Annotated in this window: 44 protein-coding genes, 1 other RNA gene and 2 pseudogenes (1 of these 47 running past the window's edge); 16 read left to right on the top strand and 31 right to left on the bottom strand. The window is 42.8% G+C overall.

The genetic code is table 11. The features are described 5' to 3' along the window. Positions 1-348, top strand: partial view of a histidine phosphatase family protein gene (locus tag AAJP47_RS10290; protein ID WP_346717835.1) — the end only. The gene continues 489 nt to the left of window position 1, outside the view; 348 of the gene's 837 nt are visible here — the last part of the coding sequence; its start codon lies beyond the left edge, outside the window; the stop codon is at positions 346-348. 231 nt (positions 349-579) lie between these two features. Here AAJP47_RS10290 and rpsT read toward each other — a convergent pair whose 3' ends face one another. Beyond that, the gene (gene rpsT / locus AAJP47_RS10285) at positions 580-846 is read right to left on the bottom strand and encodes a 30S ribosomal protein S20 (RefSeq protein WP_010200097.1); all 267 of its coding nucleotides are present in this window, start codon (positions 844-846) and stop codon (positions 580-582) included. A 471-nt stretch (positions 847-1,317) separates the two neighbouring features. Here rpsT and AAJP47_RS10280 point away from each other — a divergent pair, with 471 nt between their 5' ends. From AAJP47_RS10280 to AAJP47_RS10260, 5 genes are all read left to right on the top strand, one after another. Continuing rightward, positions 1,318-2,019, top strand: coding sequence for an NAD-dependent epimerase/dehydratase family protein (locus AAJP47_RS10280; protein ID WP_346717834.1), 702 nt, complete (start codon positions 1,318-1,320; stop codon positions 2,017-2,019). 286 nt (positions 2,020-2,305) lie between these two features. Further along, complete coding sequence (gene rraA / locus AAJP47_RS10275; protein WP_346717833.1) at positions 2,306-2,839, top strand: ribonuclease E activity regulator RraA; 534 nt, start codon at positions 2,306-2,308, stop codon at positions 2,837-2,839. 347 nt (positions 2,840-3,186) lie between these two features. Beyond that, complete coding sequence (gene mfd / locus AAJP47_RS10270; protein WP_346717832.1) at positions 3,187-6,888, top strand: transcription-repair coupling factor; 3,702 nt, start codon at positions 3,187-3,189, stop codon at positions 6,886-6,888. Positions 6,889-7,155: 267 nt separating this feature from the next. Continuing rightward, positions 7,156-7,587: an HIT domain-containing protein gene (locus tag AAJP47_RS10265; protein ID WP_192522485.1), complete on the top strand. Its 432-nt coding sequence runs from the start codon at positions 7,156-7,158 to the stop codon at positions 7,585-7,587. A gap of 353 nt (positions 7,588-7,940) precedes the next feature. Further along, the gene (locus AAJP47_RS10260; protein WP_346717831.1) at positions 7,941-9,359 is read left to right on the top strand and encodes an adenylate/guanylate cyclase domain-containing protein; all 1,419 of its coding nucleotides are present in this window, start codon (positions 7,941-7,943) and stop codon (positions 9,357-9,359) included. 122 nt (positions 9,360-9,481) lie between these two features. On the opposite strand, the gene fdx is transcribed toward AAJP47_RS10260, so the two are convergent. From fdx to AAJP47_RS10220, 8 genes are all read right to left on the bottom strand, one after another. After that, positions 9,482-9,820: an ISC system 2Fe-2S type ferredoxin gene (gene fdx, locus AAJP47_RS10255; RefSeq protein WP_346717830.1), complete on the bottom strand. Its 339-nt coding sequence runs from the start codon at positions 9,818-9,820 to the stop codon at positions 9,482-9,484. A gap of 116 nt (positions 9,821-9,936) precedes the next feature. Further along, positions 9,937-11,817: a Fe-S protein assembly chaperone HscA gene (hscA, locus tag AAJP47_RS10250; protein ID WP_346717829.1), complete on the bottom strand. Its 1,881-nt coding sequence runs from the start codon at positions 11,815-11,817 to the stop codon at positions 9,937-9,939. A gap of 239 nt (positions 11,818-12,056) precedes the next feature. Then, entirely contained in the window at positions 12,057-12,638 is a 582-nt protein-coding gene (gene hscB, locus AAJP47_RS10245) for a Fe-S protein assembly co-chaperone HscB (RefSeq protein WP_346717828.1), read from the bottom strand. Between the two features lie 112 nt (positions 12,639-12,750). Continuing rightward, positions 12,751-13,071 (bottom strand): iron-sulfur cluster assembly protein IscA, encoded by a 321-nt coding sequence (gene iscA / locus AAJP47_RS10240; protein WP_346717827.1) that lies wholly within the window; start codon positions 13,069-13,071, stop codon positions 12,751-12,753. A 227-nt stretch (positions 13,072-13,298) separates the two neighbouring features. Then, positions 13,299-13,715, bottom strand: a complete 417-nt coding sequence (gene iscU, locus AAJP47_RS10235) for a Fe-S cluster assembly scaffold IscU (RefSeq protein WP_346717826.1) — start codon at positions 13,713-13,715, stop codon at positions 13,299-13,301. A 171-nt stretch (positions 13,716-13,886) separates the two neighbouring features. Further along, positions 13,887-15,113, bottom strand: coding sequence for an IscS subfamily cysteine desulfurase (locus tag AAJP47_RS10230; protein ID WP_346717825.1), 1,227 nt, complete (start codon positions 15,111-15,113; stop codon positions 13,887-13,889). After that, positions 15,110-15,619 carry an Rrf2 family transcriptional regulator gene (locus tag AAJP47_RS10225; RefSeq protein ID WP_346717824.1) on the bottom strand — a complete coding sequence of 170 codons (510 nt, stop codon included), beginning with the start codon at positions 15,617-15,619 and terminating at the stop codon, positions 15,110-15,112. Before AAJP47_RS10225 ends, AAJP47_RS10230 begins: the two co-directional genes overlap by 4 nt. A gap of 544 nt (positions 15,620-16,163) precedes the next feature. Next, positions 16,164-16,808 (bottom strand): hypothetical protein, encoded by a 645-nt coding sequence (locus AAJP47_RS10220; RefSeq protein ID WP_346717823.1) that lies wholly within the window; start codon positions 16,806-16,808, stop codon positions 16,164-16,166. Positions 16,809-17,310: 502 nt separating this feature from the next. Here AAJP47_RS10220 and AAJP47_RS10215 point away from each other — a divergent pair. Continuing rightward, on the top strand, positions 17,311-17,583 hold the full coding sequence (locus tag AAJP47_RS10215; protein WP_045445077.1) for an HU family DNA-binding protein: 273 nt from the start codon (positions 17,311-17,313) through the stop codon (positions 17,581-17,583). Between the two features lie 421 nt (positions 17,584-18,004). Continuing rightward, a complete protein-coding gene (locus AAJP47_RS10210) occupies positions 18,005-19,879 on the top strand; it encodes a SurA N-terminal domain-containing protein (RefSeq protein WP_346717822.1) in 1,875 nt (624 codons plus the stop codon). Positions 19,880-20,017: 138 nt separating this feature from the next. Here AAJP47_RS10210 and purH read toward each other — a convergent pair whose 3' ends face one another. The 6 genes from purH to mrcB form a co-directional block, all read right to left on the bottom strand. Further along, a complete protein-coding gene (purH, locus tag AAJP47_RS10205; RefSeq protein ID WP_346717821.1) occupies positions 20,018-21,598 on the bottom strand; it encodes a bifunctional phosphoribosylaminoimidazolecarboxamide formyltransferase/IMP cyclohydrolase in 1,581 nt (526 codons plus the stop codon). Between the two features lie 159 nt (positions 21,599-21,757). Beyond that, on the bottom strand, positions 21,758-22,033 hold the full coding sequence (gene fis, locus AAJP47_RS10200; protein WP_497198721.1) for a DNA-binding transcriptional regulator Fis: 276 nt from the start codon (positions 22,031-22,033) through the stop codon (positions 21,758-21,760). A 321-nt stretch (positions 22,034-22,354) separates the two neighbouring features. Next, positions 22,355-23,533, bottom strand: coding sequence for a DUF3426 domain-containing protein (locus AAJP47_RS10195; protein ID WP_346717819.1), 1,179 nt, complete (start codon positions 23,531-23,533; stop codon positions 22,355-22,357). A gap of 173 nt (positions 23,534-23,706) precedes the next feature. Beyond that, entirely contained in the window at positions 23,707-24,633 is a 927-nt protein-coding gene (prmA, locus tag AAJP47_RS10190) for a 50S ribosomal protein L11 methyltransferase (RefSeq protein ID WP_346717818.1), read from the bottom strand. Between the two features lie 181 nt (positions 24,634-24,814). Next, entirely contained in the window at positions 24,815-25,684 is an 870-nt protein-coding gene (locus AAJP47_RS10185) for a tetratricopeptide repeat protein (protein WP_346717817.1), read from the bottom strand. A 32-nt stretch (positions 25,685-25,716) separates the two neighbouring features. Beyond that, entirely contained in the window at positions 25,717-28,080 is a 2,364-nt protein-coding gene (gene mrcB / locus AAJP47_RS10180) for a penicillin-binding protein 1B (RefSeq protein WP_497198720.1), read from the bottom strand. A gap of 489 nt (positions 28,081-28,569) precedes the next feature. On the opposite strand from mrcB, the gene AAJP47_RS10175 reads away from it, so the two are divergent. Further along, positions 28,570-31,467, top strand: a complete 2,898-nt coding sequence (locus tag AAJP47_RS10175) for a heavy metal translocating P-type ATPase (RefSeq protein ID WP_346717815.1) — start codon at positions 28,570-28,572, stop codon at positions 31,465-31,467. A 90-nt stretch (positions 31,468-31,557) separates the two neighbouring features. Here the strand turns inward: AAJP47_RS10175 and AAJP47_RS10170 are convergent, their stop codons facing one another. Beyond that, a complete protein-coding gene (locus tag AAJP47_RS10170; RefSeq protein WP_346717814.1) occupies positions 31,558-32,280 on the bottom strand; it encodes a Bax inhibitor-1/YccA family protein in 723 nt (240 codons plus the stop codon). A gap of 327 nt (positions 32,281-32,607) precedes the next feature. Between AAJP47_RS10170 and AAJP47_RS10165 the strand changes: the two genes are divergently transcribed. Beyond that, on the top strand, positions 32,608-33,612 hold the full coding sequence (locus tag AAJP47_RS10165) for an NAD(+) kinase (RefSeq protein ID WP_346717813.1): 1,005 nt from the start codon (positions 32,608-32,610) through the stop codon (positions 33,610-33,612). A 41-nt stretch (positions 33,613-33,653) separates the two neighbouring features. Continuing rightward, positions 33,654-33,965 carry a YeaC family protein gene (locus AAJP47_RS10160; RefSeq protein WP_346717812.1) on the top strand — a complete coding sequence of 104 codons (312 nt, stop codon included), beginning with the start codon at positions 33,654-33,656 and terminating at the stop codon, positions 33,963-33,965. Positions 33,966-34,068: 103 nt separating this feature from the next. Here AAJP47_RS10160 and AAJP47_RS10155 read toward each other — a convergent pair whose 3' ends face one another. The 5 genes and pseudogenes from AAJP47_RS10155 to AAJP47_RS10135 all read right to left on the bottom strand — a co-directional run bounded on the left by AAJP47_RS10155 (position 34,069) and on the right by AAJP47_RS10135 (position 41,591). Next, positions 34,069-34,443, bottom strand: coding sequence for a HopJ type III effector protein (locus tag AAJP47_RS10155; protein ID WP_010199421.1), 375 nt, complete (start codon positions 34,441-34,443; stop codon positions 34,069-34,071). A 193-nt stretch (positions 34,444-34,636) separates the two neighbouring features. Beyond that, positions 34,637-34,804 (bottom strand): annotated as a pseudogene (csrA, locus tag AAJP47_RS10150) (carbon storage regulator CsrA); the annotation flags it as partial. Between the two features lie 619 nt (positions 34,805-35,423). Then, on the bottom strand, positions 35,424-36,710 hold the full coding sequence (locus AAJP47_RS10145; protein WP_346717811.1) for an aspartate kinase: 1,287 nt from the start codon (positions 36,708-36,710) through the stop codon (positions 35,424-35,426). Positions 36,711-37,145: 435 nt separating this feature from the next. Further along, on the bottom strand, positions 37,146-39,818 hold the full coding sequence (gene alaS / locus AAJP47_RS10140) for an alanine--tRNA ligase (RefSeq protein WP_346717810.1): 2,673 nt from the start codon (positions 39,816-39,818) through the stop codon (positions 37,146-37,148). 159 nt (positions 39,819-39,977) lie between these two features. Further along, positions 39,978-41,591 carry a TIGR00341 family protein gene (locus AAJP47_RS10135; protein WP_346717809.1) on the bottom strand — a complete coding sequence of 538 codons (1,614 nt, stop codon included), beginning with the start codon at positions 41,589-41,591 and terminating at the stop codon, positions 39,978-39,980. Positions 41,592-41,885: 294 nt separating this feature from the next. Here AAJP47_RS10135 and AAJP47_RS10130 point away from each other — a divergent pair, with 294 nt between their 5' ends. Then, the gene (locus AAJP47_RS10130) at positions 41,886-42,098 is read left to right on the top strand and encodes a hypothetical protein (protein WP_346717808.1); all 213 of its coding nucleotides are present in this window, start codon (positions 41,886-41,888) and stop codon (positions 42,096-42,098) included. 81 nt (positions 42,099-42,179) lie between these two features. Here the strand turns inward: AAJP47_RS10130 and AAJP47_RS10125 are convergent, their stop codons facing one another. Further along, positions 42,180-43,592, bottom strand: coding sequence for a L,D-transpeptidase family protein (locus AAJP47_RS10125; protein WP_497198719.1), 1,413 nt, complete (start codon positions 43,590-43,592; stop codon positions 42,180-42,182). Positions 43,593-43,957: 365 nt separating this feature from the next. On the opposite strand from AAJP47_RS10125, the gene prmB reads away from it, so the two are divergent. After that, a complete protein-coding gene (gene prmB, locus AAJP47_RS10120; RefSeq protein WP_346717806.1) occupies positions 43,958-45,133 on the top strand; it encodes a 50S ribosomal protein L3 N(5)-glutamine methyltransferase in 1,176 nt (391 codons plus the stop codon). A 61-nt stretch (positions 45,134-45,194) separates the two neighbouring features. Further along, positions 45,195-46,298 carry a chorismate synthase gene (aroC, locus tag AAJP47_RS10115; protein ID WP_346717805.1) on the top strand — a complete coding sequence of 368 codons (1,104 nt, stop codon included), beginning with the start codon at positions 45,195-45,197 and terminating at the stop codon, positions 46,296-46,298. A 273-nt stretch (positions 46,299-46,571) separates the two neighbouring features. Here the strand turns inward: aroC and AAJP47_RS10110 are convergent, their stop codons facing one another. The 4 genes from AAJP47_RS10110 to AAJP47_RS10095 form a co-directional block, all read right to left on the bottom strand. Beyond that, positions 46,572-46,772: a hypothetical protein gene (locus AAJP47_RS10110; protein ID WP_346717804.1), complete on the bottom strand. Its 201-nt coding sequence runs from the start codon at positions 46,770-46,772 to the stop codon at positions 46,572-46,574. 115 nt (positions 46,773-46,887) lie between these two features. Further along, positions 46,888-48,630 carry a two-component system sensor histidine kinase CreC gene (gene creC, locus AAJP47_RS10105; RefSeq protein ID WP_346717803.1) on the bottom strand — a complete coding sequence of 581 codons (1,743 nt, stop codon included), beginning with the start codon at positions 48,628-48,630 and terminating at the stop codon, positions 46,888-46,890. A gap of 38 nt (positions 48,631-48,668) precedes the next feature. Further along, positions 48,669-49,451, bottom strand: a complete 783-nt coding sequence (locus tag AAJP47_RS10100; RefSeq protein WP_346717802.1) for a response regulator — start codon at positions 49,449-49,451, stop codon at positions 48,669-48,671. A 265-nt stretch (positions 49,452-49,716) separates the two neighbouring features. Further along, positions 49,717-51,102 (bottom strand): glycerophosphodiester phosphodiesterase family protein, encoded by a 1,386-nt coding sequence (locus AAJP47_RS10095; RefSeq protein WP_346717801.1) that lies wholly within the window; start codon positions 51,100-51,102, stop codon positions 49,717-49,719. A gap of 160 nt (positions 51,103-51,262) precedes the next feature. Here AAJP47_RS10095 and AAJP47_RS10090 point away from each other — a divergent pair, with 160 nt between their 5' ends. Together AAJP47_RS10090 and ssrA are read left to right on the top strand one after the other, a co-directional pair. Further along, the gene (locus tag AAJP47_RS10090) at positions 51,263-51,934 is read left to right on the top strand and encodes an alpha/beta hydrolase (protein ID WP_346717800.1); all 672 of its coding nucleotides are present in this window, start codon (positions 51,263-51,265) and stop codon (positions 51,932-51,934) included. Positions 51,935-52,019: 85 nt separating this feature from the next. Then, positions 52,020-52,378: a transfer-messenger RNA gene (gene ssrA / locus AAJP47_RS10085) on the top strand. 74 nt (positions 52,379-52,452) lie between these two features. On the opposite strand, the gene AAJP47_RS10080 is transcribed toward ssrA, so the two are convergent. From AAJP47_RS10080 to AAJP47_RS10060, 5 genes and pseudogenes are all read right to left on the bottom strand, one after another. Next, the gene (locus tag AAJP47_RS10080; RefSeq protein WP_346717799.1) at positions 52,453-53,442 is read right to left on the bottom strand and encodes a hypothetical protein; all 990 of its coding nucleotides are present in this window, start codon (positions 53,440-53,442) and stop codon (positions 52,453-52,455) included. Between the two features lie 169 nt (positions 53,443-53,611). Next, positions 53,612-54,373 carry a hypothetical protein gene (locus AAJP47_RS10075; RefSeq protein ID WP_346717798.1) on the bottom strand — a complete coding sequence of 254 codons (762 nt, stop codon included), beginning with the start codon at positions 54,371-54,373 and terminating at the stop codon, positions 53,612-53,614. A gap of 17 nt (positions 54,374-54,390) precedes the next feature. After that, complete coding sequence (locus tag AAJP47_RS10070; RefSeq protein ID WP_346717797.1) at positions 54,391-56,727, bottom strand: hypothetical protein; 2,337 nt, start codon at positions 56,725-56,727, stop codon at positions 54,391-54,393. A gap of 11 nt (positions 56,728-56,738) precedes the next feature. Further along, entirely contained in the window at positions 56,739-57,305 is a 567-nt protein-coding gene (locus tag AAJP47_RS10065; RefSeq protein ID WP_346717796.1) for a hypothetical protein, read from the bottom strand. Continuing rightward, a pseudogene (locus tag AAJP47_RS10060) lies at positions 57,283-57,671 on the bottom strand (hypothetical protein); the annotation flags it as partial. The gene AAJP47_RS10065 and the pseudogene AAJP47_RS10060, both read right to left, overlap by 23 nt.

Raw genomic sequence — 57,671 nt, 5'->3', positions numbered from 1 at the left:
GAAGGCACTAAGAACACTTATCAAGGCGGTCTCGATCTTTTATCGCTTTTTTATCAGCATCAGCCGCAGCATGGACATCTAATGCTTGCCGTCAGTCATGATACTTTACTGTCTGCTTTTTTGGCAGTAATGTTTGATCGAGTTGAGATCGATTGGAATGATTGGCCCAAGATGATGGAAGGGGTGTTTTTGTGGTTTGATGATAAGCCTTTTGATCAAGCAAATGCGCATTTCGTTTGGCGCGGCAAGATATATACTCGTCCGATAAGCGCTCTATTAGATGCCCACCGTAAAGCGGGATTGCATCCCAGCACGCTGCTATTACCACCAGAGGTAAGACTCAGGTAGTATAATCTTTAGGATTTAGGATTTATGGCTGATTGATTCATTATGATAGATGCTGTTATTGATGAATCGTTTTACGGTTTTCTGCTTTGAGCCGTAATTGAAACACATGTCTCTATCTTAGCTAAGGCCTTTTGGACACTCATAAAAAAACCCTACCACCGTATTAGAACCAGTAGCAGGGTTTTAGTCATCACACTACAATCGTGTGATGCGGTCTAAACATCAAAAATCTTAAGCTTGTAAGCCTTTGATTGTTTTGTTTAGGCGGCTCTTACGACGAGCAGCTTTATTCTTATGAATAATACCTTTGTCAGCCATACGATCAAGAACTGGTACCGCTTTTTTATAAGCTTCGGTAGCCGCGTCATAATCTTTAGCTGCGATAGCCGCATCAACACGTTTTAAGTAAGTACGAACCATAGAGCGTTGTGACGCAGAGTTCTGACGACGTTTGGTGTTTTGACGGGCGCGTTTACGAGCTTGTGCAGTATTAGCCACGCGTATCTCCTTGATAAAGACAGATAAAATATGAATGTTGATTGCAATAATGGTTTAACAGTCATTGGTGACGAGCAGCCGTCTCGTCAAACATGATGTCGACGTCTAATATTAAAGTATCTAATATTAATAGATCATCGCAAGCGTCAGAACTGTTTGGAATAATTAAACAGCGTTGACGTGTAAAGCCGGATATTTTAGCAAATTATCACGCTTAGAACAATCTATTTGATGATTAATGCGCAAAGAAGTTATGCTATTCCACTAACAGCGGGTGTTTTAGGGTATTTATACGTTTGACTGACAAGATTATTGCTTTAAAAAGTAGGCTAACTGATAAAATCTCTTACAATAAACTCTGTAGAATAACGTCAGTGAGCCATTAATTTAGGTATGATACTAAACAGATGTGATTTTAAAAGGCACATTTGATGATCATAAATCTCCCAATCGTATATAAGTGGATAGGATATGCAGCGAAAAGCAATTGTAATTGGTGCGACAGGACTGGTAGGTCAGCATCTTGTCAAACAACTGAGTGAGCTTTATGACACGCTAATTGTGATTGCACGGCGTCCACCACGCTATATCAATGCCAGCATGCGTTTTTATCAGGTCAACGACTTCGATAATTTGGCTGAGATATTTGCAAGTGTTGGTGTGGATCGCAAAACAGATGCATTTAGCTGTCTTGGTACGACCAAAAAACAGGCGGGGAGTAGTGAGACTTTTCGAAAAATTGACCATGATTATAATGTAAATTTTGCCAAACTTTGTCAAGAAAGAGGGGTCGAGAACTTCTTTTTATTGTCGGCAATGAATGCAGATATTGACAGTCGTTTTTTATACAATCGAGTCAAGGCGGAGACCGAGCAGTCCATTATTGCATTAGATTTTGCACAGCTTATCATCTTTCGTCCTTCGTTATTATTGGGTAAACACCAAGGTCGACCTCTCGAAAGTATTGGTCAAAAAGCATTTAAGCTAATTTCACCGCTGGTCTCTGAATCACTATCACTGCATCCCATTTCTGCCAAACGTGTGGCTAGTGCGATGGCGATGAGTGCGCATGATATCTATGAGCGTAGCAAATATCGCAGTGAGCCCATGGTTAAGAAAACCCGTATCGTCGAGAATAAGCAGATGCTGGCGATGACGAGATTGAAAGGATAAGAGAGGGAACCTTTTAACCTTTAGTCAGTTTTATAAAGCAGGGTTTCTTTTACTAAATAGCCTAAGTAAAGTATAAACAATATACAATAAAAGCAATTGAGTAAGCGGCATTAATCTCGAAAAAAGACTGTTTAAACATAATGACTTTTAACACAGTGACTTTCATCACAATAATTTTCATTTTAGACCAACCGAAACACAATATAGAATCTCATTAATAATAATGACTTGAAAATTAACAGCGAGAAAGTTAAAACCAAGAGAATTAAAAACAAGGAGCCTGACCATGACAGAATCGATGACCATGAATAAAGAAAACTTTGTGACCTGCGACTTATTAGATGCCAATCCGGAAGCGCAGGTATGCTTGCCTAATATTGAAGGAAAATCGTTTCATCGTTTTGGCGGCCAAAACAGGTTTTGCGGGGAGATTGTGACGGTAAAGTGCTTTGAGGACAACAGCCGCGTTAAGTCACTTTTGAACAGTAACGGTAAGGACAAAGACGGTTATGGTAAAGTATTGGTTGTCGACGGTGGGGGTTCTATGCGCTGCGCGCTACTAGGTGACATGATTGCACAGTCAGCGATTGATAATGGGTGGGCTGGCGTAATCGTATATGGCTGTGTTCGTGATGTCGATGACTTAGCAAAAATGGATATAGGCGTGATGGCGCTGGGCTGTATTCCTCGTAAATCAACGCGTCGTGATGAAGGCCAAACGGATATTGAGATCAGCTTTGGTGATTTAAGGTTACGTTCAGGTATGTTTGTCTATGCCGATAACAACGGTATCATTGCTAGTGATAAGGCGTTAATCTAAAGCGTCGTTAGTTGGCAACATTTATTCTGCACTTAGTATTGAATAACTAACAATTAGAACTTAGCAATTAACGATTAGTAGTTTAGTAGTTAGCAATAAAAGAAAACCTCAGTTGATACATGGACTGGGGTTTTTTGGTATTTATACGACTGTTTTTAGGCTGATACATTTTATTTCTTTATGCTTTGGTTTCGTGTAAAAGATGGGATAAGCAACAGCCATAGGCCAGATATCTTGATAATGCTGCGTAAAATGACTAAGTGACAAACCGTTACGGCATAAGTTTTGGTAATTGCTTAAATATTCGTATAATAGCGGTCTGACTTTTAACTTTGATTCTACTTTTTATGCCTATCACAGCTCTGACTGACGCATTTGACCCTATCAACCAGCAGTTATTTCCCATCCAACACGCACAGCGACGCTGGCTTGCGCCTGTACATGGTGCTGTCAGTAGTTTGTGGCTAGCAAGTTTGATGCAGACCCCAATAGAAACCGTTGCTGATCGTCTCAAGGTTGTGGTGACGCGTGATCAAAACCAGTTGAATCAGATAGAGACGGAACTGGCGTTTTGCGGGGTTGATGCCTACGTGTTTCCAGATTGGGAGACGCTTACGTATGATGAGTTGTCCCCACATCAGGACATCGTAAGCGAGCGTATCAATCTGTTGACTGATATGCCAACCACAGGTGTGTTATTGATCTCCGTGCAGGCGCTGATGCACCGTGTGGCACCGCCAAGCTGGCTTATCGGACAACATTTTGATTTGAGTGTTGGCGATCAATTTGATATCAATACCCAGCGTGAGTTACTGGCAAAAGCGGGTTACCGTGCGGTTGAAAATGTCTTTGAGCCGGGTGAGTTTGCTGTCCGTGGTAGTATTATCGATATTTTTGCAATGGGTCAGCCGTTTCCGCTGCGTCTTGATTTATTCGATGATGAAATTGAAACGATTCGCTTTTTTAATCCTCAGACTCAGCGCACATTGACTGTCGATGATTTGAACGCAATGATGACAGGCAACGACAGTAGTCTGGCAAAAGAATCTTTGTCTTTATTGCACAAACTTCCTGATATCTCAAAGCCTATCGAACAGTTTCAAATTCTACCAGCAAAAGAATTCCCCCTTGATGAAGGTCGTGAGACTTTCCGTACCAATTTTGCCGCCATGTTTCCTAATGCCAGCAGCCGTAAGTTTGAGCTGCATAAAGATGTCATGGCAGGTATTGCAAGTAGTGGACTTGAGTATTATCAGCCACTATTTTTCGATGCCGAGGAATGGCATGCAGAGAGTAGTCTATTTGCTTATTTGCCAAGTAACGCGTTATTCATCACCGACGAATTGATTCATGAAAAACAGGCAGATTACTGGTCACAAATCCAGCGCCGCTATGAAGAACGTCGTCACGATATTGATAAGCCTATTGTCGCGCCTGAATTACTCTATCTGTTATCAAATACTTTTAATGAATATCTCAATCATTATCCGAGAGTGATATTAAGTGCGCGTGATGAGCTGAGCACTATGAATGATATCGTGGCCACTGATGAGGAGGCGTCATTAGAGCGTCTAACACCAAATAAAAAACAGGGCCTTGTGACCTTAAGCGCTCAAGAGCCACCGTCTTTAGCCGTGAATCATCAAAAATCTGAACCTTTGGCTGAATTGTTAGACTTTTTAAATATACAGGCACAGACCTCGACACCCGTATTGATCGTCGCGGAAACAGCGGGTCGGCGTGAGATTTTGATTGAGCTATTCAAAGGTAAAATTGATGTTAAAGCGTATGATAGCTTTGAAGCATTTTTAGCAGCAGATAAAAGCCAAAATATAGCAGAGCATAACTTACCACAAGTTGGCTTGACGGTCGCGCCTATTGAGCGCGGTGTGTATGTGCCTGAGCGATTGGTACTGATTAGTGAGACGCAATTATTTGGACGTCAGGTACTGCAAACGCGTCGTCATCGCCAAAGCGGCGTGTCAGAAGAGTTTTTGGTCAAGAGTGTCACCGAGATTACCGAAGGCAGTCCAGTTGTTCATATTGAGCATGGCATTGGTCGCTATAATGGTCTTATCACCTTAGATGTTGGCGACGGCGAGCAAGAGTTTATCCATCTAAAATATGCTGATGACGCCAGTATTTATGTACCAGTTGCCAACTTACAGATGATCAATCGCTACAGTGGTGGCGATCCAGCACTAGCGCCATTGCACAAAATCGGTAGTGGTAAATGGGATAAAGCCAAACAAAAAGCGTTAGAGCAAATTCATGATGTGGCCGCCGAGCTATTAAACATGCAAGCAAGGCGTGAGGCCAAGGTTGGCATTCATTTTAAAATAGACAGCTCGCAATACGAGCTATTTGCGAGCCAATTTGCGTTTGAAGAAACCCCCGACCAAGCAAATGCTATCCATGCTGTGATGGAAGACATGAGACAAAACCAACCGATGGATCGTCTTATTTGCGGAGATGTGGGTTTTGGTAAAACAGAAGTGGCCATGCGTGCCGCCTTTATTGCGGTCAGTGCAGGCTATCAAGTGGCCGTCTTGGTTCCGACCACGCTACTGGCAGGTCAGCACGAAGACAATTTCCGCGACCGTTTTGCGGATTGGCCAGTACGCATCGAGACATTATCGCGTTTTGGCGGTAAAAAGCATCAAGATACGGTATTGGCTGATTTATCAGCGGGTAAAGTTGATATTGTTATCGGTACGCATAAGCTGCTACAACCGGATGTGAAGTTTTCTAATCTAGGCTTGATGATTGTCGATGAAGAACACCGTTTTGGTGTCCGTCATAAAGAGCGTATCAAAGCCATTCAAACCGATGTCGATAGCATGTCGATGACCGCGACCCCAATCCCAAGAACGCTTAATATGGCGTTGTCAGGGATGCGAGATATGTCAATTATTGCAACGCCACCAGCACGTCGTTTGGCAATCAAAACCTTTGTTATGCAAAAGACAGAAGCCTTGCTCAAAGAGGCGATCTTACGTGAGTTATTACGCGGTGGACAGGTCTATTTATTGCATAATGACGTTGCCAGTATTGAGCGCATGGCAGAGACTGTTCGTGAGCTTGTGCCCGAAGCGAGGATAGGCGTTGCTCATGGACAGATGCAGGAGCGTCAGCTTGAACAGGTGATGCAGCAGTTTTATCATAAAAAGTTTAACGTATTGATCTGCTCGACCATTATTGAAACGGGCATTGATGTTCCCAATGCCAATACCATTATTATTGAGCGTGCTGATAAGTTTGGTCTGGCCCAGCTGCATCAGCTGCGTGGTCGTGTGGGCCGCAGTCATCATCAAGCTTACTGCTATCTATTGGTACCTTCTATTAAAGGTCTCAAAGGTGATGCCAAGCGTCGTCTACACGCCATTGAACGCGCCAACACACTGGGCGCAGGCTTTATGCTGGCAAGCGAGGATTTAGAAATTCGCGGCGCTGGTGAAATATTGGGCAAACAGCAAAGCGGTAATATGCAAGCGATTGGATTTAGCTTGTATATGGATATGCTAGAGCGTGCGACTAAGGCGATTAAGGCGGGCAGGGAGCCTGATTTGAGTACGCCATTATCGCTCACCAGCGAGATTAATCTGCATAGTTCTGCACTAATCCCAGAAGAGTACTTGCACGATGTGCATCAGCGTTTGTTGTTTTATAAACGTATTAGTAATGCAGATGACAAAGAAGCGCTGACAGACATTCGTACCGAAATGATTGACCGTTTTGGTACACTACCGGATCAGACCAAGCACCTGTTCGCCATTCATGGATTGCGCTTACAAGCAGAACCGCTTAAGATTAATAAAATCGATGCCAACAGCAGTAGTATGACCCTTGAGTTTGCGCCCGATACTCCAGTCGAAGCATTAGCGATTATTGAGCTGATTCAGACAGACGGTCAGCGCTACCGCATGAATGGTGCCTCCGGTATTCGCTATCAGGACGCCGATAAGCTGGCAACACCGCAACAGCGTGTGACGGTTATCCAAGAGCTACTACGCTATTTTAGCGGCCATATGGTCGAAGAATCGGCATAGTTCAGCACGGCCTAATTTGAGGATAACAAAATACGTGTTAAAGTGGTTTAATGGGTTAAACTGCTGAGCGATCAAACGTTGAGCGGCCAAAAATCTGTTCAGTCAAGAAATGATACCAAGGTAAAATCTTAAGCAATAAGGACTGGCGCTATTTTATCGGATAGATACCTGATAAAATAACGTCACTGTATTTTTAGCCCATGCTATTTTGTTTTTAAACATACTTATTTTCTTTTATCTAAATGCTATAACAAGAGAACCGTCACTATGTTCCAACTTCATCATAAACTTGCTGCCGATAGTTTTTTGGTAGGTGATTTTCCATTATCTACTTGCCGCTTAATCAATGACTGCCAGTTTCCATGGTTGATCTTGGTGCCGCGTGTATCGGGTATCAAAGAGCTATATGAGCTATCTGAAGCCGATCAAGCGCAGTTTTTGCGTGAGTCGAGCTGGTTATCGAGCCAGCTTGCTAAGACTTTTCAAGCCGATAAGATGAATGTTGCAGCACTTGGTAACCAAGTACCTCAGCTACATTTTCACCATATTGTCCGTTATCAGAACGACATGCAATGGCCAAATCCAGTATGGGGCGTGCCAGCGGTTCCTTATACTAAAGAAGTATTGGCACAAATGCAGCAAACCCTAATGATGGCGCTACGTGGTCATCATCAAATGCCATTTGATTGGCAAATGTAATAGAGCGCGAACGTTATTGCATAAAAGAAGCCAGACACTCAACAGTATCTGGCTTCTTTTATGCAGTGAAAAATGGTCTTTATTTTATTTGTGAATGTTCAACACACCCTAAATACTGATCACAACATTCGATTTCATTTCAAATCATCGGTATTAGATCGCCAAATATCCAACAAACGGATGAAGGGGGCTTGTTTGGTGACCAGTGATTTAGGATTTACTTCATTTAGAACGTATAATATATTGTTAGCTCACGTGATAGACAAACTACTGTGGCGCTCAGGGTCATATAGAGGTTGCGACTGTCTTCTTGAGTTTTTGCGATAGCCTGCTAGATTAAGCGATTCCTTCTCATGCCCCTTTCAAACACATCCAAACTAAAGCTTCCCTCAAAAAATAAAGAAGCCTGCCAATTTGACTACCCAGAAGTTTTTGTGTTGCTTCTTACGGTGTTCTTGCTCGCTTTCCATTTTGACTTTCGTCCTACTTCAATGGCGTTACTGGTCACTGTCAGCTTACCTAGTTTGATGATTCTTATTTATAACTATCGACGCCAAAAAAGTTTTTGGACGTCGAATATGGTCATCATTCTATTTGCTATGGTGATCGGCTCTCTACAGCTTTGTATAGTGATCTCACTCAGCCTAGCATCCTTGATCGGCGTACGTATCATCGTTGATCCGAAAAACAATCTAAAATTGGTTGCGGTGGCACTGGTAACGATACTTGTGTTTTACTACGTGAGCACCATTCTAAATGGGCCTGATATGCCCTGTATAGAAGGTTGGTTGCCGCCTGTAATATTGTTGGCCAGTATGGTCGTTATCCTTTATCAGTTTCGTGACACGCATCACGCCTATACCAAGTATAAAGTAAGCTCTCATCAGGCTACCGGACGTCTTAGTACGATGGTGTCGGTCATCAATAAACTAACGCGCTTTGTACCACCGCAAATTTGGGAGCCGATCGTAAGATCAGATAGCCCTGTGAGTGTGTCTAACAGACGGGCAAAGCTGACCATTATGTTCTCAGATATCGTCGGCTTTACCGAGCTGTCTGATAGCTTGAGTGCTGATAATTTGGCCGATATTTTGAATACTTATATGGACTGTATGACCTTGATTGCAAATAAGCATGGCGCCGTCCTTGATAAATTTATCGGCGATGGCATGGTCTGTTTTTTTGGAGAGCCTAATACGCGCGGACCACGCCAAGATGCACTAGATTGCGTTGCGATGGCAATAGATATGCGCCGTGAAATGCGAACGTTGAGACAAAAATGGCGACTGATGGGGTTTGATGGCCTGTACATTCGTATCGGGATTACCACAGGATATTGTCATGTTGGTAATTTTGGCAGTAATAACAGACTCAGCTATACGCTTATCGGCAAAGAAGCCAACCTTGCAGCCAGACTTGAGTCCAGCGCGGAAAGAGGCATGATATTGATTAGCGAGAGCACTTATGACTATGTTTGTCACAACTATGAGTGTCTGCACGCCGGCTCGTTCCAGCTAAAAGGTTTTGATGAAAAGGTAAGTGCATGGCAGGTATTGGATCCAGATACTCGTAACAATCAGCAATCAAAATGGTTGGATCACACCTTACCTGGTTTTAATTTGCATTTAAATTTCAAAGATATGAACGATCATGATTATCAAGATATCATGGCACGCTTGAATTTTGCGCTCGAACGTATTGAGCAGGAGCAACAAAAGGTGGACTCAAATATAGCAGCAGAGAGCAAACGTAATAATATGCATTCAAAGTAATAATATAAATATAAAACTGCTCAACATGCTCTAAGATAAAAAAATAGCCAGCCATGTAAACCATAGCTGGCTATTTTTTATCTTTACAATGCATTTAATTATAAATTGCACGATAAGCGCGTTTAGTGATTCTCTTTTGCATGATTGAGGGTATATTTAGGAATCTCAATGGTCAAATCGGTGTCCTCAAGCATAACTTGACAGGACAGGCGTGAGTCAGGCTCCAATCCCCAAGCGCGATCCAATAAATCCGCTTCGACATCGTCCATCTCATCCAAACTATTAAAACCTTTACGTACTACCACGTGACAAGTGGTACAGGCTTTCGACATCTCACAAGCATGCTCAATCTTAATGCCTTTTTCTAGTAACGCTTTACATAAGTTTTCGCCAGCATCCAGTTCGACTTCAGCGCCTTCAGGGCAAATTTCGTGATGGGGTAGTACGGTAATCTTTGGCATAAAATGTCTTTCCAATGCTAATCAATGTAAAAAATAAAAATAGAAGGTCAGCTCGATATCATTACTTAGCGATATTACTAAGCATCATTACTTAGCGATATCACTAAGAGTAGCTGCTACCAATCTTGGGCGCTGGTGCCTGCCATACTGGCTTTAACGCTTTGATTCATAATGCGAGCAGCAAACGCATCGCTATGCGGTTTGAGCTCGGCTTGCTTCGCTTCGATCAGGGCTAAGTCGCTAGTGGCAAGTGCTGCTTGTAAGCTTTGTATGTGCTCAGCTAAAGAGCGCTGTTCTTCTGTCGTCAATAAGGCTGCGAACTCTTTGAGAGCAGATTGCAGGGCCAATACTTCTCGCTCAGCTTCTACTTTGGTTTCAATCAAAGAGCGCGCGTTTTTGTCTTCTTCTGCATGCTGGAACCCTGACATAAGCAACTGTTCTTTTTGCTCATCTGATAAACCATAAGAAGGCACAATCTCAATTTTACTTTCGGTTTTGGTGGTGGTTTCTTGTGCACTGACCGTCAACTGACCATTGGCATCAATACTAAAAGTCACCTCGATACGGGCAAAACCGGCCTTCATTGGTGGAATGCCATACAACTCAAAACGCCCTAGTGAGCGGCAGTTTTCTACTGTTTCGCGCTCGCCTTGTACCACATGAATAACCATTCCGGTTTGACCGTCTTGATAAGTCGTAAAGACTTGACGCTTTTTGACAGGAATAGGCGTGTTACGTGGAATAAGGACTTCAACCAAGCCGCCCATCGTTTCAAGACCCAGTGATAATGGCGTTACGTCTAATAATAGTAGATTGTTGTCACTGTCGCCATTGACCAATTGATGCGCCGTTTGCGCCGCCCCTAAGGCAACTACTTCATCTGGATTCAGACGACAAAGCGGCTGTTTGTTAAAGAAATCCGTAACGACTTGCTGTATGGCAGGCATACGAGTAGAGCCACCAACCAAAATAACTTCGTCTAAATCCGCGCTCGACAACTTCGCATCACGTAGTACCTGCTCACATACGCTGACTGTACGGCGGCTGACAGGCTCTATGATGGCAATCAACTCTTCACGGCGCAATACACCTTGATAGGACTGCTGATTAATGATGATATCAATCTCGACCTGCTCAGCATCGGTCAATACTTGCTTATAACTTTTGGCTTTTTGTGCCAGTATTGACTTGTCGTGACTACTTACCTCTTTGGGATCAATATTTAACTGTTTGATAAGCCAATTGGTTATTAAGCGATCAATATCATCGCCGCCCAGTGCGCTATTACCGCCCGTTGCCAAGACTTCAAATACCCCATCAGTCAGCTTTAAAATAGAGACATCAAACGTACCGCCGCCAAGATCATAAATCAGATAATAGTTTTCTTGATTCTCTTTATTAGTAGGCTGGTCAAGTCCATACGCGACTGCTGCTGCGGTTGGCTCATTTAAAAGACGCAAAACCGTGATACCAGCCGCTTGCGCTGCATCTTTGGTGGCTTGACGCTGAGCCTCATCAAAGTAAGCGGGAACGGTAATCACGGCGCCCTCAATACTGTCATCAGGTAAGGCGCTTGCTGCCCGCTGTTTGAGCGCGGCTAAGATACGCGCTGACACCTCAACAGGAGAGACATTGCCTTGAGCAGTAACGAACGCTGGCATGTCATCTTTGTGACCACTTAACTCATAAGGATGAGAGAATTTGATGTCTGCTTGGCTACGACCCATAAAACGCTTGGCCGATACAATGGTGTTTTTTGGATCATCTGCTAAATGGGTCAGCGCTTCATCACCGACTAAGGGATTGCCGGTACTTGGATAATAAACAACAGAAGGCAGTAAGGTATCTTTACTTGAGTGAGCTTCTAAAACTTGCGCCTTGCCCGAGCGAACCACAGCAACCAGTGAGCGTGTGGTACCAAGATCAATTCCTAGACCAAAACGGTGCTGATGGGGTTGGGCGCTTTGGTTGGGTTCGGCAATTTGCAATAAAGACATAGGATAACTCAGATATAAAATGAAAGAGATAAAATAAATAAGTGAAATGGAGCAAATATCGTCAAGACACTCCAAAAATTAACAAATGCGCGCCTATTATAAGAATATTAAAGCGTTGCGACTAGGACACGCCCTAATAATTTTTCTATGGTTAAAATAAGAAATTATACGGTATCGTCGTTACTATTTTAACCATCAGTTTGCCGCGCTCATACCATATCTACATGTAAATACAATATCTACATATATAAGTCGTCGTCATCTGACTGGTCAGCCGTTGCGACTTCATCAAGACCTGTCGTGACATCCGCATTTAGCTTAACCAAGAACTTTAGTTTTTGAGTGGCGTCAATGGCGCTTTGCCACTCTTTATTCTGATAAGCGCCATTAAAGCGATCAGACTGTGTGGTTAAGCGCTCTACAATTTGTGGATGTAATTGTTGTAACGTTGGACGGTCTTTTTCTTCAATCGCGTCATCAAGCGTCATACGCATCTCCATCGCATCTTCTAAGAAGTCTAAATCTGCGATTGAATTCTCTAGGTTTTGTGCTTGTCCTGCCATATCTAATAGATAGCTGGCTCGACTGTCAGGGAAGCTTAACGTTTGATATGCTTGATTGATAAGGGCTGAAGCTTGTTCAGAATGCTGATGAGCTTGGGCGGTGTCTGTTAGATTCTTTGCCACGTTATCAGGATGGTATCGCTTTTGCAGCAGACGTAGATGTTGATCGAGACTGTGTTGATTGACTTCAAATTGTACAGGTTGCTCAAATAGGGCAAAAAAGTTATCAAACTGTGCTTCTGGAGTAATATCTGTCATATCGTACGCCTTACTTCTTTATTTATTTTTAACATGCGGGTTTGGCTAGGATTATTCATACTGACGAAACAGATATTAATCAAATACAATCTCAAGACGATTAACCAAAGTCTTAAACTGTAAAGGATTCACCGCAGCCACATTCGCCTTTTTGATTAGGATTGGTGAATTTAAAGCCTTCGTTTAGCCCTTCTTTTTCGTAATCCATCAATAGACCATCTAAATAAACCAAGCTTTTAGGATCGATAAAGATGCTGACGCCACGGCTTTCATACCGAGTGTCATTTTCATCAGGCACATCCACAAATTCTAAAACATAAGCCAAGCCCGAGCAGCCTGCTGTACGTATGCCGACTCGAATGCCTTCACCTTTGCCGCGATTGTCCAAAAAATCTCGAACATGCTGAGCGGCGCGTTCTGTCATTTCAATCATGCCAACTCCCATTGACTATCAATAATAAATATTAATAAAACGTTGTATAAATTGGCAAGCAAAAGACAATTTTGCCAAAACAATACTGACAACGTTTAGAAAACAAAAGGTGACAATGGCATAAGCGTTATTGTCACCTCTTTAGCGTTAGTCATTATTTAATATACTGTCATCAAAGCATTACTAACAAAATAATAGCGACTACTACCACTGACTAGGTCAATAGATTAGCTAGCCGTTTCTGCTGCTGCGTTTTCTACTAATGCGCCATGCTTACCTTTATAGTCATTAATAGCCGCTTTAATAGCATCTTCTGCTAATACAGAGCAATGGACTTTGACAGGTGGTAATGCCAGCTCTTGAGCGATATCATTGTTTTTGATTTCGCCAGCTTGGTCTAGGCTTTTGCCTTTGAGCCACTCAGTCACAAGTGAGCTTGATGCGATAGCAGAGCCGCAGCCATAAGTCTTAAAGCGGGCATCTTCGATGATACCGTTATCATCAACTTGAATTTGCAGACGCATCACATCGCCACAGGCTGGGGCGCCGACCATACCAGTACCAACGTTTTTGGCATTTTTGTCAAGATTGCCAACGTTGCGTGGGTTTTCGTAATGATCAATAACTTGGTCACTATAGGCCATGGGGTTTTCTCCTAGTTAGATGATGAGCAGTCGTTTATTAAGTTTAAAATACCACTAACTCATCGATATTTGGGGTCAAACTTATCGCTTATAAATACTGTATTTATAACTGTCTGATTGATCGTAATATAGCGATATTCGATAGCCATACTACTTTTTAAAGTCTATTTTTTAGTGCTCAGCCCATTCAACTGAATTTAGATCAACACCTTCTTGGTACATATCCCAAAGTGGTGATAGGGCGCGTAGCTTATCAACCGCCTCATGCATTTGCTTAATAATAGTGTCGATATCTTCTTCTGTCGTATAACGACCAAAGCTAAAGCGGATCGAGCTGTGAGCCAATTCGTCTGGACGACCAATAGCACGCAATACATAAGATGGCTCAAGAGTCGCTGATGTACAGGCTGATCCTGATGATACCGCTAAGTCTTTTAGAGACATCATGAGTGATTCACCTTCAACGAAGTTAAAGCTGATATTCACAATATTAGGCACACTATTTTCAAGATCACCGTTTAGATAAATCTCTTCGATGTCTTGCAAACCGTCCCACAATTTTTGACGTAATTTTGCCGCATGAGCATGATCCGCTTCAAAGCTTTCATTGGCTAGGGCAAACGCAGCCCCCAGTCCTACGATCTGATGCGTCGGTAACGTGCCTGAACGCATACCGCGCTCATGACCGCCGCCGTGCTGTTCTGCTTTTAGGCGAATACGAGGTTTACGACGAACGAAAAGCGCGCCAATACCTTTAGGACCATATGCTTTATGACCTGAAAAGCTCATCAAATCAATTTTCATGTTTTCAAGATCAATTCGTACTTTACCAACGGACTGAGCGCCATCAACATGGAACACAACGCCAGCTTCACGAGTGATTTCACCAATGGCAGCAACATCAGTCACTGTACCAAGCTCATTGTTCACCATCATCAGTGACACTAAAATGGTGTCTTCACGCAGTGCGTCTTTAACTTGCTCTGGTAAAATCAGACCAGTGCTAGGCTGCGGCTCAAGATAAGTAATCTCAAAGCCTTCTTGCTCAAGCTCACGGCAGGTATCAAGTACGGCTTTATGTTCAATTTTACTGGTAATGATGTGCTTACCACGAGACTGATAAAAATGAGCCGCGCCTTTAATAGCGAGGTTGTCAGATTCAGTCGCACCAGAGGTAAAAACGATTTCGCGTGGATCCGCATTAATCACTTCAGCCACTTGTTGACGGGCGGTTTCTACGGCTTCTTCCGCTTGCCAGCCATAGCCATGAGAACGCGAAGCTGGGTTACCAAAAATGCCATCTACCGTCAGATACTCGCTCATCTTTGCCGCTACTGATTTAGCAACTGGCGTGGTGGCGGCATAATCTAAGTATATAAGGTTGTTATGTTGGCTCATGCTGGGTTTGCCTCGCTGTTCGATAGAGTAATAGTATTAATATCTTTTATGGAAATATCTTTGTTTGATGTGTGCTGGCGTTCTGAGACCAACTGCACATTTTCCATATCTAATAATTGCGCTAAAGTTATATTTTTCAAGTACTGTTCAATGTGGTTAGACAAAGCACACCATAAATCATGGGTCAGGCACATTGTACCACCTTGACAGTCACCACGTCCTTCACATTGCATGGCATTCACTGATTCGTCCACCGCAGATATGATGCTCATCACATCTATTTCATGCAACGGTTTCGCTAGTAGGTAACCACCAGCTGCACCGCGTATACTGATAACAAGACCACGTTTACGAAGCTTAGAAAACAGCTGTTCGAGATAGGAGATAGAAATAGATTGTCGCTTGGCGATATCAGATAAAGAAACGGCACTGTCTTGTTGGCTAGTCTGTAATGCCAAATCTAATAATGCAGTAACGGCGTATCTGCCTCGAGTAGTCAAACGCATAGGTTATCTCCAAACTTTAATATCAGTTTTAGTTAACAACGGTCTTAGCAAGATGAGATTTATAATTGATAACAATCGCTAATATAATAATCATTAATATTAAGCAGTATTATAAGTAAGACTCATTGACTGGCTAAGAGGTCTTTAATCGTCATTAAACAGCAGATGATTAACCCGATGTGTGCAACGATTAAGGTAATTATACTTAAACCTGAGTAATTTAGTCAAGATTAAAATGTGGTTGAATGGTTAATCTATCTTATTATGACGATTGGTAAAAACAATGATGAAAAGTAAGAGGGGCGTTGCGAGGCAATGAGTAATTCTCAACGTTTTAGACCAAAATGATGAGGGTTGTCTCAGAATTTATAGGAGGAATAAAAAAGAAAAACGCTTAACCTCTTTGCATATAATAGAGGTCAAACGCTTATTTTGCTTACTTGTTTTACTTACTACTAATGGGGCTTATCATGTTTAACGTTTACTGTGTTTAACGGTCGCTGGGCTCAACGTTTACTGTGTTCAACATTTATTGGTCTCAAAATTAATTCATTAACAGTCCTGCAATACAACCGATCATAACGACAATCGCAATCGCTGTAATGATCATAAGTGTCTTTTGTTTGCTTTGTAGTTCTTTTAACGTGGTTTCAAGCTCACGATTTTTGATGGTTAGCGTGTTGATTTGAGTCTGTTGCTCTTTAATACGCAGCTGATAGCTTTCTTTTTTGTCTGCCATCTCAGCGTCAGTCGGACGATTTTTATCTTTGCCGCCTTTAATCTTTTTGATCAGACCGCGAATCAAGCTGCCAACGCCAAGCTGCATAATGAACTGTTTGACCAATTGTACTTGGACGGACTCACCACGCATTTGTAATTTTTCTACGGTTTCGCTGTCATGAGTGCTGATGGCATTGATGATTTGGATACTATAAGCATTGATAATAACATCAGGCTCACTGCGACCCACTGGCAGCTCGGCGTCTAGTAATACCCCTTTGGTACTAAAAGTGGCAAAAACCTCAACATGAGGCAAGTATAACCGTAAAGCCACGACAGTACCTCCCTTAGCAAGCGGATAAGCAGCTTTGCGCAATTCGGGATCAAAACGCAGCAAAAGTGTTAGTGCTGATTCGATGAACACCAAAATGACATTAAGAAGAGAATGGGACAACGTAGAACGCTTCATGTAAATAATCCGTTTTTATGTGACAAATCAGAGGCAGACAATAAACAAGGGTTAAAATCGACCCAATTTGATGCAATGATATTTTATTTTTTGTTCATAGTAACGTCTTTATAATAAAAAGTAACGTTCGTTTCTGTCAGTTGTTAAATTATTAATTGACTACAGAGTAGCTAATAATGGCACCGATATTTATAACGATTAAGACGATATTATCATTTTAACGTCTTTTTTAAGCACAAAATCATGCAAATTTTGGCAAGCATAGTGGCCTAAAAGGACAGTTTCAAAGGCTTTGCGTAACATTGGGTGTCAAATACGTAGTGTAGAGGACAAAAATATGTAAAATCACTTGCGCTCCTTATGCTGCCTTGATATAAAGACGATAACAAAGCGACACCTGTTAATACGCCAGTCAGGTAGTTTTTATTGCTTAAATGCTATGAGAGCGTTACAATGCTTGGCGTGAGCGTTTATTATCTCCCTTAAACTTGAAGGAAATTTTATGAATAAGTCAGAATTAATTGATAGCATCGCAGATAAAAGTGGTCTAAATAAAACTCAAGCTGGTGATGCATTGAATGCGGTTATGGAAAGCGTTGGTGAAGCATTAGAAGCTGGTGACAGCATCTCACTAGTAGGCTTTGGTACTTTCAGCGTAAAAGACCGTAAAGCTCGTACTGGCCGTAACCCTAAGACTGGTGAAGAACTTAGCATCCCAGCAAGCAAAGTACCTAGCTTTAAAGCAGGTAAAAACCTAAAAGAGCGCTTGAACTAAGCCATTCTTTTAAAGCAAACGCTGTAAAGGTTTAATATTTAATTAAAAGCAGTATTTAAATAAAATCAGTATTTCAACAAAAGCAGCGTTTGTTCCTCATAAAAGAGGGTCGTTCATACCTTTGATGACAATCTAAGGGAAAATTTGAACGAAAAAAAGCACCTAGTGATTAGGTGCTTTTTTTATTGCGATAGTTTGTATCAGATAACGTGAATATTTTGAGTCTGTATAAAAAATCACGTATCATAGGGCGCTCGGTAAATGCGTTGCTAAAACAAGGCTGCTTTAAAAAATAGCCTTTTTGTTCTCTATTAAATGCATAGGTTCTAATTCTTACCATTGCCTGCTTAGATAGCATTGATATTAATAGTAATATTACAATGGTTTTTCATCAATATAGGTTAATAAAGCAGAGATAACTATGGATAAATTGCGCGATTTCTTAAAAAGCTGGCCAGGTCGCATTTTATTGATTTTGTGCCTATCGCCGCTCGCTCTATTGGGTGTCGAAAGCTATTTTGGTGGCGGGGTTGATCCCAACCAAGTGGCTCAGGTGGGTGATGCAAGCGTAGGGTTGTCCGAGTATCAGACTGCCGTCAATAACCGTCGTACTGAGATATTAGAACAGGTTGAGGACGCAAGCTTATTAAACGAAGATGTGCTACACGAACAAGTGCTAAAAGGTTTGATTGATCGTACATTACTAGAGCAGCAAGCGGGTAAGCTTGGTATGACAGTCTCTGATGACACTATCAATCGCTTATTACGTCAAGAAGATGCTTTTAAAGATGCTGACGGCAACTTCTCTAACGACCAATTCGCAAACTTCTTGCGTCAGCGCGGTATGACCAAAAACCAGCTGTTTGCTGAGTTTCGCAATCAGCTTAGTCTTGACCAGCTCAATGCTAGTATCGTTGGTACTGCCGTCTATCCGATGAAAGCGGTCAGTCAATTGATTGACTTGCAACTTGAGTCACGCAATATTTGGCTACATCGTTTTGAGTGGCAGGACTATGTTGACCAAGTTAAATTGAGCAAAAGCGACATACAAGCTTACTATGATGCCAATAAAAATGATCTAAAAAGCGCCGCAGTCGTGGATTTGGCTTATTTACAACTCAGTCCTCAGTCGCTTCAAGTGAGCGATGTCACCACAGAGGATTTGCAGCAGCAATACGAAGCGTATAAGCAAAGCCAAGCAATCACTGATGAGCGTAGAATTAGCCAGATTTTGTTAACAGGTGAAAATACTAAGGCGCGTGCAGATAAAGTCAAAGCCCGTTTGGATAAAGGGGAGTCTTTTGCGGCATTGGCTAAAACAGAGTCTGATGATCCCTCTGGAGAGACTGGTGGTGACATTGGCCGATTCAATCCAACCGTGTTTGGTAGTGATGCCGTAGCGGTCGAAAAAGCCTTGGAAGGCTTAAGTGTTGGCGATGTAACCGCGCCTATCAAAACAAGTTTTGGTTATCAAATATTTACGGTCACTGAAGACAATGGCAGCTCACTACCAAGTCTTGAGAGTATGCGCGACGAGTTAATGGTCAAAGCAAAAGAGTATAAGCGTCAGGAGCTTTATGCAGATAAAGTAGCGGCGATTAATGACTTAGCAGCCGATGGCTTTAGTATCGAAGATATTGCTCAGCAGGAAAATGTAGCCCTAAAACGTCTTAAAAATTATCCGAAAGAAAACAATCAAACGCTACTGTCGCAACCTGCTGTCATTAAACAGGCCTTTGATGAGTTTACGATTCAAGATCAAGCAGTGACCGCTGGCATTGAAGTCGGCAATGGTACGGTATGGGTACAGCCAAGTAACTATCGTCCTACTAAGACGCTCACGTTATCAGCAGCGACACCAAGAATCACTCAGATATTACGTCAGCAAAAAGCCACGGCATTGGCGCTAAAAGATGCCAAAGCGCTGGCCGCGAATATCAAGACTCCAGCTGATATTAATAAGCAATCAGTACGCTTGCAGTCATTAGGAGAAGTCAATCGTCAAACAACGCGCTTGACTGAAAAAGAGCGTGGATTGGCCTTTAGTCAACCAGCGGCTGACAATGGTGTGGTCGCAATCGCTAGTGAAACTGAAGTAGGGGCAACTTTACTGGTTGGCGACCCTATCAAAACAGAACAGCAATCGCCATTGTCTGATGTGCAAAGAGCGCAAACGGCAGCAATCGTCCGTGATAATTTAGGACAAGATCAGCTACAAGATTATTTAGATTACCTACGTTTGGTGTATAAAGTTGAAATTAATGAAGCCAATATGAACAACGCTCAAGGGCGTTAAGTATCTGACCAATCATTAATGCTTAGATGTCATCAGAGTAGATAAAAAAAGCCACTGTATTGTACAGTGGCTTTTTTTTGACAGTGCTGACGACTATGTCAATCAGCACTATGCGTTTTTATGGCAATGTATGAGCTATTAATGGCGGAAGTGACGCATGCCCGTAAATACCATGGCGATACCGTGCTCATTGGCAGCGGCAATGGTCTCATCGTCTCGCATAGAGCCACCTGGCTGGATAATCGCAGAAATGCCGACTTGAGCGGCATTGTCAATGCCGTCACGGAATGGGAAGAAAGCGTCTGATGCCATGACAGCCCCTTCAGTGGGCAATCCTGCGTGCTCAGCTTTAATCGCAGCGATACGTGCTGAGTTGACGCGGCTCATTTGACCTGCGCCTACACCAATCGTACGTTGTCCTTTTGCATAGACAATGGCATTAGATTTGACGTATTTTGCCACGTTCCAACTAAATAGTAGGTCCGCAATTTGCGCTTCGGTTGGTTGGACGTCTGTGACGATTTTTAGGTCATTCGCCGTAATCAAACCAAGATCTTGCTCTTGTACTAGCAGACCACCGTTGACGCGCTTATAGTCAAGTTGCGTATGACGCTGATCTGGCGCTGGTAGTTCGCCGCATACCAATACGCGTACGTTTTTCTTGCTAGCCGTCGCCTCAAGTACGCCCTCTTCAACGCTAGGGGCGATGATGACTTCCACGAATTGATTGTCAATGATGGCTTTAGCAGCTGCCAAGGTTAATGGGCGGTTAAACGCGATGATACCACCAAATGAAGACTCAGGATCAGTGCTGAATGCAGTACGATAAGCTGCTACTTGATCGCTATCTACAGCGACGCCGCAAGGGTTAGCATGCTTGACGATAACGCAGGCAGGGGTCGTGAAAGCTTTTACGCATTCAAGGGCGGCATCGGTATCCGCGATATTGTTGTAAGACAGCGCTTTACCTTGCAATTGCTTGGCGGTTGCAATGGAGGCTTGAGGCGTCGTTAATGACTGGCTCTGCGTATAAAAAGCAGCACTTTGATGAGGGTTTTCGCCATAACGTAGGTCTTGTGCTTTTTTAAGCTGCACGTTGAACGTTCGTGAAAACGTTTCAGGTTGCTGGTTTTCATTGACACGGCTGCCTAGGAAATTAGCAATCATTCCGTCGTATTGTGCGGTATGCTCAAAAGCTTTGACTGCCAAGTCGTAACGCAAAGCCATGGTCAATTCAGTACCATTACCCAAAGCGTCCAATATACGATTATAGTCCGCAGGATCGGTAACAATACCTACATGAGCGTGGTTTTTTGCCGCTGAACGCACCATCGTTGGACCACCGATGTCGATGTTTTCAATGGCTTCGTTCATGGTCACGTCTGCACGAGCAATGGTTTCAGCGAAAGGATATAAGTTGACGACAACCAAATCAATGCGTTCAATTGTGTGTTCACTCATCACAGCATCGTCTGTACCACGGCGTCCTAAAATACCACCATGAATTTTAGGATGCAGCGTTTTAACACGGCCATCCATCATTTCAGGAAAACCTGTGTAATCTGATACTTCGGTCACAGCGATGTCATTTTCTGTGAGTAGTCGGTAAGTACCGCCAGTAGACAGTAAGCCAAAACCTGCTTTGATAAGACCTTCGGCAAATTCAACGATGTTAGATTTGTCAGAGACCGATAGTAGGGCAAGTGGGGTTGTACTCATAAAAAAACTTCCATAAAAAAAGCCTGACGTGAACGTCTGGCAAGGTGACAATGACAATGATTGCAGACAAGACTAAGGTTGCTTACGATAGCGTTAAAAAGGTTATCTTGCCATGCGTAATGATTGTCAGTGAGGATGAGTGAACTCATATAGACGATGCTACATTAAATCGTAGGTTTTGAGTTTCTTGCGTAAAGTACCGCGATTAAGTCCAAGGATTTGGGCGCATTTGGTTTGATTGCCCCGAGTTTGTTCAAGAACGACAGACAAGAGCGGCTCTTCTACTTGTTTGAGTACAAGCTCATATAAGTCAGTTGGTACATCATCACCCAGCATCGCAAAATATTGTCTGACCACCCGCTCAACATGGACGCGTAAAGGCTCCTGTGTATAGCTGGTGGGACTGTCTAAAGAAGCGGCGAAACTGGGAGGCAGAGGATAATCTTCTTTATTGTAATCGGCAGGATGATCAGAGCTTTTGGCAAAATGACTGGCATTATGCTGTGCATGAGTTGCCATAAGATAATGTCCTTTAAAATAATCAAACCATGGGGGTAGGGTATTATATCAAATTAACTTTGTCTAGCGCGGACAGATTGGTCGTTATCTCAGCGATCGGCTCATAGGCGGGCTAGAACTTGGAATTGACTTATCAATATAGATCTACTTTGCTAAAATTCGGACTCAATATCTTAACGACGTAATATTTCAATACCTTAATACCTTAATACCTTAATACCTTAATACCTTAATACCCTAATACAGGGGGGTTACGACAACTTCTCGAATTTCCTTGTTAGCAATCGGTATGGTAAATAATAACCGTCGACTACCATTGGCGGTCAATTGGCTTTGTTTGCCCAAAAGATAGTCGGTTGGCTCGGCAATGAACTCTCCAACCAGACCATCAGCGCCATAAACGCTCACTTGAACGTTTGGGTATAGCTGCGCTTTGTCGCTTTGGTTGGTTAGCAAGGCACTTATATCGCTAAAATTGTCAGTCGTATTAACCGCACTAGATTTGTGCTTGGTATTGGCGATTGTAAAGGCATCTATATTGGCACTGGGCAAGCTACAAACAGCGACAGAACATACTGCTTGGAGACGCTCGGCATAAACCGGGTTTTTGACCAAATTTTCTAAATTAAAAATCACGTATTGGGCAAAAAGTAATAAGGCCAATACCAAGCAACCAAGCGCCCACAGTATGGAAGCAATTGATTGACTCTCTGGGCTTACTGAAAATTTTTCTGGTGCTTGAGGTGTTCTAATACGCGCCTTAGAGGCCTTATTTGTGCTTTGATGAGGCACAGCTGTGCTATTTATATTTATGGATGAGCTTGTCTCATCTTCCTGCTCATTTTGCTCTTTAAGCAATTTTTCGAGCCATGAATTATTGGTATGGTTATCAATGCTGGCATGAATGTCATTCGCTGCGACTGAACTCAGTAACGGCGCTGAGGTAGCAATAGTCGCTGATGACTTAATAGAGGAGAGACTGTCTCTATTAGGGGTTTTAGAGCGACCATTTACGGGTGGGCGAGAGGGCTTATGTGCTTGATCCAACCATGCATCCATGCTGTCTAGTGAGTCATACTCTAAAATGCTTTCTGATGGCTCATCAATATCCATATCGTCATAGATTAAGTCATCGTGAATTAACGCATCAGCGGGAAACTCTTTGGTAGATGCTTTATGTTGCGATGCCTTAGTATTACTTAATTTGTTTTTTTCTTTTTTATGAGGACGGCTATCTGTGGTGATATGAGGTTGAGTTGTCGAAGTATCAGGAGTCACGATAAGATGTTGATTGACCAAAAAACGTTGTTGGCAATGATCACAGTTGGCAACGGCACTGACTTTATTGAGCTGGGTTTGTTGTACACTAAAGCAGGCTTTGCAGTGGGGGCATTGGGTTTCTATGGGGGTAGTCATAGGGTCGAATCCAAAAAAGTATGGTTATCAATACCGCTTAGCCACTTATAAAACTGCCTATCATACTTGCCTTTAAACGCACAACGAATTTATGAGTCACAGCTAAAGATAGAGTGGCGTCAAACTCATAAAATTTGACTGCCCTCTATCGTAACAGATGTAATTAAATGTTGCTAGCCTGTAAATGTACCAGACAAACGCTGCCAATGCTGCTCTTCTTGAGCGGTAAAAGCATGTTTTGGATCGAGTGAAAAATAAGGCTGATAAGCCGCCGTCACTTGCTCGGTTTGCGATTCTATTAGACCTGCCAATACGATACGTCCTTTTGATGTCACTAAAGTAGCAAAGTAAGGGGCTAAACCGATAAGGGGTTTGGCTAAAATATTGGCAACAATAACGTCGACAGGTAGAACGTCATGCTCGGCGCAATAATCGTTAAATGCTTCTGGTAAAAATGCTTGTAGACGATCGCCCACCTGATTGCGTTCTGCATTTTGGTTGGTCGCAAGTACTGCTTGAGGGTCGATATCGACCGCATATACTTGACGTGCTCCCAATAATAAAGCGGCAATACCCAAAATGCCGGAGCCACAACCATAATCAATGACCACTTTATCCGTCAAATCTTGCTCTGTTAGCCAGTCAAGACACAAACGGGTGGTGGCGTGATAACCCGTACCGAAGGCTAAACCTGGATCCATAATAATATTGGTGGCATCAGGATTGGGCGGTGTTATCCAATTAGGCACCACCCATAAGTTATTGGCGCATTCGATAGGATGGTAGTTGCTCATCCACTCACGTTCCCAATCCTTGTCATCCACAGCGCTCAGCCAAATACGCGTAGCCTGTACTTGCGCGGCAATCTCATGACTGAGCTGCTCGATCGCTTGACGGTTACCAGTATCGGTCGTGGCATCGAACAAACCTGTCAAGATGACATCATCCCACAAAGGTGATTCGCCAGGTAATGGCTCAAACAAAGGCTGGTCGCCTGCGTCGTCTAGAGCGATCGATAATGCGCCTGCTTCTAATAGTAGTGCTTCTGCCAAATCGACGTTTGTTTTTTCGCATTGTAAATGCAGTTGTTGCCATGCCATAAAGATAACCTTGAGCTTGAATAAAATGGAAATAGAGTACTTCTATAAATATAAAGTACTCAGATAAATATAGAACACTTAAATAAATCAAGTATTGAAATAAATCATGAATATATAGAATCTAATAAATGAACGGTCGCACTTTTACGTTTGAGACTGACGGACTCAAACTTGAGGGTTATTAGCGTAAGGCGCTTTTTGCTTCACTAACCACGCGTGAGTTGCCTTGTGCTTGTCCCGACTGCAAGATGATCTGCCAAAGTGCTCGTCTGCGACTGCTATCTTGAGAAACGCTAAGACCGCGTCTTGCCATCGCTTCTGCTTTACGGGGCTGATTCTTTTTTAACGCCACTTGTGCCAAATAAAAGTACACGGCCGAAGACTTAGGTGCCAAGCGCTGAGCGCGAGTAAAGCTATTCTCAGCACTGGTCAAGTTACCTGCTTTGAGTTGATTGATACCCGCTTGCATCAAGTTACGAAACGCTGGCAAATCGCTATTATTGCTTGACGTTTTCTGAGTTCGTTGCTGTGAGTTTTTTCTTGCCTGTTCTAATAATTCATTACGTGACGGCGCTGACGGCTCAGAGATCATATAGTCATCACGGGAAGGGATTAAAATAACGGTATCAGCTTGAGTGGGTGTTGAGCTTGGCGTGTTAAAAATAGGTGTCTCTTGCGTCAGGGGGTTTGATGGCTCAGAGACATCATCAGACTCAATCGCATAATCAGAATCATTATCGGTTCTAACAATAGGCGCTTGCGTGACGGTCGTTACCGTCGTTGTATCTACCGTCCCTTTGGGCGTTTGTGAAGAGGGAGTGCGTGGGACGGTCGTGCTTTGAACGGTCGTGGTTGGAGCAGTCGTTTGAGCAGGAGCTTGAGTGGTCGTTTGCGCCGCAGTCGACATGCTAGGCGTAGTCTGGCACGCGCTTAAACTTAGCATAGTGACAAGCGCGCTGCCTACCAATAACGTATTGGCAGGCTTATTTTGTCTGATGTGCATAACAATCGCTCGCTTAGATGAAGCCATTTGCTGTAGAGGTGACATCATATTGAAACCCTTTATAAGTTTTAAAAACAAGTTTAGAACCACTCAACGGCACGATCATACCAAGTATCAGCACGACCTTCTGCATCATTATCACTTTGCCCTTCATTGTTTTCTTGGCTATCGGTATCAACGGCTTCGCCATTTGGAATCTCTAAACCTTCACGGCGGCGTTGTTGGTTGATAGCACTTTGCTCATCTTGTTCGTGGTTACGATCTTGTTGATATAAGTCAAGAGCACAACTACTGGCTTCTTCTGGTAAATGGGCAGACATCACAGGTAAGTAACGTGCGTTGGCACAGCGTTCATTGGACAGCTTGCCTGAGTTGTTTTCAAGCCATAGCCATTCGATACCTTCAGGCTCTGGCAGTGCCACTGGTGTAAGTTTTAATCGTTTCATATAGTCAACCCAGACTGGTAGAGCGCCTGTACCGCCACTTAAACCAATGGGCTTATTATCGTCACGTCCAACCCAAACCACACTGACATAGTTACCACTATAGCCTGCAAACCATGCATCGCGGAAATCGTTTGTGGTACCAGTTTTGCCTGCTAGGTTTAAATTGCTGCCAAGCGATTGCGCACGTTTAGCAGAACCCGTCGCAACCACTTGTTGCAGGGCATAGTTGGTCAAAAAGTTGGTCTCAGGCGGAATGCTACGTTGAGTATTTAGCCCTGTGCGTTGCAAAATGCGACCACGATCGTCAATCACAGTACGAATACTATGAATAGGCGTACGAAAGCCACCAGTCGCAAACACTTGGTATACGCCTAGCATATCCATCGGGCTAAGATTGACTGAACCCAATAACGCAGAAGGGTACGGCGGTATTTTTTCTTTGACGCCCATGCGCTTTAATTGCTTGGCAAAGGTATCTACCCCGAATTCCATACCGACGCGTACCGCACTGTGGTTATATGAGTTTGACAAAGCGGTGGTGAGTGGTACAAAACCATGATCGCGATTGTCATAGTTTTTAGGATTCCACTTGGTGCCGTCGTTCAAATTCACCGTAATCGGCGAGTCATCTATTGAGCTGGCTAGATTATAGCGACCGCTTTCAAGTGCAGTCATATAGATAATGGGTTTTAACAACGACCCCACTTGACGTTTGGCATCAATTGCGCGGTTAAAGCCGGTAAATTCACTACCACTCCCGACTACTGACACCAGCTCGCCAGTTTCAGGATTCGCACTGACTAATGCGCCTTGCAAGTTTTTAGTTTTACTATTATTACGACGTAACTCACCAAGTTTTGTATCAACGGCTTTGTCCGCTGCTAATTGCGCAATAGGGTCCAAGGTACTAATAATGATTAAACCTTCGTTTTTGAGGTCATCAGAATAATACACGGTATTGAGTTCACGCTTAACAATATCCAAAAAGTCAGGGAATTGACTCTTGCCTTCGACAGGCTTGTCGACGACGCCAAGGGGTTGCTCGATTGCTCGGTCGTAGTCTTCTTGGTTGATAGAACCGACTGCCAACATATTGCCCAGTACCACATCGCGGCGTGCTTTTGAATCGTTTGGATGGCGACGTGGGTTATAAATACTTGGGCCTTTTGCCATACCCACTAGCATGGCTTGCTGATCTAACCGCAGCTCATTAAGGGGTTTGTCAAAATAAAACTGTGAGGCCAAACCAAAACCGTTGATAGAACGGTTGCCATTTTGACCCAAGTAAATCTCATTCAAATACGTTTGTAAAATCTCATCCTTGCTATAATGCAGCTCGAGCAATACTGCCATCATGGCTTCATTGGCTTTGCGTTTTAGCGTACGGTCTGAATTGAGATAAAAGTTTTTGATCAGCTGCTGCGTGATGGTTGAGCCGCCTTGTCTTGAACCACCAGAGAAGTTATTGAGGACAGCGCGCGCGATTCCGCGTATCGACACCCCTTTATGCTCATAAAACGCGCGGTCTTCGGTTGCTATTAATGCGTTAATTAACGGTTGTGGTACTTCGTCTAACGACACGACCAAACGGTCTTCATTGCTATCGGGATAAATACCGCCAATATTGACAGGTTCTAAGCGAATAATACCGCTCTTAGCTGGCAAGGTGCTTTGAATCGACTCGATTTTATTACCCGCAATGGTCATCTTGATGACTTGCTCTTTATCTATATCATTTGAGCTATAAGTAAAGCCGCGTGTATGAATAAAGTAGGTATTGCCTGAGCGATGATACGTACCCGTGCGATCATAGGCTTGGTTGCTTTGGTAGTTTAGCAACTCTAGCCATGACTTCATCGTTTCCCTATCGACATTCGCGCCCTGATATAATTCAAGCGGTTGAGAGTAAACTTTGGCAGGAATGTCCCAGCGCTTACCCTCAAACTTACTGGTAATGGTGCGATCAAGCTTCACTAAATATAGTGCCAATAACACCATACCTGCGATGACTATAATTAATAGAAGACTACTAAATACCAAGCCGCGCTGCTGGGAAGGCAGCGTATGTTGGGCAGACTTAGAGGACTGTAATAGCTTGGAGTTGGATTTTTGCACTGATGTCGCACCATTTTTGGATAAAAAACTGCCTCATAATGACGCAAATTGACAAATTTTTCAATCTATCATCGTCAATACAGGCATTCATTGTGAGTAGACAGTAAGCGGTTATGCTGCTCCGGCTCACGGCTTGTAGTATAATTGGTACCATTCAACCGATATTCATTGTAAGGCAGCCACTGCTTTTAATTGGTTTTGTCGATGCCATATACGATAGCAACTTGTGATGGCTATCATGATGTATTTTGTATGAATCCGCTACGATTGCAAACCGCTGTCTTAAGTAAGATGATGCATGATAAATAACAGTCAGTTTACCGAGAGCAAATAGGGTTCGAGCAAACCTATATAAAGGAAGTAAGCGCGATTATGTCTAGTACTCCACAACCCGCGACATCCACGATCACTCATCCCTATCAAGACAATTCTATCACCGACTGTCTGGTATTACCCCTTGCGGGTCACTGCTTTCATTGCGGCGATCCTGTACCTCAGCCTCCGTTTTATGCTGAAGTATTGGGGACATCGCGTGAGATGTGTTGTATGGGTTGTCAATTGGCCGCTCAGAGCATTGTCGAGGCAGGCCTTGAGCAATATTACCTTGACCGCTCCGAGATCAACCGCACGGCAAGTCTACCAACCCAGCTGACTCGCCTCGAAGTTTACGATCATGATGAGATAAAAGCTCAGTTCGTTTATGCGCAGGACGGTCTATCAGTGGCAGAGCTGTCCGTCAACAACTTACGCTGCGCTGCTTGTACGTGGTTGATTGAATCGCGTCTAGACGAATTAGAAGGCATTAGTCAATGTCAGGTAAATTTGACCAATCAGCGTATGCGAGTGATTTGGGACGAAAGCAAGTTGCCCATCAGTCGTATTTTGGCCGTCATCAATGAAATCGGCTACGACGCCAAGCCTTATCGTCAAGACACTCATGAGGCCATGCTGGCGCGTCATAACAGTCAAATGATATTGCGTCTGGGTATCGCCGCCTTGGGTTCTATGCAGGCAATGATGTATGCCGTTGCCCTGTATTTTGGTGAATATAGCGATATGTTGGTATTTCAGCGAGATTTTCTGCGTTGGGTTTCTTTGTTTGTGAGTACCCCTGTTTTCTTGTATGCCGGTATTCCCTTTTTTACCTCGGCATGGTCGGCGATTCGTGCGCGGCAAGTGAATATGGATGTACCCGTCAGCGTCGCTTTGATTATCACCTTTTTTGCCAGCCTTTATGCCACGTTCACCGGGCAAGGCGAGACCTATTATGACTCTGTCAGTATGTTTATTTTCTTCTTATTGGCAGGACGCTACATTGAGCATAATGCGCGTCTAAAAGCAGCTACTATGGCCAATGATCTGGTGGTGGTTGAACCAGTATTGGTACAAAAAATTGCGGAAGATAAAGCGGCGGCTCAACGTATTTTGCAACAATTAGAACAAAATACACTTGATCAAAATGAGCATAGTCAAACCGAGCATAGTCAAAACGAGCTTAGTCAAAATGAGCATAGCCAAACCGAGTCTGACCAAGACAGAAAAGACGTTACGGCTCAACAAAGCGCCTTTTCAACTGCTATGCCCCGTTTTATGCCGAGCATCAATGTTAATGTTCAGCAAATAACCTTACAAATTGCACAAAACTGGCAGCAGACACGTCATCAGGCAACAGTCCGATCACAACGAGAGAATAACGCCGAAGACCTTATAGAAGACAATGTAGAAAAAAAACAAATGGTCACTGCCCATAGTCTACAAGTGGGTGACATTATCATGGTCGAAGCAGGATCTGAGATTATCAGCGATGGTATCTTGCTCAGCCCAACGGCAACGGTATCGCAAAGCCTTTTGACAGGTGAGGGCGATTTAATTCTCAAAACCCAAGGTGATTATATCGTTGGCGGTGCCCAAAACGACAGCCAACCGTTTGAGATGCTGGTCACCGCGTTACCAGAAGACAGTCAAATCGGTCTGATTGATAGACTCATGAACCGTGCCATGAGTGAAAAACCAAAACTGGCACAGCAAGCGGACAAGCTGGCACGTTGGTTTGTCGCGCGGATTTTAGTATTGTCCGTTTTGGTTTTTATCGGCTGGTATATTGTTGAGCCAAGCCAAGCCATTTGGGCGACAGTCGCTGTGTTAGTGGCGACCTGTCCGTGTGCGCTCTCTTTAGCGACCCCTATTGCGCTGACGGTGGCAACCAATCGGTTGGCAAGCTATGGATTTTTGACGACGCGCGGGCATACCTTGCAAACGCTTGCTGAGATCACACATGTGGCCTTCGATAAAACGGGCACGCTCACTTATGGTAAGCCAAATTTACTAAATATTGAGCTGTTAGCGCCCATTCACAAAACCATATCTAGCACTGACATTGATGATACGGCTACTGTGGCGTTAGCCGAACAAAAAGATAAGGTGTTGGCAATCGCAGCGGCGCTCGAAGTAGGCAGTCGTCATCCCATCGCGCATGCCTTACTAACGGCCGCTTATCAATTGCATCTGCCAATCACGCAAGACTTGCAGCATCATCCAGCAGGCGGCGTAGAAGCGATGATTGATGACGTATCCTATCGTATTGGTCATATCGACTTTGCTTTAGATAACATAAATAATGCGCAGGCAAGCGAGTCATTGACGATTGACTTGAATGTACATCGAGCAAGCTCAGCGGTAATCTTGTCTTATCAAAACCATGAATCAAATAACTGGCAAGCGCTGGCGTGTTTTTACTTTAATGACAAAGTACGCGATAGTGCCAAATCCATGCTTGATACCCTCAAAGGATTGGGGATTGAGGCGGTTATGCTGACAGGTGACCCAAGCCCTCAAGCGCTGACTATGGCTAACAGTTTGGGTATGCAATCCGCTTACAATGGGTTATCACCAACCGATAAAGTGGATCATATTCAGCAGCTACAAGGTAAAGGAGCCGTTGTCTTGATGGTGGGCGATGGTATCAATGATGCGCCCGTATTGGCAGCCGCCGATGTGTCAACGTCGATCGCTGGCGCGGCAGACTTGGCACAAGTATCTAGCGATAGCATTATATTAAATGGGCAAATAGAAGCTATCACAGCGGCTAAACGTATCGCTAATAAAACAGAGCGTATCATCAAACAAAACTTTCGCTGGGCCCTTATTTATAATGGTATTGTCTTAATACCAGCGGCTTTGGGTTATGTGCCACCATGGCTTGCTGCTATTGGAATGTCATTAAGCTCGCTGTTTGTCGTACTAAATGCGCTACGTTTAAAACGTGCTTAGTATGCGTCGTCTCTTTATGCAACTTATAAAAAAACCGCCTTTAAGAAAAGACGGTTTTTTATTTAAAATGATAGCTTGGCAGAGGTGAGGTTAATCTTGTAAATAACTAAGCAGACGCATAAATTCGATGTACATCCACACAAGCGTTGCAAGAATACCGATACTAAATAACCATTCGTAGTCTTCAGAGATACCCATGGCCACGCCGCGATCGATATTATCAAAGTCTAGTAGAAGAGTGAAAGACGCGATAACAATCACAAATAGGCTAAAGCCAATGGCAATAGCGCCGCCTTCAAATAAGAACGGTAAGGTTGAGCCAAATACCAAAGAGAGCACCCACTGCGCCACATAAACAAGCATAATCGCGATAACGGCTGAGGTCACGATAGAACGGAACTTTTCAGTAACTTTGACTAAGCCTGAACGGTAAAGACCAAGCATAACAGCAGCGGTTACAAACGTTGCGCACATTGCTGTCACTGGTACCGTTGGATACATTCTCATAAAGAACAGTGAAATACCGCCTAAAAAGATACCTTCTAGCAATGCATAAGGCACGGCCAACGTCTTGGCTTTTTGTGGCTTAAAGGTGATCACAAGCGCGAGCACAAACGCAGCAATCATGCTACCAAAGGCCGCCATCGTAATAAAACCTTGCGATAATCCTGCCATGAGGGCATAAAAGAAGAACCCCACGCCTGTGATAGCAGATAATCCAAGTAATAAACTGGTCTTTTGAATTACTCCTTTGACCGTCATTGGAGTACCGCCGATCGCAAGCTCTGCACGACTAACAATAGGATTGGCCATACATGTATCCTTAATAATAAAAAATAATATAGATATCAGATACTTTAGCAAACCACCCATTATTGTCAACTGTGTTTACGTGACAACTGTCAAGGCTTTGCTCACTCCATCCTTTCTTGTATCCATTTTATTTAGGATCAACTATACAATGTCGTGCGTCCATTTTATCGAGTATAGATTATATCACCAAGTGGTTTTCGCTTTTGTGAAAAGCAGGCATAGCAGAGGATTACGACAGTTAACAACGATAATGCATAAACATGCTAGTCTAAGCGTTCATTTATCGCTATCATTGCTCTGTAATTCACCGTTATACCGAGTCGTTTTATGGAAAACTCAGCGCAGTCAGCAAGATTGCCACACTTACACGAATCAGAGCTGTTCCACGCGATCAAAAATCCAGCTTTTAGACGTATTGGCTTGATGGGGCGCGCGGGCAAACGCAGTGTTACCCAAAGTCTGGTGCAGATTGCCCAAACCATTAATGACATGAATCTCACCTTGATTATGGATGTGCAAACTGCGAATTTGCCTACCTTAAATCTGATTGAGATTGAAAAAGTCAAAATCGTTAAGCGGGGTTTGATTGGTGAGATTTGTGATTTGGTCATCGTCGTTGGCGGTGATGGCTCAATATTACATGCCGCTGAAGCGTTAGCACGCTATCGAGTGCCCGTATTGGGTATTAACCGTGGTCGTCTTGGCTTTTTGGCAGATGTTAAACCTGATGAAGCGGCCTTTAAGTTACGTCAAGTATTGATGGGTGACTATCAGCTGGATCACAGGTTTTTGCTCACAATGGAGATACGAGAAGGGCGCGATATCATCCACGAAGACATGGCGCTCAATGACGTGGTATTGCATGCTGGCAAGTCGGTACATATGATTGATTTTCAGATGAAAATTGATGGGCAGGATGTCTATAGGCAGCATAGTGATGGCTTGATAGCGGCCACACCGACAGGATCGACGGCTTATGCCTTGTCCGGCGGTGGTCCTATTATTCATCCAAGCATGGATGCCATTTGTTTGGTGCCCATGCATCCACACACGCTATCGAGTCGACCGATTGTGGTGAGCGGCAATAGTGAGGTCTGTATTCGTATTCACGAGGACAATCGTACGCAGCCAATGGTCAGCGCTGATGGTAAGCCAAGTGTGCCACTTGAGCAAGAGCAGCGGCTTTACATCCGTAAACATCCTGATAAGCTGACCTTATTGCATCCACCTGGGTTTGATTTCTACGAAGCGTGCCGTACCAAGTTGCACTGGAACGTCCATGCAGAAGAATTCAGTCTTGATGGCGATGATGATATTATGGATGATGAATAAGCGTGTTAGCGACACAAAAATAGCAGTGGAGAATAGGCAAGATGGACAAACAAACGATATTGGCAAGCTTGACGCCAGAAGTGGTTGAAAAATTTCGTATGGCGATTGAGCTTGGTAAATGGCCTGATGGTCGCAAAGTAACTGCTGAGCAGCGCGAAACTTGTATGCAAGCGGTGATGATTTGGGAGCACGAGCATCTACCGCCTGCTGAGCGCACAGGTTTCATTCATAAGCCAGTAAAAGACAACGGTGATATCGTTGGGGCGGAGTGCGAGGTCGAGCATGAGCAACATTACCCCAATATGCCCAACCCTAAAGGGGCGGTACAACCGATTAAATTTCGCAATAAGTAGCCTTGCGATGACTGGTGTTATTATTGATGAATGAAGTGACCAGTAACAAACGTCAATAAAAAAGCCACGCTCGTTAGCGTGGCTTTTTTATTGTAGTAAACAATTAGAGTGCAGTCGTATCAACGCTAGGGCGTACCGTCAACGGATTTTTTTGCATTAAAAATCCTTGCCAGCCCCAATGCAAAAAGTTGCGGATATTGGCATGATCAGTACCGTTAGGCGTTGCTTGAACCTTGGCATAATGCTCGCCAAACAGCTTTAATGTGTCTAATTGGTTTAGACCATGGTGTTTAGCAAAACCAAAGATTTTTGCACTGCCTTCATTTTCACCAGCTGCATTATGTACCATGCCATTGACGAAAGGGGCAGGAGCATAGCGATAAAAATCATCGATAAAGCTGATGACATCATTGAATCCAATGGCTTTTTTATTTAAACCATTAAGTAGAGCCGATACATCTGATTGGCGGATACTCATAAATAAATGACCTCAGAGCAGATTAAAAAAGCAAAAATACCGTACTTTTAAAAATACAATGCTTATATATGCTCGATAATGATTAATAATTAAGCGTTAAGTATTACAGATTTGCTTAGCGATTAAAATAGTCTTCGTCATCAAATGAAGGCGCAAAACTGCCTTGTTCAAGATGTTGCATCTGCGATTGTACAGAGCGCTCATGCTGAATACGTTGGTAAATCTCTTCGCGGTGTACAGCGATGTCTTTAGGTGCGTTGACACCAATACGTACTTGATTGCCTTTAACGCCCAAAACAGTCACACTGACCTCATCACCAATCATTAGCGTCTCGCCCACGCGGCGTGTCAAAATTAACATGCGTCACACTCCTTATGTCGCATCAACAGGTTATTACTCATTAGATTAATTCTCAATTGCAGGACATTACCGCTGCATTCTACATGCAATAAATTGACAACAACCATAATAGGGAACGTTGTGCCAATAACGGTAACGATAGGTAGATTCATTTAGCCCAAATGAAAGCCCCATTATAGGGGGCATAACAGATACTGTCACGGGTTTTCACAAAACTATTGGTTAAACCATTATCTTAGCAATATTAAAAAATAAAAATAGGATCTAAAAAGACCCTATCTAATCAATGTATTATTGTCAGTAATTTAATAACCAATGTATGAATAACAGTGAAAGTTATCTCTATAGTTTAATCGATGTTATAAAAACCAGTCTGAGACTGCAAACCCTTTACTTTATAAATAACCTTTATTTTATAAATAAGGAATCTCAGTCACTCGACATTGTTTTATTTAGAATCGACTATTACTATAGTCGATTCTAAATAAAACGGATACGTTATCTTATGACGCGGAACTAATATAAATTTTTCTGGCTTGCTGTGCCTACACAGGCAAGAGCTGCAAAAAATTCATATACGTCCCGCTGTATCGTTTTTATATCGAACTCACTATATATATTATAGTCCAGCCACTTTGCTTTCACCATCTTCACGGTCAAGCCCAAACGCGGTGTGTAGAGATTTGACCGCTTTTTCTAAATGCTGATCTTGAATCAGAACAGACACTTTGATCTCGCTGGTAGAAATCATTTGAATATTGATGTTGTTTTCCGCCAAGGTCTGGAACATAAGACTGGCAACCCCTGCGTGTGAGCGCATGCCAACACCAACTAAAGACACTTTCACGACTTCGCTATTGCCTAGTATCTCTTTGGCACCAATCTCGTCTTTAACTTCGTCGTTGAGCACTTTCATGGTTTTGTCTAGATCAGAGCGATTAACCGTAAAGGTAAAATCTGTCGTACCATTGACCGACAGATTTTGCACAATCATGTCAATTTCAATATTTGCGTTACCAATCGGGCTTAAGATAGCAGAGGCAATACCAGGGTGATCAGGTACACCGCGCACTACAATTTTTGCTTCGTCTCGGTTGAATGCAATACCTGAGATGATTGCCTGTTCCATATTGTCTCCTTCATCTATCGTAATTAGGGTGCCAACGGTGTCTTGAAACTCTTGGTCAAAACTGCCGTCAGTATTTTCGTCAAAGCTAGATAGTACACGCAAGGGCACACCATATTTACCAGCGAATTCTACTGAGCGAATCTGAAGAATTTTAGAACCCAGACTGGCCATCTCGAGCATCTCTTCGAAGGTAATTTTTTCAAGCTTTTTGGCTTTTGAAGTAACACGTGGGTCAGTGGTGTAGACGCCATCGACATCGGTATAGATTTGACACTCATCAGCGCCCAAAGCGGCTGCAATGGCAACGCCTGTGGTATCAGAGCCACCGCGTCCTAATGTGGTCGCATTACCGTCCTCATCGATACCTTGGAAGCCTGCCACAATGACGATATTGCCAGCTTCTAGCTGCTCACGAATGTTTTTATCATCGATACTTTCGATACGCGCTTTATTATGGGCGTTATCGGTCTTAATCGCCACTTGACGACCAGTGAATGAACGGGCCCCAATACCAAGCTCTTTGATCGCCATGGCGAGTAATGAGATAGACACTTGCTCACCCGTCGAGACCATTTGGTCGTATTCACGAGGATCAGGTTGATTGCTAATTTGACGTGCCAGATCGATTAAACGGTTGGTTTCGCCGCTCATAGCAGACACGACCACCACCACTTGATGGCCGTTATCATGCCAGCGTTTGACGCGTTTGGCGACGTTTTTAATGCGGTCGATACTGCCCATCGAGGTGCCGCCATATTTTTGTACTATTAACGCCATAAAAACCTACCTATTATTCATGAATGACCTGTCGTTATGATTGACGAGAGTAAATGTGACTCTTCCTCAATACTGGCATAGATAAAGCTGTTTTAAGAGTGCTGTTCTATGCCTTTTATTTATTCACTACGGCTTGTTTTAAACCAAGCGGATGAACAATACGTTCAAACGTTGACCTTTATATCATATCTACCTCACTACGTTAAGTAGCAGTAGGGCTTAGATATATGGCGATTGGTTATGGGGGTTATAACCCATCGCGTATTCTGTAGGCAATATATAGTCGATGCACTTCAAAAGTGTTATAGCGCTACTAGGATGAATGTTACGCCTCCTCTGTCAGCAGCGGCACAGCACGCAAGTAAAATTTGCTCTAGTAGCGCGTTTAAATTTATATAACCGTTTTCTTTTCAACTGACCATAGCAGCATGGTACCTAGCTAAGACTGGTTTCGATCCAAGCAGGTAGGGCGTCGATAACAGCGGTACTGTTGCTAGACTTGGGTGCACCGCCTTGGGCGTAGTCAGGCTTACCACCACCTTTACCGCCAAGCTCGCCTGCCAAATGACGAATGATATCACCCGCTTTGATTTTGGTAGTGAGTGATTTGGCCACACTGGCCGCTAGTGCCAATTGATCGTCTTTATCGCCAATCAAAACAATAACGCTATCGGGCAGTTTGGACTTGATGTCATCCATGAGCGTACGAATAGATTTGCCATCGATACCGCTCAAGGTGCTAACCAGAACAGGTGTGCCTGCGATGGTCTGAACGTCATCAAGCAAATTTGCCGCTTGGGCACTGGCCATTTTTTGCTCCAAGCGTTCCAGTTGTTTTTCTAAGTCGCGCTGCTTGTCTGCCATGGTGCGGACACGCTGCGCCACTTCAGGACGTTTGACTTTTAATTGACTGGCCAATTCGCCCAGTTGCTGCTCACTTTGTTGAATGTTTTTGACCGCATTCATACCAGTGACGGCTTCGATGCGGCGAATACCAGCCGCGATACCTGATTCGCTGGTGATTTTTAGCATACCAATATCACCGGTACGCTGCACATGCAAGCCGCCACATAGCTCAATAGAAAAAGGCTTACGTTGACCATCAACGATATTGTCCGTACCCATAGTGAGTACGCGAACCTCACTGCCGTACTTTTCGCCAAACAGCGCCATGGCACCTTGCTTCATGGCTTCATCAATAGACATGTGCTCGATACGAGCTGGGGTATTGGCTTGAATTTGTTCATTGACTAGGCGTTCTACGCGTATGATTTCAGCAGGAGTGACTGGTCTGTCATAAGAGAAGTCAAAACGTAGCACGTCGCTTGAAACGAGTGAGCCTTTTTGCGTGACTGCTTCGCCCAGTACTTCTCTTAATGCCGCATGCAATAAGTGAGTGGCCGAGTGGTTTTTGGCACTGGCGGCACGGATGCTAGAGAGCACTTGAGCATCGGCTGTTTGCGTTGTTTTGATATCACCCATGGTCACCACACCATAATGGATAATGGCCTGACCTGATTTTTTGGTATCTTGTACTTCAAAGACGCCTGTTTCAGTACGGATTTCACCAAGCTCACCCACTTGACCACCACCTTCGGCATAGAAAGGGGTACGGTCGAGTACGATAACGCCCTCTGTTCCTTCGGTTAAGCTATCGGTTGCATTGCCATCCTGATAAATCGCGTTGACCGTAACGCCATCTTCTTCAAGCTGCTCATAACCAATAAAGGTCGTTGGCGTCTCTACTTGGATAACGCTGCTATAATCAACATCAAATTTGCCAGCATCACGAGCGCGCTCACGCTGTGCTTGCATATGCTCATCAAACTCTGCTTCATCAATAGCGATACCGCGCTCGCGGGTGATATCAGCGGTCAAATCAATCGGGAAGCCGTAAGTGTCATACAGCTTAAATGCTGCTTCACCAGAGAGGGTGTCGCCATCTTGCAGACCTTCAAGTTCGCTGGCAAGCAAACGTAATCCTTGCGCCAGTGTCTTAGCAAATTGTGCTTCTTCTTTTTGAATGGCGTTTTCGATGACGCTTTGCTTGTCTTTTAATTCAGGATAGGCGGTGCCCATTTCAGCCACAAGCGGTGCGACCATCTTGTAGAAAAAGTCACTGTCTGCGCCAAGCTTGTTACCATGACGTACGGCGCGGCGAACGACACGGCGCAATACATAGCCACGACCTTCATTGCTTGGTGTGACACCATCAGCGATCAAAAATGAAACAGCACGGATATGATCAGCGATGACTTTTAGTGACGATTGTTGTTCATTTTTAATCTCTAAAATCTCAGCCGCTGCATCCATCAAATGTGTGAATAGATCGATTTCATAGTTACCATGGACGCCTTGCATAATGGCACTGATGCGCTCAAGTCCCATGCCCGTATCCACACTTGGCGCTGGTAGCGGTAATAGCGTACCGTCTTTTTGGCGATTGAACTGCATAAATACGCAATTCCAAATCTCAATGTAACGATCGCCATCTTCTTCAGGAGTCCCTGGCAGGCCGCCTTCGATATCAGCACCATGATCATAAAAGACTTCGGTACAAGGGCCACAAGGACCTGTATCACCCATCGTCCAAAAGTTATCTGACGCGTAAGGCGCGCCTTTGTTATCGCCAATACGAATGATACGATCACTTGGGATACCAATGGTGTTGTGCCAAATATCAAAGGCTTCATCATCGGTTTCATAAATGGTGACATACAAGCGGTCTTTATCGATTGCAAGCCATTCATTCGACGTCAAAAACTCCCAGATATATTCGATACCCGCTTGTTTAAAATAGTCGCCAAACGAGAAATTACCCAGCATCTCAAAAAACGTATGATGACGGGCGGTATAGCCGACATTGTCCAAGTCGTTATGTTTGCCGCCAGCACGCACGCATTTTTGTGAGGTGACAGCACGCGTATAGTCCCGTGTCTCCATGCCCAAAAATGTCTCTTTGAACTGATTCATGCCAGCATTGGTAAATAGCAATGTCGGGTCATTGTGTGGAATCAAGCTGGACGATGACACTGGGGTGTGCTGCTTGCTTACAAAAAAATCGATAAAGGCTTGACGAATATCGGCTGAGCGAAATGGCTGGCTCACAGCGGCTCCTTACTGACGGATAGAATTGAGTAAAATAATTTTGCATGCGATTTTAGCACAAACGCCCAAGCTCTTGGTATAAGAGTTACAACCGCTCGTGTGTTCTACGCACAACCCCTGCATTTTTATTGAGCAAAAATGTAGGGCTCATAGTAGAGGTCAATTGGTCAAGATTGCTGCATCAGTCTCATCAAGTTGATCTTGTATGACCGGATTTGATTCAATCACTTGGACGGGTAAATAACGCAATTGCAGTTTAATCGGCGGATACTTAGGAAAGTTTTCTACCATGTCTTTGGTAATAGTGGTTTCGATTTGCTGCACATCATAGGCGGTCGGGGTGGTCTCACCACGAATAACAGCACGGACGACTTGTTTATCGTCTATGGTATCAAATTGCGTATTGGTTAAGACATTGCCCTTATCGATAAAATAACTGTTGATTGCTTCTTTGACATCATTTTCAAAGGCCTGTTGCTTGGCGTTGGTTTGTAAATTGATGGTCAAATATGTGCCCAATCCACCCAATAGCAATAAAGTAATGGCGTTACGCTGCAAAAAGGTCAGATAGGTATTTGATTGATAATCGTCATCGACCAAACGGCGAAAGCCTAAAATCCACAGCACCAGCGCGTTGGTGAATTGAATGGCAATAATGTTGGTTATCGCTAACAACAGCGCACCAAACCCAAGTTGTATCTCGCCATTGGCAAATAAAATGCCACTGGCAGCCAGAGGCGGTACCAAAGCAGTGGCCACAGCCACGCCAACGACGGCGACCGAGAGATGCGGTGACACCATGGCATAAGCGCCCGCCGTACCACCCGCTAAGGCGATCATCAAGTCCATAGAAGTAGGCTGGGTACGCGATAATATCTCTGCTGTTAGCGGCTGATCCTTGTGCAGCCACCCGATGATAAACCCGACCAGTATGACCAGTGACACACCGATGAGTACGGTAATAATCGACCGACGTAGCAATGGCATACGGTGATCGATAATCGCTAATGCCACCCCAGTGATGGGACCAAGCATCATGGCGACCAACATGGCACCGATGACAACCGCCGCCGAGTTGGTAACAAGTCCGTAGCTTGCGATAATGGCAGACAGTATGTTCATAATGAAATACATTCTGCTCGGCAAGGCATTTGCTTCAATCGTTACTCTAACTTCTGGATAATCTACTTTTTTATTGTTGAATTGTTCTGCGACAAATTGCTTATAAGACTCAAGTTTGGCTTCTTTCTTTTCTTTAATTTCCTCTTCTTTCTCGTCGTTTTCTGCTGCTAGCTCGCCATCTGTTGTTCCCTCATCGCTTGATAAAGAGTCGTTTGATGTTTCGAGCGCTGGCTCTTCAGAGCTGTCTGTAACGTTATCATCTGAATACTCAGTTTTTAAACTCACCGCTTCTGAAGTCTCAGCTTCTAGGTTCCCAGTTGTTAGGTTTTTGGTTTCGAGATTGTCAGTTTCTGCATTGTCAGTTTCTGCATTGATGGCGTCTGAATCGTCAACTACTGGCTCGACGGTTTCTGCTTCTGATGGAATAGAGGACTCTGCTTCAGATGAAGGCACTTCCTCATCAGTTTCTAGCGAGGCAACGGCGACATCGGGCGAAAGAGATTCTATTTTAATCTTTGCTTCAGGCGGCTTAGCACAGGCTGAGTCTTGATCAATATCGTCTGCTATATCACCATCATTGCTATCGATATCATCGACAGCTTCCTGTGGCGGCGTTGCGTCAGTAGGTCGGTTTTCTTGGGTTTTGGTCATAGCAGATAACTTTCTAGAGGGATAAAAGAAAGTCATTATTGTAATGATAAATGTATAAAGGTATAGAAGTTTTTTATGATTAATCGTAGATGGCAATCAACGATAAAAAATAGTCGTTTAAAAAGTCATAAGTCAAGCAAGCTGAGAACTTGTTATAAAAACCTTTACCTTAACAAGGTTTTTATGTGTCGTCACTGGTTATCATTAGTTTTGGCGTCCAAAATTAATCCTTAATATATTTGTGGATTTAGTGTATAAATAGACTATACCCACAATAATTATGAGGAATAAGTTATGAACTGGCCATTATTTTCTGTCGTCTATGCAATGGCAGCAACGGTAACCACTGGCATTTTTATTATTGGCGTATTAGTCACAGGGTTTAATGAGATACTGCATGTTCAAATAGCGGCAGGCTTGGGTATTTTGGTCTCTATTCCGATAGGAATGTTCTTTACCAAAAAAATCGGTAGCATTACTGGGAATGAAGAACGCCATAAGGCGTAAGATAATAGTGAATTTATAAGCATTCACCCATAAAAAAAGACCTTGATATCAAGGTCTTTTTTATACAGCATTTATGAGAAATTATTTAAGCTCAACGGTGGCGCCATTTTCGATATTGGCGTAAACCTCTAAGACATCCCAGTTGGTCAAACGAATACAACCATGAGATGCTTGACGGCTGATTCCTTCAGGCTTTGGTGAACCATGCAAACCGTAAGAAGGCTTAGACAAGCCCATCCATACGACACCGACCGGATTGTTTGGTCCTGGTGGTAGCATATAAACTTTCTTCTGAGCGCCTTCACCAACTGTGGCTTTATACCAAGGCATTTTTACTTTATTAATGATTTTAAATGTACCGTGTGGTGATGGGGTGTCATCACTACCAATCGTTGTTGGGTAGGTGGCAACCAGCTTATCGCCATTGTAGGCATACAGTGTTTTTTCTGCTTTATTGGCCACAACGCGGTTGATGCGTTGATTGAGCTGACCACGAGTGTTCAGCACCGTAATGGTCTCGCCAGCTTTATAAGTCTTATTCTTATTTAGCTTGTCTAAGTAGCGCACATCCATGTGGAAACGCTCACCAAACATCTCTTTGATGTCTTGATAGTAAAGCCCTTTCATTTTTGACTTCGCTTCTGCCCCTGCAGGCGTACTTGCAAAGTTGGTATTGATGTCATCGTCAGTGATGGTATAAGTGACCAATACTGGTTTGTTGGCAGGAATGTTCTTGATTAAAGCATTCCATGTTTTTTGATCCATTGTACCCGTAGCTGGCAAGCCTTTCATGGTTTGGAAGTTGATTAGGGCTTTTTTACTATTCATACCCCAACCACCATCGACAGGACCAGGAGAGGCATGGTTCCAATCGAGCAAGGCTTGCATCTTGATAGTCATCGCTGAGTTGACTTTCATGTTGGGTGACCAAACCGCTTCATTGACTTGTTTGGCATAGTTCGACAAGTTCAGCGTGGTATATCTTTTACCATCTTTGTCTTCGATATTTTTGATGGTAGGGTCATCACTGAAATCTTGACGTTTTTCATTGTCAGGCAACTCAAAAGCCATCGGATCAGAAGAATCAATAGAGGTTACGTCACTAGGGGCAGCCACCGCTTGACCTTCGCTAATATCATCAGTGCTATCAGCACGCTCATCTTTAAGCGTCAGCTCATCAGCGCTCATATTATCTGCAGTAGAATTTTGCGTTTGCATTGGCGCATCTGATTTATTTTTTGAATCGATCAATTGGTTCATGCGATCTACAGGTTTGTTCGCATTCGGTTCTACGGCCACAGGAGCACCGCCATCCACTGATCTGCTGCGATTTTCTTGTACATTAAGGCTGACTTTTTGAGCGAGACTAGGCGCTGCATTAGCCGTACGCACTGGCAATGTACGAGTGTTATCAGTGGGAGCGGCAAGCACGCTTGCACTAGCACCAATGACAGCAATAGATATAGCAGTAATAATTGGCTTTATTTTCATAATATTGAATCACTTGTGTTTGCTACTAATGCGGCTATTATGCGCACAATTTGAGTAGTTCGCAAACTTTTGACACACATTTTTTCATTTATGACTTGCTAAACGTCAACCGTTGACGTATTCACTACAGTTTGGCAATAACCTAGCGAAGATGTGTGTCTGTTACTACCCAATTCTTACGACGCTCTCAGAATATAAAGGCTATTTTTGCAAGGGTAAGAGGTCGATATAAATGCAAATATTGGCGCTACTTGACGTTTGTGTCTATAATGTGGGATCAGATATTTTAGTAAACATATTCGTTTTTAAGAAAAGCCATTTAACCCACTCGCATGTGTTCAATAACCATGTAATCAGTCAGGTGCAATATGTCAGAAGACCAAACAATGAGCGCAGAAGCGTTTCAAAATCAATACTTCAATGAAGATAAGTCTCAAGGCTTAGAAGGTGAGGTCGCTTATGATTTGGAAACAGGGCTTCTCGGTGAGCCGGGTGAATTTGCCAATTTGCATGCAGAGTTAGAGGAAGCGCGCGAGCAGCTCGTTAGTATTCGCGACTTTATTCGTTTTGCAGTCACTCAGCTGCGTAACTACGATGTGGTCGTGGCACAGGGTACAACCGATGAGTTCGCTGAAGCATCAGCCATCGTCCTGCACTCATTGTCTTTGGACTGGTCAGCGAATGAGCAAATTCTTGATTGCCGCTTGACCACATCAGAGAAGCAGCTGGTACTAGGTCTATTAGAAGAACGTATCGCTGAGCGTAAGCCACTCAGTTATTTAATTAACTTATCCTACTTCTGTGATTTGCCTTTTTATGTCGATGAACGGGTTTTGATTCCACGCTCGCCTATTGCTGAATTGATTCGGCAGCAGTTTCATCCATACTTTGAGGTCAGTGAGCTGGCTAAACCGCTTGGAATGAGTGTGAATGAGCAGACAAGCGTGTTTTATGATCATGGTTTAGACGTTAAGCAGTTGTCGCAGCCTGAGCGTATTTTAGATTTGTGCACAGGCTCAGGTTGCATTGCTATTGCCCTTGCAACGCGTTTCGTTGATGCGCTAGTAGATGCCGTCGATATTGATAAAGGCGCGTTAGAGGTGGCGATGGTGAACGTCGATCATCACGATCTTGGTCATCAAGTCAATGTGATCGAGTCTGATTTGTTTGCCAAGATCCCAACTGAAAATCAGTACGAGCTGATCGTCACCAATCCGCCGTATGTCGATGCCGCTATCATGGCAGACCTACCACCTGAGTTTTTATACGAGCCTGAACATGCCCTAGCAGCCGGTCAAGATGGTCTAGATTTGGTACATCGTATCTTGTTCGAAGCGCCAGATTATTTGAGTCCAGAAGGTTTGCTGATTTGTGAAGTGGGTGATAGTGAATGGGCGTTAAAGCAAGCCTATCCTGAAATCCAATTTGATTGGCTAAAATTTGCCCACGGTGGACATGGGGTTTTTGCGATCACTTATGATGAGTTGGTAGCAAATCGTCAGCTGTTTGCCGCTTATGTCCAGTTATTGGATAGTATCCAGTAAGTAACATCACAGAGAATTGGTCAACTAAGCATCAGTCGCATTTACTGGTTTAAGGATAGATATGGCAGGCAATAGTATTGGGCAGGTTTTTACAGTCACCACTTGTGGCGAGTCACATGGTGCTGGCCTTATGGCAATCGTCGATGGCGTACCGCCAGGCTTGGCGTTATCTGAAGAAGACTTACAAGTAGATTTGGATCGCCGCAAGCCGGGAACGTCTAAATACTCGACCCAGCGCCGTGAGTCTGACGAGGTTGAAATTATCTCGGGTGTCTTTGAAGGCAAGACGACGGGCACCTCCATTGGTCTGCTGATTCGTAATACCAATCAAAAATCAAAAGACTACAGCGAGATCAAAGACACGTTTCGTCCCGGTCACGCTGATTATACTTATAGTATGAAGTATGGTTTTCGTGACTACCGCGGCGGCGGTCGCTCCTCAGCGCGTGAGACTGCAATGCGAGTGGCGGCTGGTGCTATCGCCAAGAAATACTTACAAGATCGCTTAGGCGTGCAAATTCATGGTCACGTCACTCAGATTGGTAATGAGCACAGTCAAGTACTAGACCCTAGCCAAATTGATTGGGCGTTTGTGAATAGCAATCCGTTTTTTTGTGCGGATGCGGAGGCCGTGACTCGTTTTGAAACCTTGATAGATAGCTTACGCCGTGAAGGGACGAGCTGCGGGGCGCGACTTGAAGTCATTGCTAGCGGCGTACCTGTTGGGCTTGGTGAGCCTGTGTTTGATCGTTTGGATGCAGACATCGCTCATGCCATGATGAGTATCAATGCGGTAAAAGGGGTTGAGATTGGTGACGGTATGGCAGTAGCCGGACAGTTTGGGCATCGCTCTCGTGATGAGATGACGCCAGATGGCTTCACAGCCAATCATGCAGGCGGCATCTTGGGCGGTATCTCATCGGGTCAAGACATTCGTGTGAGTATCGCCCTTAAGCCAACCTCTAGTATTACCACGGCTGGCAAGAGTATTAATACTCAAGGGGCGGCAATTGATATGCTGACTAAAGGTCGCCATGATCCTTGCGTTGGTGTACGGGCCACACCGATCGCTGAAGCGATGCTGGCAATTGTACTGCTCGATCATTATTTGCGCCATCGTGGTCAAAATGCAGATGTTGAGCCGCCAGTACAGGCGATTATTTAGACAGTTTGATATAAAGGTAGTGGCCCTTCGTTGTTTCTAATTAACGCTGATTAGAAATAACGAAGGGCTTTTTTGTGGGTGTTTAAAAAAAGTTCAAAACTGATTTGAAAAAATTTTGATCAGTTTAATAATAAAGGTATAGTCAGTATACTTTAAAAGCGCTACGGCACTGCTGAAACAAATTTTTGCAGCCTCTGTCTGCGCAGGCACAGCAAGCAAGAAAATTGATAACAGCCGTGCGTGATGTGTCGATATTACTTTTCACTGGCTATATTAAGCCGCCAGCTGATACCCGTCAACCGCCACGCATTGCTGATGTCGAAACACCAAGATTAATTGCTGACTGGGAATGGCCAGCCAATGTCCAAAAGCAATGCTATCAATACCTGCATGCGATAAGGACAGTAGGCAGTAATGACGACTATGCCCTAAGCAGTTTTCTATGATTTGGTTTTGCTGAATATGATGTTGCATCGATTTTCTACCTCTTATGGTGATGACGAATGTGAATGACGCTATCGTACGATAAAGAGATAGAAAGCCTGTGAAGGAATGATGGAAAGTTGATGAAGGATTTTAAACGTTCTCTTTATTTAGCAAGAGGCAAGGTAATACTAACCACAACACCAGTAAACTGATTGATCGCGGCATGATGGTTATGGCCATTTGCATGGACGTTGTCAATAGCCACCTGACCACCATGATGCTCAATCACTTGCTTGACCAAGGTTAAGCCAAGGCCTGTACCTTTTTTGATGGTATTGTGAGACACGCTGGTCGTTTCTGGAGTATGGTTCTGAGCTAAGTTATTATCTAAAGAATGATGGGCAGATTGGCTTGATGAATGATGAGCAGACTGACTTTGGTGCGATAAGCTAAAATAACGGTCGAATGCTTTATGAATGGCATAGTCGGGTAGCAATTTGCCATCATTAAATATGTCAATGGTGACTGTATGCGCCGTGCTATGTATATCAATAATGATCGTACTGGTAGCAAAATGAATGGCATTGTCTAGGACGTTTTGTAGTACCTGTACCAACCAAAATTGATCAGCAAACACGCTAATATTTGCCAAGTTATCCGACTGCTTCATTGAGTGTTCAATCACAGGTTGGTCATCAATATAGATTGCAATGGGCGACAAATACTGCTGTTGTAGCTTGGCTGCATTGTCTTTTGCCAGACTTTGCAGTAAAGGCAGGAGCGGCGTTATTTGTTGATTGAGTTTAAAGGTCGGTTGCTCAATTTTGGCAAGTAGCAGCAAGCGATCGATCAGCTGTTGCATTTTGATGCTTTGTTCCCCAATGGTTTGCACCAGCATTTGCCGATCGTCTGTGTCAAGACCATCATCTTCCAATAGCTCGCTACTGGCACGAATCGCTGTCAAAGGGCTTTTAAGCTCATGGGTGAGAGTATGGACATAATCGGTAACATAAGCACGATTTTCCAATTGATGTTTCATAGACTCAATGGTGTCTGTCAAACTATTAAGCTCACGTCCTAAATAAAAATATGGCTTTTTGGTGTCCTCTGCCAATGCGCTGGTATATTGGGTCACCAGGGTAATACTTTGTTTGAGCCACCATGCGACCAATCCCGCTAAGATAAGCGCTGCAATGCTCATAAGTAGCGCCGTAATAAACATGCGATTGCGGGTGTTGTCCAAATAAGGCAACACGCTAGCAATGGGTTTGCCAACACTGACGACACCAAGCAGCGCGCCACTATCATCTTTTATAGGCTGTGCTACATACATGACCGTGCCGTTACGCTGATGATGATTTTGAGTGGTACTCCTTGCCCCGTATTGACCGTTCAAGGTTAAATACACATCATTCCAGCGACTATAGTCTTGGCCTTCGTCATTGTCAGGCTCGGGTAGGGAGTCATAAATGACCCTCCCTGTCTTATCCGTCACGTATACTCGAAAGCTGGTATAGCTCTCATTTTCGCTATTCAAATTTGAGACGTCATCAATGGCTGGCATGCCAATAAAAGCGGAATCCAGCTTTGATTGGTAAAGGTCATCGTATAGTTGGCCTGAGGACAAAGGCAGCTGCAAATTTGCCGCCAGAAACTTACTGGTATCTAATAAAGTGTCTTCAATGACTTGCTGGGCGGTTGGTTTGACATAGCCGAACAGTTGAGTAAAGGCGACCACACCGCAAATAACCAGAACCATAGCCACCGCCAGCCAAATCCTAAAAAAAATACTCAAATTTAGCAGTCGTTTAGGCTTCGTGGTTTGCTGTGCGGTGCCAATAGGGTGCAGTTTTGCATACCAATTACTTTGATTGGTGTGAGTATGATCGTCAGCTTTGGGCATCATGTTTTTGTATCGCTATGTGAGTTAATAGTATAACAATACTAAGCGGGGCACAGCCCATATCCTAAGCCGCGATGGGTATGGATGACATCAATACTCGCATCTACGGTCGCTAGCTGCTTACGAATGGATTTGATATGACTGTCTATCGTCCGCGCTAGGCGGTGATCGGGATAATCACTCACTGCGCTTAATAGCTGCTCACGGCTGAAGACTTGATTGGGCGCTTGCAATAAGGTCAATAAAATTTTACGCTCAGTGTTGCTTAGCTCAAGCTTTTTCGACTGCCACATCAAAGAATAATTGAGTGGTTGATAATGCCAAATACCAGATTGAGATTCAAAGGCTAGGGCCTGTCCTGACATATTATTGGCAACCGTCTCATTGACGGTAGCGTCTGCTGAGGTCGTATAATGAGTAGGCTGCTGAGACAACAACTGCTCACGTCGCCAAATGGCTTTTAGACGAGCGACCAATTCGCGAGGACTAAAGGGCTTAGCACAATAATCATCACCGCCCATCTCTAGACCTAAGATACGATCGACTTCCTCACTACGTGCCGTCAAAAACACAATAGGAATGTCTTTTAACGCCTTAATATCCGCCGTATGACGTATCTGTTGGCATAGACTCAAACCATCGCCATCGGGCAACCCAACATCCAAAATAATAGCGGCTAAATCTTTTGCGTCATCACTGCGTAGCATCGGTAGCACGCTGCTGGCATTATCAAGCCATGTCATCTGCCAACCTTCACGCTTGCAAGTGACTTTGAGCGACATGGCAATGGCAGGATCATCTTCTACTAATAAAATATGGGTCATGGCGGTATGCTTATTTAAAAAGTGCGTGCAAATTGAGTTTGTTAAATTATCCTAGCACAAAAGTATCGCGCCACTATGCGAGAGCTTGTGAAAAGCGATGAAAAATTGATGGAAAATTAAAACAGCGAGCACAATAAATTGACTTAGAATAACATCGACTATATAAAAAAAGCCGACCCAGTAGCCACGTGGTCGGCTTTTTTGTGCATTACTGGTACTATTTAAATGGATGGCAAATGGCTGTTAACTAAGTTGAGAACACAGCCTAGCCCAGTCCTTTACAGTTGGCATAATAGGTAACCGTCGCTGGCCAGTCAGAAAAAATACCTTTGACTCCAACGTCTTGTGCCAGTACGTCAATATAGGTCATCATATCGCCATCGTTGTTAATAGCGTTGCCCAAATCACTGTAATACCAATCGCCGCCTTTTGCTAAAGGTCCTGAGCGCTCAAGTGACCAAGTCACGATATTCAAATTAAGAGCTTTGGCTTGTTTGGCATAGGCGGACGGTCGCATTTTACCAGTGGCGTCAGTGGTTACCAGTATCCATGGTGGCGGTGCGATGGTTTTGATACCCCGTGCTTTTATGTTGGCGAGTGAGTGTTTCCAAGTGGTTGGGTCGTTTTTATCAAAACTTTTGCCAGTTGCCGTCTCATTACTGTCATCAATTAAATAAATGGCATTAGCACCAAAATCCGGGTCGTTTTTAATCCAATATTCTACGTCTTCAATATTAAACGACTGCGGGTACACGTCACTGGCTGCCACGCCTGCGTCTTTATAGGTGTCTAGCAGTTGTTGGCGATAAGCATCTAAGCTATAGCCGTTAAAAGGCATGGTAACCGCGGGTGATTTTAACTCTGGCGTGTGTTTCATACCAAGGCTTTGCGCAAGTTTGATATGCTCTTTTAGCGTTAATACTTGTCCGTTTTGTGAGTACAAATCGGTTCGCCAAGCAGCAGTAGCGTTCATATAATCAGTGATGTTGGTGGCTTTTGTATTAGCGGCGTCCATTTTCCCTTTTAAGGTTTTAAATTCACTCACGCTAATGTCTGATGTGCGACATTCAATGCTGTCGGCATTGGTAAGCACGCCTTTACTGTTGATGACTGGTGGCACAGTGCATTGTTTGGCCAGCGGGGTGGCCAGAATATTGGTGGTAGTGTGCAAATCGTTCTGCGCATGGCGGCAGACCAGCTCGCCATCTTTGGTAAAAGCAACATCGCACTCCAGAATACCGGCACCCATTTGCGCCGATGCCAGATAGCTGTCATATGTGTGTTCTGGTAGTTGCAATGGCGCGCCGCGATGGGCAATAGAAAAATCGGTTTTGCTAGGCGTTTGCGCACTACAGGCCATGAGCTCATTTTTAAGTGGTCCTGCATCCATATCATTGACCAAATATAATGGTCGTATCCCATAGGTATAAGCCATTGGTTTAGTAGGCAAGGCTTGTGAGGTCTGCGTGGAAACAGGCTTAATGGTTTGCGTTGATGTTTGAGTCAATGTGCTATTGTTTTTATCGTATGCGGCCATTGATAAAGTGCAAGTGGCAGCCAATAGTATGGCTACACTGACCTGTTTACTTGTCTTGAAGGGTAATTTTTTGAGTGGGCTAAACCTAATCACTGAATTATCTGACATTGTCATGTAAACTGTCCCTACAAAAAGTGAAAAATAATGAGTACGACATTGCTGTCACGGAGTCGTCTTTTAAGGTAGTTGATAATCTTTAAAAGATAATGACAAACGAGCCATTGTTACAAAAATATTTTATTTTCAATTCTTCAAATCGTATTAAGGATAAGTCATGACTGATTATTTAGACGCTGTCATTGTTGAGCATAACCCATCACAAAAAAAGATAGATAGAGCTGTCATTTGGCTTCATGGCTTGGGTGCTAGCGGTCATGACTTTGAGCCAGTGGTTCCGCAATTAGGCTTGTCTGATGACATGGCAGTACGGTTTATCTTTCCGCATGCCCCTAAGCGTGCAGTGACTGTCAATGGTGGCATGGTGATGCCCGCATGGTACGATATTTTGGAGATGAGCCTTGAGCGTAAAATCGATGTCGCTCAGATCGAAGCGTCTTCGAAGCAAATAAAGGATTTAGTGCGCCGTGAGATTGAACAGGGTGTTGCTCCTGAGCACATCGTGATTGCTGGATTCTCGCAGGGCGGGGCAGTAGCGTACCATGTAGCCTTAGGTTATCCGGAGCGTTTGGCTGGCTTGATGACACTTTCGACCTATTTAGCGACCAACGATAGTATTGATTACAGCACCGCTAATAAAGACATGCCGATTTTGATTGAACATGGATCTCATGATCCAGTCGTTCCTATCATTCTAGGCGAGCAGGCAAAGCAGCTGCTTTCTGATAAAGGGTATGATGTCACTTATCATACTTACCCGATGGCGCATCAGGTCTGTATGCCGCAGATTCAGAATATTGGTCAGTGGTTGAACAGCATTTTGGCTTAAATAACTGAGCTGTAACGTAATGTAATGTAGTTGTCTTATCGGTTGAAAATTGACCTATATATACTATATAATAGTCGACCTTATTGGGGATGTTCTGGCTTCGACGCTGGTGATGAAACTCAATGATGCATGTCGAGAGTGTATGTCCTCTCGTTAATCAAACATATATTGTTATAGTCGCAAACGACGAAACTTACGCTCTAGCAGCTTAAACCCTGCTTACTTAGTTGCTGATCACCTACAGTTGGTTAACTAAGTTGAAGCGTCCGCATGTAGGCTCGCCACAAGGGATTGTCTCAATCGCTTGGGTTCAAAAGTAGAGAATCGTCCAATCCATCCTGACTGTCGGATCGGTGCGGACTAAAACTAAAGACAGAAACTAAACATGTAGATTCATGAGCGTAATGCCGGCGGACGCGGGTTCAACTCCCGCCATCTCCACCAAATATGAAAAATCCGATCACTTAGGTGGTCGGATTTTTTTTGGTTTAGTTATGAATATACAGTTGTGATGCAAATTAAAAAGGGCAATCTATAGATTCTGCGTTAGCTAAAAAAGCCATTTGATAGTTATAAGAGTTATTGATGCATATTTCTGTTTTATCAACAGTACTAAACTGTTCTGCAGTCATTCTTATGGGATGGCTAAAGTCTATTACTTGTTGGGACGACCACAAATCTGTGGTTAAATCATTAGCGGTAAAGTGAATCTTAGCTGTATTATCTTCAATCTTGACTGTAAAACTATCGTTACCAAAGTTATTTGACTCAAAACCCAGGTTTTTCTCTTCTACCGCCAAACCATTTAGATATTCTTTAATAGCATTTTTGAGTGGTGCGGCTTTATCTACAAATCGGATAACATATGAAGTATCCTCCAGGTGAGGATTATTAAAATATACCTTGACTGCTATTTCGTTTCTTACTACTTGACTGTTTTTATCTCGAAGGTATTTTTTATAGTTGTAGTTATATATATAAGATAACTTGTTCATCGTTACATCGGCTAACTTGGGATTAACTTTAATATTTGATTCTGTAGCAAAACCCCATAAAAATGGCTTAGAACAACTGCCTTTATTACAAATTAGGTTTAAAACTTTATTTCCATCTGATAAATCTACTCTAGAATTTGGAAAAACTTTAGCCTTGTATTTCTCATTCTTATAATATACTTCTATAGTTGCAAAGAAATTATACTCAACTGGTGAAAGTTCTTGAACTTCTATAAGCGAAGAGTAAATCTCATAATCTTGGATTTTAATGGTCTCGTTAAATTTTTTAGAGTCTTTCCAGTAAGTACATACCATATTATCTACGCTATCTAGATTAAATTGTGCGCAGTTTAATTTAGATTGAGGTGCCTCTAACGTTTGTGTTTGAGTTAAAGAAACATCTCCTTCATGAGTCTTAGATATCACTGGAGAGTTGATATCTTCCGCATTGCTACAACCTGCCATTGCAATAAATAATATCGGTAATACTAACCTATAAAGATTTTTTTTCATCTCTTACTTCTCAGGAAATCTTGTATCAAACGTAAATTAGCTATTAGGGTAAGAGTAAATGAGGGATGAATAAGTCCAGATTTTTAGTTATTGCCTAACTAGTATTCTCGAAAAAAAGACAATTAAAAATGATAAAGTCTGTCTCGTGGAGACAGCGCTATTACAATATCTATTGTAATTTGTTCACATCTTGAAAATATATAACGTTTCCACTAGAACATTCATAGTAAAAGTGAAAGCCTACAGCCATATTTTTTTTAAAAAATTCGTCAGCTATCTCTTCATATTTTTTTATATAATTTTCGCAGTCGACCTTATAACCATCATTTGTATGTATAAATTTGATAGTTTCATGAGTAGGTATTTTGTTACCTTCTAATAGGCTACCTATTTCTAGCAAACCGGAATTATTAGCTAAGGTGTTAAGTTTATTGTTTATATTAACATTGTCGTAACTTCCCATGTAGTCTGAACCCATGACCTGTTCAATAGTTTCGATTTCAAAAGATAAATCTGGTTCGTCAATTCTTTTTAATTGTGACCAAGAGCCAACGGCGCTGTAGTCTTCATCTAAAAACTGTAAACTATAAAGGTAGTAAGCATTATCCTTAACTAATAAGTAGTACGCAGCTTCGTTTGAATCCTGATTTTTAAAAAGAACATATTTTCCATCAATTTTTTCAGGAGTAAAATTTTTGCAAGTTTTATCTGAACCACATTTTTTATTAGAAAAGTAAATACCTGTTGGAATACTATTATCTGTATCTACGCCTATGCCTGTGCCAATATCTGAGGATGATCGAACAGCATTTGTCTCTAACTTTGAGTCTATGCGACTTCCTTTATCGACGTCATCTGTAGGAAGCTGAACAGTGGTGTCGCTACAAGCTTGTAAAGCTACAATGAACAATAAGAGTAGAGTTTTTTTCATAAAATATAACTCCTTATCTATTGAGGTATTTCGAGATGAAAAGCTGATTCAGCTTTATCTCTAAGAGGAGATATAAAGCCGGAAATTTTACCTTGTCTTTCGGCTTCATCACAAATTCTTTGAAATCTTTCCTTTTTTGTATAGGTGTTAAACCCATTACTATTGATGCCTAAATCAATAATGTTTGCTTTAGCATATGTTTCAAAACTAACACAATGCTTCGATACCCTCTGACCTTTTTTATCGTATTCTAAAATCTTAGATACCATATTTTGAATGGTTTTCTCCCTACCTAATTTCATTTTGATTCCTTTTTCACACACTTGAGTCACTATTTCACCAGGAGTTCGGTATGATATTCGTTTACCACCAGCAATATTATCGTACATTGCACTAGCTTGTTCTTCAGGAGTTCTTAACGAACTGGTAATTATGAGTTCTTTCGCACCATATTTTTCAGCAATCTCTCTTAAAATCGTTTTAGTCTTTTCAGTAACTACAGTTGATTTTGTATTGCGGCTGAAACTGATTTTTATATTTGAATGTTTAGGCTTCTTAGCTTTATAAACATAAGCAACACCGTTTTTATCACTATTAGCGACAATAGTCCCTTTTTTCACTTCCTTACCATTCTCGTTGACTAGAACTGCGATATTAATACCCACATCTGAATCGTGTGTACGGCCTCTTGTGCCATCACTACCTGTAGTAGCTGGGTTTTTTCCATACTTAGTAGATTGCGTCCAATAAGTTAATCCTGACAAAGGCTTATCCGTTGCTTCATCTAAAAACTTAATAGTAATCTTTGCTTGATCTGTTTTAACTTCATGTGTTGGCCCTTTTTGAGTTATCTTATCATTGCGTATGACATTACCTTTATCAACGGGGCTTGAAGTATTAGGTTTTGTGTCATTAGGCTTTTGAGCTGAAGAAGGGTTATTGGATGATGCATTACTAGCAGGGCTTGCTGAACTGCCAGAATCTTTAATCAGTTTACTTGTATCGAATGTCCATTCAGTTGAACCGTCAGTGACGATATTGGTTGAAGTTTTATTAGCTGTTTGATGAATAATTTTTATCGGCTGACCTGCCAATGCTTTGACAGTGACTATACCTGTTGAATTAGTTTTTTTGGTCTCAGAGGTGCGACCTCGATAGACGGTTTTAAACGCATAATTAGGTATAGGTTCCTTATTCTTATCCATGAATTTGAGCTGCAGCGTTACCACTGGGACTTTAAGTACTTTAGTCTGTCCATTTAAATCTCCTGTGACAGGAAAAGCCATACTGTAAATAGACTGTTTCTTGCCACCGTCATCGTCAAGATAGACGCTGATAGATTGGCTGACATCTGCTTTGATGCCTGATTCAACACCCGAGCTGTCAGTTTTATGTGGCTTAATATTGTTTTTATATTCTAGATAATAGGTTGTATTTGGTAGTGGTTTGCCAGTATCGCCTTCTACTAGTTTTATGTTGAAAGTTACTTCTTCTAACGAGTTATTAACACTGTCATTGTGCTCATTAATCTTTTGACTACTGTTTTGAGTTTCTTGTGTCTGAACATTCTCAATAGAGGGTGTGGGAATAGTTTTATGAGGTACAGTCTGAGTTTCAAATTTGCATTCATAATCTTTTAGTACGACCTTTTTAGGTATACCATCAGCAGCTATACGAGACTTACATAATGTTTCACCAACAAAAAATTCAATCATTGATTTTTTTCTTGCATGTATATCAGGTATTTCACCTTTATTATTAGTTGTATACTCTTTTACAAAATAGTTACCTAGTCTATCTGTTACTTTAATTGTTATCTTTTCACCCGATACTGGACTATTTACTGAATTCAAAAGTAAAGTTTTAACAGTAGATCCATCACCTTTATAACGATACCAATTGAAGTCGTCTTCACTAGTACCAGCTATGTAAACTCTTTCTAACACACTAAAATTCCAAGGTGGTTTTTCCTTATATTTTTTTGGGTTTTTTTCATGTAACGCTTTTTGTGCTTTCGGACTATAATATAGGCTTAACATACCTGTTTCATCGGGCAGCTCTCGCTTATATATAGGCTCTACAAGTTTGATTATTTTTCTGCTTAGGTCGTCAAGCCTTCCAGAACTCATGGCCTTATAAACAACTTTATAATTAGGGCTACTTGATCTATCAGTGTAAGCATCATAACCTGAGTGTTTTATGACTTCAAAAGCAGTTGCATAAGTTTTCCATTCACGAAATCCAGTACGTGTAATTATTGATCTAGCTACAGTTTTAATTGCTTCATCGCTTGAACCTCCTGCTTCACCTGCAATAGTGCTACAATATATTTTAAATTCCTCTTTATAAGACATTAATATTTCCCTTACTTACTAAAGCCACAAGGATTAACAAACTTAAAATTTTTATCAGAACCAAATTTTTGCTTTATATTTATGACTAGGGTATTGTTTTCGAAGTGGCTATTTTTACTATAAAACCAAATTGGTATAGCAGAATCATGTGCCCTATTATCCAGTTTTAAGATTACTTTAGGTGAGTGTGAAAAAACTGTTCTTGCTATAAATTTTTTATCTTCAAGATTATATTCTATTAAGCAATTTTCTTTTCTAGCGACAAGTTTGTCAGTCCAGTCTTCTAAACCTTTAGTATTAATAAATACATTATTGCTACATGGATTTCCACAGCTATATATAATTTGATATAAACTATCGTCAATTTTTTCAATCTTATGTATACCAGGTTTGTCATCAAATATTTTGGTCTTACCTAGATAGTTTAAGTAAATAGTGCAATCATTCTCTGAACAGCTACTGTAAACAGAGAATGTTTTAATTTCTTTTAAATTAGAGTTCGTGGCATTACTTTCTAATATTAAAAAAGTAGAAAAAAGGATCATTAAAAAGTATTTAGCAGCACTCATCTTCGTCATCAGGTTCACCTTCATTTTTATATTCTAAATCCTCACATTCTAACCCAATAACATTGAGCTCTAACTCAACCTTCTCAGCTTTATCACCAAACACTCTTAATGTCTGACCGTCTTCATTAAGGTGTCCCTCGATCTCTGTACCTCTTGTATGATTAATAATCTTATAGCTAATACCTTGGTCTATTAGATATTGGGGGATAAGTTTTTTTAAATCAAACGCCTTACTGAATAACCCAGAAGTTGGTAAAGCAACCATCGGCGCATTCACCTTAGCCCCCGCAACCAGACTCTTCTTCACCGCCTGAATCTTAATCATCCCTGGGCACACCAGCTTAATACCACTATCGTCTATCGTAATCGAAGCCC

The sequence above is a fragment of the Psychrobacter halotolerans genome, from assembly GCF_039680845.1.
In the GTDB taxonomy this organism is placed as follows: domain Bacteria; phylum Pseudomonadota; class Gammaproteobacteria; order Pseudomonadales; family Moraxellaceae; genus Psychrobacter.
The sequence above is the reverse complement of the archived record's forward strand: the minus strand, read 5'-3'. Positions and strand labels throughout refer to the sequence as shown.

Coding starts and splice junctions, on each gene's coding strand:
- AAJP47_RS10175 (WP_346717815.1), top strand. CDS start 28,570: ATGTCTAGTACTCCACAACCCGCGACATCCACGATCACTCATCCCTAT.
- AAJP47_RS10080 (WP_346717799.1), bottom strand. CDS start 53,442: ATGAAAAAAAATCTTTATAGGTTAGTATTACCGATATTATTTATTGCA.
- AAJP47_RS10165 (WP_346717813.1), top strand. CDS start 32,608: ATGGAAAACTCAGCGCAGTCAGCAAGATTGCCACACTTACACGAATCA.
- rraA (WP_346717833.1), top strand. CDS start 2,306: ATGACAGAATCGATGACCATGAATAAAGAAAACTTTGTGACCTGCGAC.
- AAJP47_RS10215 (WP_045445077.1), top strand. CDS start 17,311: ATGAATAAGTCAGAATTAATTGATAGCATCGCAGATAAAAGTGGTCTA.
- AAJP47_RS10095 (WP_346717801.1), bottom strand. CDS start 51,102: ATGACAATGTCAGATAATTCAGTGATTAGGTTTAGCCCACTCAAAAAA.
- AAJP47_RS10210 (WP_346717822.1), top strand. CDS start 18,005: ATGGATAAATTGCGCGATTTCTTAAAAAGCTGGCCAGGTCGCATTTTA.
- prmA (WP_346717818.1), bottom strand. CDS start 24,633: ATGGCATGGCAACAACTGCATTTACAATGCGAAAAAACAAACGTCGAT.
- AAJP47_RS10145 (WP_346717811.1), bottom strand. CDS start 36,710: ATGGCGTTAATAGTACAAAAATATGGCGGCACCTCGATGGGCAGTATC.
- purH (WP_346717821.1), bottom strand. CDS start 21,598: ATGAGTACAACCCCACTTGCCCTACTATCGGTCTCTGACAAATCTAAC.
- mrcB (WP_497198720.1), bottom strand. CDS start 28,080: ATGGTGTTATTGGCACTATATTTAGTGAAGCTTGATCGCACCATTACC.
- AAJP47_RS10065 (WP_346717796.1), bottom strand. CDS start 57,305: ATGACGAAGATGAGTGCTGCTAAATACTTTTTAATGATCCTTTTTTCT.
- AAJP47_RS10130 (WP_346717808.1), top strand. CDS start 41,886: ATGAACTGGCCATTATTTTCTGTCGTCTATGCAATGGCAGCAACGGTA.
- AAJP47_RS10070 (WP_346717797.1), bottom strand. CDS start 56,727: ATGTCTTATAAAGAGGAATTTAAAATATATTGTAGCACTATTGCAGGT.
- AAJP47_RS10135 (WP_346717809.1), bottom strand. CDS start 41,591: ATGACCAAAACCCAAGAAAACCGACCTACTGACGCAACGCCGCCACAG.
- AAJP47_RS10220 (WP_346717823.1), bottom strand. CDS start 16,808: ATGAAGCGTTCTACGTTGTCCCATTCTCTTCTTAATGTCATTTTGGTG.
- aroC (WP_346717805.1), top strand. CDS start 45,195: ATGGCAGGCAATAGTATTGGGCAGGTTTTTACAGTCACCACTTGTGGC.
- AAJP47_RS10260 (WP_346717831.1), top strand. CDS start 7,941: ATGCCCCTTTCAAACACATCCAAACTAAAGCTTCCCTCAAAAAATAAA.
- hscB (WP_346717828.1), bottom strand. CDS start 12,638: ATGACAGATATTACTCCAGAAGCACAGTTTGATAACTTTTTTGCCCTA.
- AAJP47_RS10170 (WP_346717814.1), bottom strand. CDS start 32,280: ATGGCCAATCCTATTGTTAGTCGTGCAGAGCTTGCGATCGGCGGTACT.
- AAJP47_RS10155 (WP_010199421.1), bottom strand. CDS start 34,443: ATGAGTATCCGCCAATCAGATGTATCGGCTCTACTTAATGGTTTAAAT.
- AAJP47_RS10280 (WP_346717834.1), top strand. CDS start 1,318: ATGCAGCGAAAAGCAATTGTAATTGGTGCGACAGGACTGGTAGGTCAG.
- AAJP47_RS10075 (WP_346717798.1), bottom strand. CDS start 54,373: ATGAAAAAAACTCTACTCTTATTGTTCATTGTAGCTTTACAAGCTTGT.
- AAJP47_RS10265 (WP_192522485.1), top strand. CDS start 7,156: ATGTTCCAACTTCATCATAAACTTGCTGCCGATAGTTTTTTGGTAGGT.
- iscA (WP_346717827.1), bottom strand. CDS start 13,071: ATGATTGAAATGACAGAACGCGCCGCTCAGCATGTTCGAGATTTTTTG.
- AAJP47_RS10160 (WP_346717812.1), top strand. CDS start 33,654: ATGGACAAACAAACGATATTGGCAAGCTTGACGCCAGAAGTGGTTGAA.
- AAJP47_RS10090 (WP_346717800.1), top strand. CDS start 51,263: ATGACTGATTATTTAGACGCTGTCATTGTTGAGCATAACCCATCACAA.
- prmB (WP_346717806.1), top strand. CDS start 43,958: ATGTCAGAAGACCAAACAATGAGCGCAGAAGCGTTTCAAAATCAATAC.
- AAJP47_RS10195 (WP_346717819.1), bottom strand. CDS start 23,533: ATGACTACCCCCATAGAAACCCAATGCCCCCACTGCAAAGCCTGCTTT.
- iscU (WP_346717826.1), bottom strand. CDS start 13,715: ATGGCCTATAGTGACCAAGTTATTGATCATTACGAAAACCCACGCAAC.
- mfd (WP_346717832.1), top strand. CDS start 3,187: ATGCCTATCACAGCTCTGACTGACGCATTTGACCCTATCAACCAGCAG.
- AAJP47_RS10110 (WP_346717804.1), bottom strand. CDS start 46,772: ATGCAACATCATATTCAGCAAAACCAAATCATAGAAAACTGCTTAGGG.
- hscA (WP_346717829.1), bottom strand. CDS start 11,817: ATGTCTTTATTGCAAATTGCCGAACCCAACCAAAGCGCCCAACCCCAT.
- AAJP47_RS10185 (WP_346717817.1), bottom strand. CDS start 25,684: ATGATGTCACCTCTACAGCAAATGGCTTCATCTAAGCGAGCGATTGTT.
- AAJP47_RS10100 (WP_346717802.1), bottom strand. CDS start 49,451: ATGACCCATATTTTATTAGTAGAAGATGATCCTGCCATTGCCATGTCG.
- AAJP47_RS10225 (WP_346717824.1), bottom strand. CDS start 15,619: ATGCGTTTGACTACTCGAGGCAGATACGCCGTTACTGCATTATTAGAT.
- AAJP47_RS10230 (WP_346717825.1), bottom strand. CDS start 15,113: ATGAGCCAACATAACAACCTTATATACTTAGATTATGCCGCCACCACG.
- creC (WP_346717803.1), bottom strand. CDS start 48,630: ATGATGCCCAAAGCTGACGATCATACTCACACCAATCAAAGTAATTGG.
- fdx (WP_346717830.1), bottom strand. CDS start 9,820: ATGCCAAAGATTACCGTACTACCCCATCACGAAATTTGCCCTGAAGGC.